At 63.0% G+C, this 57,671-nt stretch carries 49 protein-coding genes and 6 pseudogenes (2 of these 55 cut by a window edge); 19 read left to right on the forward strand and 36 right to left on the reverse strand.

The window, feature by feature from the left end; translation table 11 throughout:
- Positions 1–1,119, reverse strand: the 5' portion of a protein-coding gene (locus JYG32_RS36580) for a hypothetical protein (protein WP_213267634.1). The gene continues 177 nt to the left of window position 1, outside the view; the window shows 1,119 of its 1,296 coding nt (coding positions 1–1,119); the start codon lies at positions 1,117–1,119; its stop codon lies off the left edge, out of view.
- Between the two features lie 448 nt (positions 1,120–1,567).
- Between JYG32_RS36580 and JYG32_RS36585 the strand changes: the two genes are divergently transcribed.
- The 5 genes from JYG32_RS36585 (at position 1,568) to JYG32_RS36605 (ending at position 8,740) form a co-directional block, all read left to right on the forward strand.
- Complete coding sequence (locus JYG32_RS36585; protein ID WP_213268315.1) at positions 1,568–2,731, forward strand: porin; 1,164 nt, start codon at positions 1,568–1,570, stop codon at positions 2,729–2,731.
- 414 nt (positions 2,732–3,145) lie between these two features.
- Entirely contained in the window at positions 3,146–3,541 is a 396-nt protein-coding gene (locus JYG32_RS36590) for a hypothetical protein (protein WP_213267635.1), read from the forward strand.
- A gap of 141 nt (positions 3,542–3,682) precedes the next feature.
- Positions 3,683–4,030 carry a hypothetical protein gene (locus tag JYG32_RS36595; RefSeq protein ID WP_213267636.1) on the forward strand — a complete coding sequence of 116 codons (348 nt, stop codon included), beginning with the start codon at positions 3,683–3,685 and terminating at the stop codon, positions 4,028–4,030.
- Between the two features lie 11 nt (positions 4,031–4,041).
- Positions 4,042–6,378, forward strand: coding sequence for an outer membrane protein assembly factor BamA (gene bamA / locus JYG32_RS36600; protein WP_213268316.1), 2,337 nt, complete (start codon positions 4,042–4,044; stop codon positions 6,376–6,378).
- Complete coding sequence (locus JYG32_RS36605; protein ID WP_249744906.1) at positions 6,362–8,740, forward strand: LPS-assembly protein LptD; 2,379 nt, start codon at positions 6,362–6,364, stop codon at positions 8,738–8,740. The genes bamA and JYG32_RS36605 overlap by 17 nt, the downstream gene beginning before the upstream one ends.
- A gap of 42 nt (positions 8,741–8,782) precedes the next feature.
- Here JYG32_RS36605 and JYG32_RS36610 read toward each other — a convergent pair whose 3' ends face one another.
- Entirely contained in the window at positions 8,783–9,148 is a 366-nt protein-coding gene (locus JYG32_RS36610; protein WP_174417168.1) for a nuclear transport factor 2 family protein, read from the reverse strand.
- A gap of 54 nt (positions 9,149–9,202) precedes the next feature.
- A complete protein-coding gene (locus JYG32_RS36615; RefSeq protein WP_213267637.1) occupies positions 9,203–9,892 on the reverse strand; it encodes a glutathione S-transferase family protein in 690 nt (229 codons plus the stop codon).
- 92 nt (positions 9,893–9,984) lie between these two features.
- On the opposite strand from JYG32_RS36615, the gene JYG32_RS36620 reads away from it, so the two are divergent.
- Positions 9,985–10,914, forward strand: coding sequence for a LysR family transcriptional regulator (locus tag JYG32_RS36620; RefSeq protein WP_213267638.1), 930 nt, complete (start codon positions 9,985–9,987; stop codon positions 10,912–10,914).
- 375 nt (positions 10,915–11,289) lie between these two features.
- Positions 11,290–11,589 (forward strand): annotated as a pseudogene (locus tag JYG32_RS36625) (MFS transporter); the annotation flags it as partial.
- Positions 11,590–11,714: 125 nt separating this feature from the next.
- Here JYG32_RS36625 and JYG32_RS36630 read toward each other — a convergent pair.
- The 4 genes from JYG32_RS36630 to JYG32_RS36645 form a co-directional block, all read right to left on the reverse strand.
- Positions 11,715–13,067, reverse strand: coding sequence for a TRAP transporter large permease (locus JYG32_RS36630; RefSeq protein ID WP_213267639.1), 1,353 nt, complete (start codon positions 13,065–13,067; stop codon positions 11,715–11,717).
- A 4-nt stretch (positions 13,068–13,071) separates the two neighbouring features.
- Positions 13,072–13,644, reverse strand: coding sequence for a TRAP transporter small permease (locus JYG32_RS36635; protein WP_213267640.1), 573 nt, complete (start codon positions 13,642–13,644; stop codon positions 13,072–13,074).
- The gene (locus JYG32_RS36640) at positions 13,641–14,627 is read right to left on the reverse strand and encodes a TRAP transporter substrate-binding protein (RefSeq protein ID WP_174378137.1); all 987 of its coding nucleotides are present in this window, start codon (positions 14,625–14,627) and stop codon (positions 13,641–13,643) included. Before JYG32_RS36640 ends, JYG32_RS36635 begins: the two co-directional genes overlap by 4 nt.
- A 456-nt stretch (positions 14,628–15,083) precedes the next feature.
- Positions 15,084–16,175 carry a helix-turn-helix transcriptional regulator gene (locus JYG32_RS36645; protein WP_174378136.1) on the reverse strand — a complete coding sequence of 364 codons (1,092 nt, stop codon included), beginning with the start codon at positions 16,173–16,175 and terminating at the stop codon, positions 15,084–15,086.
- Between the two features lie 485 nt (positions 16,176–16,660).
- On the opposite strand from JYG32_RS36645, the gene JYG32_RS36650 reads away from it, so the two are divergent.
- Positions 16,661–17,773 carry a histidinol-phosphate transaminase gene (locus JYG32_RS36650; protein WP_174378135.1) on the forward strand — a complete coding sequence of 371 codons (1,113 nt, stop codon included), beginning with the start codon at positions 16,661–16,663 and terminating at the stop codon, positions 17,771–17,773.
- A 43-nt stretch (positions 17,774–17,816) separates the two neighbouring features.
- Here the strand turns inward: JYG32_RS36650 and JYG32_RS36655 are convergent, their stop codons facing one another.
- The 3 genes from JYG32_RS36655 to JYG32_RS36665 all read right to left on the reverse strand — a co-directional run bounded on the left by JYG32_RS36655 (position 17,817) and on the right by JYG32_RS36665 (position 20,094).
- A complete protein-coding gene (locus JYG32_RS36655) occupies positions 17,817–18,068 on the reverse strand; it encodes a hypothetical protein (RefSeq protein ID WP_213268318.1) in 252 nt (83 codons plus the stop codon).
- Positions 18,069–18,525: 457 nt separating this feature from the next.
- Complete coding sequence (locus JYG32_RS36660) at positions 18,526–19,647, reverse strand: ankyrin repeat domain-containing protein (protein ID WP_213267641.1); 1,122 nt, start codon at positions 19,645–19,647, stop codon at positions 18,526–18,528.
- Between the two features lie 42 nt (positions 19,648–19,689).
- Entirely contained in the window at positions 19,690–20,094 is a 405-nt protein-coding gene (locus JYG32_RS36665; protein ID WP_174378133.1) for a hypothetical protein, read from the reverse strand.
- 268 nt (positions 20,095–20,362) lie between these two features.
- On the opposite strand from JYG32_RS36665, the gene JYG32_RS36670 reads away from it, so the two are divergent.
- Positions 20,363–21,421 (forward strand): NAD-dependent epimerase/dehydratase family protein, encoded by a 1,059-nt coding sequence (locus JYG32_RS36670; protein WP_213267642.1) that lies wholly within the window; start codon positions 20,363–20,365, stop codon positions 21,419–21,421.
- Positions 21,418–21,570, forward strand: coding sequence for a hypothetical protein (locus tag JYG32_RS36675; RefSeq protein WP_249744908.1), 153 nt, complete (start codon positions 21,418–21,420; stop codon positions 21,568–21,570). Before JYG32_RS36670 ends, JYG32_RS36675 begins: the two co-directional genes overlap by 4 nt.
- A gap of 81 nt (positions 21,571–21,651) precedes the next feature.
- Here the strand turns inward: JYG32_RS36675 and JYG32_RS36680 are convergent, their stop codons facing one another.
- Positions 21,652–22,140 (reverse strand): RidA family protein, encoded by a 489-nt coding sequence (locus tag JYG32_RS36680; protein ID WP_213267643.1) that lies wholly within the window; start codon positions 22,138–22,140, stop codon positions 21,652–21,654.
- Between the two features lie 273 nt (positions 22,141–22,413).
- On the opposite strand from JYG32_RS36680, the gene JYG32_RS36685 reads away from it, so the two are divergent.
- A complete protein-coding gene (locus JYG32_RS36685) occupies positions 22,414–22,713 on the forward strand; it encodes an H-NS family nucleoid-associated regulatory protein (protein ID WP_174378130.1) in 300 nt (99 codons plus the stop codon).
- Positions 22,714–22,877: 164 nt separating this feature from the next.
- On the opposite strand, the gene JYG32_RS36690 is transcribed toward JYG32_RS36685, so the two are convergent.
- The 7 genes from JYG32_RS36690 to JYG32_RS36720 all read right to left on the reverse strand — a co-directional run bounded on the left by JYG32_RS36690 (position 22,878) and on the right by JYG32_RS36720 (position 27,332).
- A complete protein-coding gene (locus JYG32_RS36690; RefSeq protein ID WP_213267644.1) occupies positions 22,878–23,210 on the reverse strand; it encodes a cupin domain-containing protein in 333 nt (110 codons plus the stop codon).
- Between the two features lie 134 nt (positions 23,211–23,344).
- Positions 23,345–23,617, reverse strand: a complete 273-nt coding sequence (locus tag JYG32_RS36695) for a hypothetical protein (RefSeq protein ID WP_213267645.1) — start codon at positions 23,615–23,617, stop codon at positions 23,345–23,347.
- On the reverse strand, positions 23,614–23,940 hold the full coding sequence (locus JYG32_RS36700) for a nucleotidyltransferase domain-containing protein (protein ID WP_213267646.1): 327 nt from the start codon (positions 23,938–23,940) through the stop codon (positions 23,614–23,616). Before JYG32_RS36700 ends, JYG32_RS36695 begins: the two co-directional genes overlap by 4 nt.
- A 328-nt stretch (positions 23,941–24,268) precedes the next feature.
- Positions 24,269–24,826, reverse strand: coding sequence for a flavin reductase family protein (locus JYG32_RS36705; protein ID WP_213267647.1), 558 nt, complete (start codon positions 24,824–24,826; stop codon positions 24,269–24,271).
- 53 nt (positions 24,827–24,879) lie between these two features.
- Entirely contained in the window at positions 24,880–25,728 is an 849-nt protein-coding gene (locus JYG32_RS36710) for an SDR family oxidoreductase (RefSeq protein WP_213267648.1), read from the reverse strand.
- A gap of 73 nt (positions 25,729–25,801) precedes the next feature.
- Positions 25,802–26,563 carry an SDR family NAD(P)-dependent oxidoreductase gene (locus JYG32_RS36715; RefSeq protein ID WP_213267649.1) on the reverse strand — a complete coding sequence of 254 codons (762 nt, stop codon included), beginning with the start codon at positions 26,561–26,563 and terminating at the stop codon, positions 25,802–25,804.
- 28 nt (positions 26,564–26,591) lie between these two features.
- Complete coding sequence (locus JYG32_RS36720) at positions 26,592–27,332, reverse strand: SDR family oxidoreductase (protein WP_213267650.1); 741 nt, start codon at positions 27,330–27,332, stop codon at positions 26,592–26,594.
- A 298-nt stretch (positions 27,333–27,630) separates the two neighbouring features.
- Between JYG32_RS36720 and JYG32_RS36725 the strand changes: the two genes are divergently transcribed.
- Complete coding sequence (locus JYG32_RS36725) at positions 27,631–28,539, forward strand: AraC family transcriptional regulator (protein ID WP_213268319.1); 909 nt, start codon at positions 27,631–27,633, stop codon at positions 28,537–28,539.
- 284 nt (positions 28,540–28,823) lie between these two features.
- Here the strand turns inward: JYG32_RS36725 and JYG32_RS36730 are convergent, their stop codons facing one another.
- Positions 28,824–29,747 carry a LysR family transcriptional regulator gene (locus JYG32_RS36730; RefSeq protein ID WP_213267651.1) on the reverse strand — a complete coding sequence of 308 codons (924 nt, stop codon included), beginning with the start codon at positions 29,745–29,747 and terminating at the stop codon, positions 28,824–28,826.
- A 67-nt stretch (positions 29,748–29,814) separates the two neighbouring features.
- Here JYG32_RS36730 and JYG32_RS36735 point away from each other — a divergent pair, with 67 nt between their 5' ends.
- Entirely contained in the window at positions 29,815–30,432 is a 618-nt protein-coding gene (locus tag JYG32_RS36735; RefSeq protein WP_213268320.1) for a LysE family translocator, read from the forward strand.
- Positions 30,433–30,513: 81 nt separating this feature from the next.
- On the opposite strand, the gene JYG32_RS36740 is transcribed toward JYG32_RS36735, so the two are convergent.
- Entirely contained in the window at positions 30,514–31,146 is a 633-nt protein-coding gene (locus tag JYG32_RS36740; RefSeq protein ID WP_213268321.1) for an FMN-dependent NADH-azoreductase, read from the reverse strand.
- Between the two features lie 132 nt (positions 31,147–31,278).
- On the opposite strand from JYG32_RS36740, the gene JYG32_RS36745 reads away from it, so the two are divergent.
- Together JYG32_RS36745 and JYG32_RS36750 are read left to right on the forward strand one after the other, a co-directional pair.
- A complete protein-coding gene (locus JYG32_RS36745; RefSeq protein WP_213267652.1) occupies positions 31,279–32,157 on the forward strand; it encodes a LysR substrate-binding domain-containing protein in 879 nt (292 codons plus the stop codon).
- 16 nt (positions 32,158–32,173) lie between these two features.
- Positions 32,174–32,360, forward strand: a pseudogene (locus tag JYG32_RS36750) (type 1 glutamine amidotransferase domain-containing protein); the annotation flags it as partial.
- Between the two features lie 51 nt (positions 32,361–32,411).
- Here JYG32_RS36750 and JYG32_RS36755 read toward each other — a convergent pair.
- The 6 genes from JYG32_RS36755 to JYG32_RS36780 all read right to left on the reverse strand — a co-directional run bounded on the left by JYG32_RS36755 (position 32,412) and on the right by JYG32_RS36780 (position 37,354).
- Positions 32,412–32,891 carry a MerR family transcriptional regulator gene (locus JYG32_RS36755; protein ID WP_213267653.1) on the reverse strand — a complete coding sequence of 160 codons (480 nt, stop codon included), beginning with the start codon at positions 32,889–32,891 and terminating at the stop codon, positions 32,412–32,414.
- Between the two features lie 128 nt (positions 32,892–33,019).
- On the reverse strand, positions 33,020–34,264 hold the full coding sequence (locus JYG32_RS36760) for a saccharopine dehydrogenase family protein (protein ID WP_213267654.1): 1,245 nt from the start codon (positions 34,262–34,264) through the stop codon (positions 33,020–33,022).
- Positions 34,265–34,307: 43 nt separating this feature from the next.
- Complete coding sequence (locus tag JYG32_RS36765; protein ID WP_213267655.1) at positions 34,308–35,225, reverse strand: acetoacetate decarboxylase family protein; 918 nt, start codon at positions 35,223–35,225, stop codon at positions 34,308–34,310.
- A gap of 327 nt (positions 35,226–35,552) precedes the next feature.
- Positions 35,553–36,254 carry a glutathione S-transferase family protein gene (locus JYG32_RS36770; protein ID WP_213268322.1) on the reverse strand — a complete coding sequence of 234 codons (702 nt, stop codon included), beginning with the start codon at positions 36,252–36,254 and terminating at the stop codon, positions 35,553–35,555.
- 112 nt (positions 36,255–36,366) lie between these two features.
- Positions 36,367–36,600, reverse strand: coding sequence for a HAMP domain-containing protein (locus JYG32_RS36775; RefSeq protein WP_249744910.1), 234 nt, complete (start codon positions 36,598–36,600; stop codon positions 36,367–36,369).
- Positions 36,601–36,631: 31 nt separating this feature from the next.
- A complete protein-coding gene (locus JYG32_RS36780) occupies positions 36,632–37,354 on the reverse strand; it encodes a response regulator (protein WP_213267656.1) in 723 nt (240 codons plus the stop codon).
- A gap of 148 nt (positions 37,355–37,502) precedes the next feature.
- Between JYG32_RS36780 and JYG32_RS36785 the strand changes: the two are divergent.
- Positions 37,503–37,673, forward strand: a pseudogene (locus tag JYG32_RS36785) (transposase domain-containing protein); the annotation flags it as partial.
- 47 nt (positions 37,674–37,720) lie between these two features.
- On the opposite strand, the gene JYG32_RS36790 reads toward JYG32_RS36785, so the two are convergent.
- From JYG32_RS36790 to JYG32_RS36815, 7 genes and pseudogenes are all read right to left on the reverse strand, one after another.
- A complete protein-coding gene (locus JYG32_RS36790) occupies positions 37,721–38,506 on the reverse strand; it encodes an EAL domain-containing protein (protein WP_213267657.1) in 786 nt (261 codons plus the stop codon).
- A gap of 176 nt (positions 38,507–38,682) precedes the next feature.
- A complete protein-coding gene (locus JYG32_RS36795; RefSeq protein ID WP_213267658.1) occupies positions 38,683–39,024 on the reverse strand; it encodes an H-NS family nucleoid-associated regulatory protein in 342 nt (113 codons plus the stop codon).
- 71 nt (positions 39,025–39,095) lie between these two features.
- The gene (locus JYG32_RS36800; RefSeq protein ID WP_213267659.1) at positions 39,096–39,620 is read right to left on the reverse strand and encodes a hypothetical protein; all 525 of its coding nucleotides are present in this window, start codon (positions 39,618–39,620) and stop codon (positions 39,096–39,098) included.
- Positions 39,621–39,927: 307 nt separating this feature from the next.
- The gene (locus JYG32_RS36805) at positions 39,928–40,620 is read right to left on the reverse strand and encodes an OmpA family protein (RefSeq protein WP_213267660.1); all 693 of its coding nucleotides are present in this window, start codon (positions 40,618–40,620) and stop codon (positions 39,928–39,930) included.
- Between the two features lie 89 nt (positions 40,621–40,709).
- Positions 40,710–49,484: pseudogene (locus JYG32_RS36810) on the reverse strand (beta strand repeat-containing protein); the annotation flags it as partial.
- A gap of 363 nt (positions 49,485–49,847) precedes the next feature.
- Positions 49,848–51,665: pseudogene (locus tag JYG32_RS39805) on the reverse strand (YadA family autotransporter adhesin); the annotation flags it as partial.
- 130 nt (positions 51,666–51,795) lie between these two features.
- Positions 51,796–52,197 (reverse strand): hypothetical protein, encoded by a 402-nt coding sequence (locus tag JYG32_RS36815; RefSeq protein WP_213267662.1) that lies wholly within the window; start codon positions 52,195–52,197, stop codon positions 51,796–51,798.
- 946 nt (positions 52,198–53,143) lie between these two features.
- Here JYG32_RS36815 and JYG32_RS36820 point away from each other — a divergent pair.
- The gene (locus JYG32_RS36820) at positions 53,144–53,734 is read left to right on the forward strand and encodes a recombinase family protein (protein WP_213267663.1); all 591 of its coding nucleotides are present in this window, start codon (positions 53,144–53,146) and stop codon (positions 53,732–53,734) included.
- A gap of 7 nt (positions 53,735–53,741) precedes the next feature.
- On the opposite strand, the pseudogene JYG32_RS39810 reads toward JYG32_RS36820, so the two are convergent.
- Positions 53,742–54,165, reverse strand: a pseudogene (locus JYG32_RS39810) (IS5/IS1182 family transposase); the annotation flags it as partial.
- A 59-nt stretch (positions 54,166–54,224) separates the two neighbouring features.
- On the opposite strand from JYG32_RS39810, the gene JYG32_RS36825 reads away from it, so the two are divergent.
- Positions 54,225–55,475, forward strand: a complete 1,251-nt coding sequence (locus JYG32_RS36825) for a DUF3472 domain-containing protein (RefSeq protein ID WP_213267664.1) — start codon at positions 54,225–54,227, stop codon at positions 55,473–55,475.
- Entirely contained in the window at positions 55,472–55,861 is a 390-nt protein-coding gene (locus JYG32_RS36830) for a ricin-type beta-trefoil lectin domain protein (protein WP_213267665.1), read from the forward strand. Before JYG32_RS36825 ends, JYG32_RS36830 begins: the two co-directional genes overlap by 4 nt.
- Before the next feature lie 101 nt (positions 55,862–55,962).
- On the opposite strand, the gene JYG32_RS36835 is transcribed toward JYG32_RS36830, so the two are convergent.
- On the reverse strand, positions 55,963–57,198 hold the full coding sequence (locus JYG32_RS36835) for a pyridoxal phosphate-dependent aminotransferase (RefSeq protein WP_213267666.1): 1,236 nt from the start codon (positions 57,196–57,198) through the stop codon (positions 55,963–55,965).
- 183 nt (positions 57,199–57,381) lie between these two features.
- Positions 57,382–57,671: the 3' portion of an acetolactate synthase large subunit gene (locus JYG32_RS36840; RefSeq protein ID WP_213268323.1), read on the reverse strand. It continues 1,252 nt past the right edge of the window; 290 of the gene's 1,542 nt are visible here — the last part of the coding sequence; its start codon lies off the right edge, out of view; it ends in the stop codon at positions 57,382–57,384.

Raw genomic sequence — 57,671 nt, forward strand, 5'->3', positions numbered from 1 at the left:
GAGCGCCTGATCGACACACATCTGCCCATAAGCTGCCGTCGCGTCCGCATCGGCACGCGCGCCCAGCGTCGCTTCGGCCAGCTTGCTGGCCCACAGCGCGAGCGCATCGACCGGTGCGCTGCCGTCGCGCACCAGCAGCTTGCCGACTTCCATCGCGGCGAGATGGGCATCCTCGTTGTCGGAGTACGACAACGTCCGGCCGCGCACCGCATGGTTCCGGTGCGCGGCGCGCAGCGACGGCGTCAATCCGGTCAGGTTCGCGATCCACGCCTCCGCGGCGCTCAGGTACGCATGCGACCGGATCGCCAGATCGCAATCGAAGATCGCATCCGCGTGAGTCGTCGCATGACGCATCGCGAGCAGCCAGCAACCGAGAAAGGCGCGATACGCAGCGGCCGGCCCGACGTACGCCGCGTGCGCCTTGAAGAATTCGACGCAGTGACCGGCCGGCCGCTCGCCGACATACGGAAAATTGTCCGGCAGGTCGATGCGCAAGCCGACGACGACCCGTTCGACCGCCGGCACGCTGCGGCCGCACGCGAGCGCCAGGAACGGCAGCGCGATGCAATGCGCATCGTGATGCGCGACGAGCCGGTCGCAACACGATTGCCACTGCGCGAGCGGATTGCGCGCGACGACGATGTGGACGACATCCGGGAATGCGCGACGCATCCACGCGAGCCGGCCGAGCGATTCGCCGAACCGGAACACCGGTATGCGGCCGCGATCGAACGCCTGCGCCATCAGTTCGCGCAGGAAGTATTCGATGTCGCCCGCGTATTCGGGCGTTGCCGCTTCGAACTGGTTGGCTGAAAAGGCCATCTCGACGCGCGACATGCCGAGCGCGTCCTGCCTGAGCGAATCGGCCACGCTCGCGGCCGTCCGCTGACCGGGCAACGGCATCGCGGCCGGCACACCGTCGGGGCCGGCGCTTGCGTATTGCTCGTAGTCGACCGGCGCGACCATCGCGCGCAGCGGTTCGTCGTAGGCCGTCACGCCGTCGAGATCGCGGAGGCAGGACCACAGCCAGCCGTCGGTCGCACCATGGCCGGAATGCAGAAACACCGCTTGCGTCGAGTTCATCGGGGTCATCGGATCGTTGCGTTGAAGTTCGTCCATCACGTCGATCCAGTGTAGGTTCCGCTGCGGTTACCCGGATTACCGGCCTCGTTACCGTGACTTACCGGCGCATGTGATCTCCGCGAAAGCGGGTTTCGTACCAGCGCGAACGCAATTCCCCTTCCCGGTGCGATTTCCATTACGGCATTTGACGTGCGAATGCGCGGACGCGCGCCGCTGCGTTCCGGGGCACGAGCATCCGGTGCGGGCACATCCCCCCTCGGCGCGGCTCGCAAGGCAACACGCCCCGCTTCCGGAAAAACGATAAATCGATTGCACACGCAACCATCACATTACGGAATTACCGATCGGAAACCTGCGGTAAACCCATCGTTGCGGAATCCCAACGGATCGAAAATTGTGTCGTGACCTAATGGCGGCTCCTGACGAAGGCCCACCGATTCGGCAGGAAGGAAAGCAGTCCCGTTACATGCCAGGAGAGTTCATGATGATAGGAATTTTGAGGAAATCGTTGTTGTCGCTCGCGTTGCTGTCCGGCCTCACGGCTGCGCATGCACAGAGCACGGTGACGCTGTACGGCGTCATCGACGAGTCGATCCAGTTCACGCACAACGCCACGCCCACCGGCAGCAACCAGCTTGGCCTTTACTCGGGCAACCTGTCCGGCAGCCGCTGGGGCCTGATGGGCAGCGAGGATCTCGGCGGCGGGCTGAAGGCGATCTTCCAGCTCGAGAACGGCTTCAACGTCAACAACGGCAAGATGGGCACCTACAACGGCACGACGTCGCTGTTCGGCCGCCAGGCGTACGTCGGCCTGCAAAGCAACCAGTACGGCACGCTCACGCTCGGCCGCCAGTACGATCCGCTGGTCGACCAGGTTCAGGGGCTGACCGACGACGCGTACTTCGGCAGCACGTTCGCGACGGCCGGCGACGTCGACAACTACGACAACAGCTCGCGCACCAACAACGCGATCAAGTATCTTTCGCCGAGCTACGGCGGTCTGCAGGTCGAGACGATGTACGCGCTCGGCGGCGTCGCGGGGCAAACCGGATCGGGGCAGACGTGGTCGGTCGCCGCCTCGTACAACAACGGTCCGTTCTCGCTGGCCGCCGGTTACTACGTGGCGGACAACGCGAATTCGACGGTCGTGCGCACCGGCTGGTCGTCGACGTCCGACGGCACTTTCGACGGCCCGGTCAACTCGGGCTATGCGACGGCGAAGTCGATCAATATCGCGCGTGTCGCCGCACGCTACGTCGCCGGACCGTATACGGTCGGCCTTTCGTACAGCAATGCGGCATACAAGGCGGACGCGCAATCGGCGTTCGCGTCGAACGAGAAGTTCAACACCGGCCAGGCGTACTTCAACTACCAGGCCACGCCGGCGCTGCTGCTCGGCCTCGGCTACAGCTATACACATGCGAGCGGCGATACCAACGCGTCCTATAACCAGGTGTCGCTCGGCGCCGATTACAGCCTGTCGAAGCGGACCGACGTGTATCTCGTCGGTGCATGGCAGAAGGCGACCGGCACGCAGTTGAACGCGGACGGCACGGTATCGAGCGCCGAAGCGTCGATCGGCTCGTACGGCGTCGGCGGCACGGACAGTCAGGAAATGGTCAGCCTCGGCATTCGCCACCGGTTCTGATCGCAACCGACGCCGGCCATCGATCGCGACGGCCGGCGCACGATAGTCCGTTACCGCGACACACCCGCATTGCACCGCAATCGTTTGAAATATTGTGGCCTTCCAACGCGCTGAAATGCGTTCCCCCACGCGAAAATCCGGAAAACGACGGCCCGTCACGCGTCGTGACGCAGCATCGATTACCGATCGCGCACATTGCCCGCTGTCACCATCGCCAGATATCTCAATAATGGTCGGCCACTTTTGCGCGATGTCCAATTCATTCCGCTTACAACGCATCCATCCTGGAGTCCTGAATATGACGAAACAATCTTGAAATTTATTTGACGATCGCGTGACCTATGCTTCCGTCACACCGCATACCGGCCACGCCGATGGCGGCAGTCCTCCCCGACAGCGAAAGCGAAAGTGAAAGTGAAAGTGAAAGGCCCGATCATGTATCACACGATGCGCATGGAAGTCTCCACCGAATCCGGGTATCCAGTGATCAGGTTCACGATCGACGGCCAGACGTCGATACTCGGCGTGCACGACATCGACCAGATGATCCTGCAGCTCGCGTCCGCGCGGGCCGCGATGCAGCCGACGCATCCGGTCGAGCCGCCGGAAGGCCAGTATCCGTTGCAGATCGACCCATGCTGGCGCGTCGACCGGCTCGCCGATTACGACGGCGCGGTGCTGTCGATCCGTCACGTCGGGATGGGCTGGATCGCGTTCGCGCTGCCCTCCGTCAACCTGACCAACCTCGTCGAAGCACTCGCGGCGCCGCCGGAAACGAGCGCGCCGGTCAACCACGCGATGCTGAACTGATGCGCAATCGGCGCTGACCGACGTCGTGTCAGATTTATGAATCCGGTTCAATTTAATTCGCACCACGAATCATTTCCGTGATCCTCGCCACACCGGCCCGGATCGTGGTTTTCCGTTCCTTTCTGCCCGGACATGCCCATCATGCGAATCCCTTCCCCGACCGCCGCGCTCGCCCGGCGCCCCACTGCGTATGCGCTGTCGGATCTCGGCGCCTGCACCTGGTACCTGCTGCCGATCGATTCGCGGCAAGCCGCTGCCGATGCCGGCCACGCGCACGCATTCGATTCACACCCGATCTTCCGCTGCCGGCTCGTCGGCCGCTACGCAGCGGGTTTGTCGCTGAACGCTGTCTGCGGCAACGGCTACGCAACCGTGCATCAGCTTGCCGAATCGCATGTCGACGCGGTGTCGCGCCTGCGCGTGCGCGATGCGCTGAACGACGCCGAGCATCGCGTCCACACGTTCGACGACGGGATCGACTGGCAGTGAAGACGCATTCGATGAGGTTCGGCTGGCTCGCCCGGCTTTGCTGGCTCACGCCGGCCGCATTCCCGGTTCACGCGCAGCCGGCGCAAGCCGCGCAAGCGGCGCCCGATGCACCGGCGTCGACCGGTGTCACGATCCAGGACATCCGCGTCGAAGGCCTGACGCGCGTCGAGCCCGGCACCGTGTTCTCGTATCTGCCGTTCAAGATCGGCGACACCTTCACTGACAGCAAGGCATCGTCCGCGATCCGCGCGCTCTATGCGACCGGCTTTTTCAACGACGTCAGGATCGAGACCGAAGGCAACATCGTGATCGTAAACGTCGCAGAGCGCTCGGTGATCGGCACGATCGATTTCGCGGGGCTGCACGAGTTCGACAAGGACGCGATCGAAAAGGCGATGAAGTCGGTCGGCCTGGTGTCCGGGCATGCGTACGACCCGTCGCTCGTCAGCAAGGCCGAGCAGGAACTCAAGCGGCAGTACCTGATGCGCGGCTACTACGCGGCCGAGGTGACGACCACGGTAAGCCCGATCGACCGCAACCGCGTGGCGCTGCTGTTCTCCGTCGTCGAAGGGCCGAGCGCGAAGATCCGGCAGGTCGCCTTCATCGGCAATCGCGTGTTCGACGATGCCACGTTGCGCAACGAGATGCAGCTTTCGACGCCGAACTGGTTCTCGTGGTACACGAAGGACGACCTGTATTCGAAGGACAAGCTCGCGACCGATCTCGACAACGTCCGCGCGTACTACCTCGATCGCGGCTACCTGGAGTTCAGCATCGACTCGACCCAGGTGTCGCTGTCGCCGGACCGCAAGGAGATGGACCTGACGATCGCGGTGCACGAGGGCGAGCCGTACACGATCTCGGGCATCCGGCTCGCCGGCGACCTGCTCGATCGCGAGGCCGAGCTGAACCGGATCGTCTCGATCCGCGCGGGCGAGCGTTTTTCCGCGGCGAAGCTCAAGAACACCACGCAGGCGCTGATCGACAAGCTCGGCGAATACGGCTACGCGTTCGCGACGATCAATACCGTGCCGCAAATCGACCAGCAGCATCACAAGGTCGACCTCACGCTGCAGGTCACGCCCGGGCGTCGCGTCTATGTTCGGCACGTCGACATTTCCGGCAACACGCGCACGCGCGACGAGGTGATCCGCCGCGAGATTCGGCAGATGGAAGATGCTTGGTTCGATTCGTCGCGGCTCAAGCTGTCGAAGGATCGCATCAACCGCCTCGGCTATTTCACCGACGTCGACGTCACGACCGTGCCGGTCGAAGGCAGCGCCGACCAGGTCGACGTGCACGTGAAGGTCACCGAGAAGCCGACCGGCTCGATCTCGCTCGGTCTCGGCTACGGCTCCGGCGAAGGCCCGATCATCTCGGCCGGCGTGTCGCAGGACAACGTGTTCGGCAGCGGCCAGTCGATCGCCGTCAACGTCAGCACCGCGACGACGACGCGCACGCTGAACATATCGCAGACCGATCCGTACTTCACGATCGACGGCATCAGGCGCATCACCGACGTGTACTACAAGACGACGCAGCCGCTCTACTACTCGAGCACCAGCGACACGAGCTTCCGGATCATTTCCTACGGTGCGGACATGAAATTCGGCATTCCGTTCTCCGAGAGCGACATGGTGTATTTCGGGCTCGGGCTCGAACAGGATCGCCTCGACATCGATTCGACGACGCCGCAGAGCTATATCGACTACGTGAACACGTTCGGCCGCGTGTCGAACGTCGCACCGGCCACGGTCGGCTGGTCGCGCGACATGCGCGACAGCGCGCTGATCCCGGGGCGCGGTTATTTCCTGCAGGCGAACGCGGAATACGGCACGCCGGCCGGCTCCGTGTCGTACTACAAGACGGACGTGCAGGCGCAGTACTACCACTCGTTCGCGCGCGGCCTCGTGCTCGGGATGAACTTCCAGGCCGGCTACGGCAACGGTCTCGGCGGGCAGCCGTACCCGATCTTCAAGAACTACTTCGCGGGCGGCATCGGTTCGGTGCGCGGCTACGAGCCCGGCTCGCTCGGCCCGCGCGACGCAACGACCGGCGACCCGATCGGCGGCTCGAAGATGGTGGTCGGCAACGTCGAGATGACCGTCCCGCTGCCCGGCACCGGCTACGACCGCACGCTGCGCGTGTTTACGTTCGTCGACGGCGGCAACGTCTGGGGCACCGAAGGCAATAGCGTCGGCGCGAACGGCTTGCGGTACAGCTACGGCATCGGGCTCGAATGGATCTCGCCGATCGGCCCGCTGAAGATCGACTACGCGCTGCCGATCGCCCACCACACCGGCGACCAGTACCAGAAGTTCCAGTTCCAGATTGGCACGTCGTTCTGATTCCGCTACCGGCCCGTGCGACGCCGCGCGCGGTGGCATCGTCGCCCGCGTCAACGCATGGGCGATCGCGCTGCTCGTCGATGTCGCGTTGTCGGTCGCCGTCTGCGCGCCGCGCGACGCCGATGCGCAACTGCAAAGCGCCGCGGCGGAACCCTACCGGATCGGCGACGCGTGGGGGCTGCACATCGCGTCGCTGCTCGTCGAACATCCGCTCGCGGCCGGCCAGGTCGCGACGACGTTCGGGATCGGCGCGACGGTCACCGGCACCGTCGACCAGGACCTGTCGCTGCACGGCAGTGCCGAATTGCGTCGCGGCCCGTCGGTCGTGAAGGCCGACGCGATCCACTACGACGCCGACACCGACACGGCCGACGCGTACGGCCACGTGCAGGTCGTCCACGACGGCAACGCGTTTGCCGGCCCCGACGCGCATCTGCAGCTCGACAGCGTCGAAGGCACGATGACCTCGCCGCACTACCGCTTCAACCTGACGGGCGGCGCGGGCTCCGGCACGCGCGTCGACCTGCTCGACGACTCGCGCGAGGTCGTCTACGACGGCACGTACACGACCTGCCATTGCACGAACGATCCGGCGTGGTACCTCAGAGCGTCGCGACTCGATCTCGACAATGTGGCGGGCGTTGGTGTCGCGCACGACGGCGTGCTTTACTTCGCGGGCTTGCCGCTGTTCGCGTCGCCGTGGATGTCGTTTCCGCTGAACGACCAGCGCCAGACCGGGATCCTGCCGCCCACGTTCTCGATCAGCTCGACGAACGGCTATGACATCGCGGTCCCGATCTATTTCAATCTCGCGCCCGACCACGACCTGACGGTCACGCCACGGCTGATGACCAAGCGCGGCGCGATGCTGACGACCGACTACCGCTACCTGAGCCCGACCTATTCCGGCTCGCTGTCCGTCAGCGTGCTGCCGGACGACGCGACGACGCACACCAACCGCTACTCGATCACGTTCCAGCATCGCGAGAACCTCGGCAACGGCTTCGCCGCGTATGCGAACTACAACCGCGTGTCCGACGCGTCGGTGCCATCGGACTTCTCGAGCGCGAACTCGCTCGTCGTCGGCTCGCAGACGCTGTTCCAGCAGGAAGCGGGCGTGACCTACAACCACGGACCGTGGTCCGTGCTCGCGCGCGTGCAGAACTGGCAATCGTTCACGACCACGCCGCCGTACAACCGCGAACCGGAGCTCCACGCGAAATACACGCGCTACAACGTCGGCGGCTTCGATTTCGGCGCCGACGTGAACGCGACACGCTTCACGATCCCGACCGCGGATTCAACCGAAGGCAACCGGCTGACGTTCGACACCTATGTCAGTTACCCGATCGTGGCACCCGGCTGGACCGTGACGCCGAAACTCCAGTGGCACGCGGCGTCGTACGATCTCACGTCGATCGGCAGCGACGCGCCGGCCGGGCAACCGAGGAACTTCACCGTCAACGTGCCGACCGCGAGCCTCGACATGGGCACCACGTTCGAGCGCGCGGTCCGGCTGTTCGGCATCGACATGATCCAGACGCTCGAGCCGAGGCTGTACTACGTCTATACGCCGTACCGCAACCAGACCTTCGTGCCCGCGTTCGACACCGCGCCGCTCGACTTCGGTCTCGCGGAGATCTTCACGAGCAACCGCTTCGTCGGCGGCGACCGCGTGAGCGACATGAATCGGTTGACGGCCGGCGTCACCACGCGATTCGTCGATGCCGGAAGCGGCACCGAACTCGCACGCTTCGTGCTCGCGCAGGAGTATTACTTTCGCGCATCGCAAGTCACGATGCCGGGCGACACGCCGCCGACGGTCGGCCCGTCCGACGTGATCGCCGGCACCGCGTTCCATATCGGCACCGGCCTCGAGCTGCAGCAGGCGGTCGAATACAACCAGTCGAGCAACGAGCTGACCCAGGCCACGGCCGGCATCGACTGGAAGCCGACCGCCGGCAAGGTGATCAATCTCGCGTACCTGTATGCGCGTGCGAACGCGACGCTCGACGACGGGCCCGAGAACCAGATGCTGCTGTCCGCGCAATGGCCGCTGACGCCTGCGTTGTCGGGCGTCGGCTCGGTCGACTACGACCTGGCCGCGCACCGGCTGGTCAGCGGGCTGCTCGGGTTCCAGTATGCGGCCGACTGCTGGGCCGTCAGCGTCGCGCTGCAGAAGTACACGAACTACAACGGGACGACGTCGCCGACCACCGGCACGCGTGTGCTGGTCCAGTTGCAGCTCAACGGGCTGAGCCGCATCGACAACGGGCTGCTGCAGCAATTCCGCGCGAACGTGCCCGGTTATTCGACGCCGACGCTGCCGGCGCCGACGTCGCGGTTCACGGATTATCCGTAAGGCAATTTACGCGACTCGGCGAAGAACCAGCCCGCCATTCGCCTACGACGGCTCCGAATCCAGGAACACATAGAGCGCGGCAATCTTCCCGTCGCGCACGATGATCACGTCGACGCCCGTGTATTCGGGCGCTTCGCCACGCGGGCCGGAGCCCCACGCCACGCGACCCGCGTTGTGGAGTGCCTGCGGCTTGCCATGCGCGGTATAGACGAAATGAGGATGCGTCGCGCGCAGATCGCCGGCGAACTTGTCGAGCGCGTCGTGTCCGACGAACGTGCCGGGCGGCACGTAGAGCACGCAGTCGTCGGTATAAAGCGCTTCGATCGCGGCACGGCGGCGCGCCGCGTCGCCCTCGCCGAAGACTTCCTGCAGATTGCGTTCGAGCAGTTCATGGATACGGTCGTTCATCATCGTTCTCCTGAATAAATGAAATGAGGTGAATCGCCAGATAGCGCGGTCGCGTCACCGCGCGAGTGCCAGTGTCTTTTCGACGGCTGCGACGACCGCCGGGCGCGCGGCAATTTCGTCGTACCAGCGCGCAACGGACGGAAAGCGATCGAGGGTCGCGCCGATCGCCTGATGGCGCCACATCCATCCGAAGTGCGCGATGTCCGCGATGCTGTACGCATCGCCCGCCACGTATCGGCCGCGTTCGAGCACGTGATCGAGCACACCGAGCGCGCGCTCCACATCCGCCAGCGCACGCGCTTTCGCGTCCGGTTGAGGCGACGCGGCGATCGCCACCCGGAACGCCTGCAGGAATGCGGGGCTCAACGCCGATGCATGGAAAAAGAGCTGTTCGAACACCTTGCCGCGCTGCAGGCCGTCCTTCGGGAGCAGTTGTCCGGTCTTCTCCGCCAGGTAGACCAGGATCGCGGCCGACTCGCTCAGCACGATGTCGCCATCCGCGTGGGCCGAGCGATCGACCAGCACCGGGACCTTGGCATCGGGATTCATTGCCCTGAACGCGTCGGTCTTCTGCTCGCCCCGGCACAGATCGACCGGCACGAGCCGATAGTCGACGCCCATCTCTTCCAGCGCGATGGGCACCTTGACGCTGTTGGGCGTCGCGAATGCGAACACTTCAAGCGTGATCGTATCGGGATCGCCGCCGGTAGCGACGGCATTCTTTCCTTCGAGTTTGGGTTCCATGATTCATCTCTGCGTTGAGGTGAGACAAATGTATGGCCCTGTGCTATTTTTCGAAACAGAAATGATTGCAAATCATCGTTGCAAAAATGTCGATGTCCAAACTGCCGGATTTTGAAGGCTTCGCGATGTTCGCGAAGGTTGCCGAAGAAGGCTCGTTCGCCGCCGCGGCGACGGCGATGGGCGTGTCGGTCGCGACGGTCTCACGTGCCGTGACGCGCCTCGAGGAGCGGCTCGGCGGGCGCCTGTTCAACCGCACGTCGCGACGGCTCGCGCTCACCGATTACGGCCATACGCTGATCGAACGTGCGGCGAAGCTCTACACCGATGCGGAAGAAACCGAGGATTTCGCGCGCGAGACGTCGAGCCGGCCGCGCGGCCTCGTGAAGCTGGCGGCGCCGCTGTCGTTCGGCGCGCGCTGGGTTGCGCCGCTGCTGCCCGCGTTCTTCGAGCTCTACCCGGACATCGCCGTCGACCTGCATCTGACCGATGCGCAGTCCGACCTGATCGGCGACGGCTTCGACGCCGCGCTGCGGATCGCGATCCTCGAAGATTCGTCGCTCGTCGCGCGGCTCATTGCGCCGGTTCGCCGCTTTGTCGTCGCGTCGCCGGCCTATCTGTCGCGCCATGGCCGTCCGCGGCATCCGCACGAGCTCGGCGCCCATCCGTGCCTGACGTACGCAAACCGGAGCCAGCGCGACGTCTGGCGCTTTACCCGCCAGGACGGCGAAACCTGCGCGGTCACGCCCGGCGGGATGCTGCGCGGCACCAGCGTGGAAGCGCTGCTGCCGACGGTACTCGCGGGGCTGGCGATCACCGAGCTGCCCGAGTTCGCCGCGACGCAGTATTTCGCGGACCGGCAACTCGAACCGATCCTGACCGACTGGCGCTTGCCCGAAGGCGGCCTGTACTTCGTCACGCCTTCCGCCCGTGCGCGACCGGCGAAGGTCAGCGCACTCGCCGATTTCTTCATCGCGAGGCTGGCCACGGCCGAGTGGCGCACGCCGGTCAAGCGATCGCGCTAGACGCTCATTGCGGGTTCGTGCACGTCCGTTCGGCGCTTCGATATCGATGCACCAACCGCGGCCATGGCGCGTTGCGCTACGCCGTGTCGTACGCGGCCAGGTAGCGACGCACGCACGCAAACGCCCGATTCAGCGCGACAGCACCGCTGAAACCCGTGTCGTTTACAACCGGATTACGGGCGCATGACCGATAGTCGGTTGCGCCTGTTTCTCTAAACTGGGTCACACAACATACCTGCCCGGTGTCACCCGCTGCGCGCGTCGCTTCACCGACATCGAGGCACCCCCGAGACATCCGCCTTCGCTGTCCATCGGCCCGCATACGTTACTGAATTCCAGCCCGGCCGGCTGCCAAGGCAATTCCAGGAGCGTTCATTGAGCCCGTCGCAAGCGCACCCCGCGAAAGCCCGGTCTTCGCGCCAGTCCGTCAAGCTGGATGACATCACGATCGTCGACCCGGCCGTCCTCAAGCGCGCGGTCGGCGCGATGGCGTTCGGCAATGCGATGGAATGGTTCGACTTCGGCGTGTACAGCTATATCGCCGTCACGCTCGGCAAGGTGTTCTTCCCGTCCAGCAGCCCGTCCGCGCAGTTGCTCGCGACCTTCGGCACGTTCGCGGCCGCGTTCCTCGTGCGTCCGCTCGGCGGCATGGTGTTCGGCCCGCTCGGCGACCGCGCATAGCGCCGCGCCATCACGTCTTCACGTTCGTGCGCCTTCAGGTGGAGTAAGGGCACCACAGATGCAAATACGGCGCCGGACAACCTCGGTCGTCCGGCGCCGCAGTCGGGCGAAGCGTGCGATCAGAACACCGCGTGCCCGCTGATGACGCTCGGCAGCCAGGTCGAGAAGAACGGCAGGTACGTGACGATGTTGATCGCACTGAAGATCGCGAGGTAGTACGGCCACGCCATCTTCGTGGTCTCGCCGATCGACACGTTGCCGATCGCGCATCCGACGAACTGCACCGAACCGATCGGCGGGTGCACGAGGCCGAGCGAGCAGTTCAGCAGCAGCATGATCCCGAACTGAACCGGACCGACGCCGCACGCCATCGCGATCGGCAGGAACAGCGGCGTCGTGATCAGGATGTGCGCGGCCATGTCGACGAACGTGCCGAGGAACACCTGGATGATGTTGATGTACAGCAGCATCAGCCAAGGAGCTGCGGTCGACTGCTTCAGCAGCCCTTCGATCGCATCCGGAATCTCCAGGTACGACATCTGGAAGCGCAGCATGTTGGACACCGCGATCAGCAGCAGCACGACGCCCGTCGTGCGCGCCGCATGCGACAGCGCGCGGCGCAGCTTCGCGACCGTCAGCGTCCGGTAGACGATCGCGGTCAGCACGAGCGAGTACACGACGGCGATCGCGGCCGCTTCGGTCGCGGTCGCAATCCCCTTCGCGACGCACACGAGGATGATCGCGATCACCATCAGCCCGGGCACCGCGCCGACGAAGCTGCGCAGCACCGCATACCAGCCGGGAAACGCGGGCAGCGCGGACGAGCCGTCCGCACGGCGCGGATAGTCGTGACGCACGGCCTGCCAGTACGCGGCGGCGAGCACGAAGCCCATCACCCACAACACCGGCAGCAGCCCCGAGAACAGCAGGTCGCCGATCGACACGCCGCTCACCGGCTGGCCGTGCAGCATCCCCGTGATCCCCTGCGCGGCGAACGCGTAGATGATCATGTTCGTCGACGTCGGCATCAGCGCGCCGGCGAGCGACGCATGCGTCGTCACGTTGACGGCGTACGCGGCGCTGTAGCCTTCGCGCTTCATCAGCGGGATCACCACGCCGCCCATCGCGGACGTATCGGCGGTCGGCGAGCCCGACACGCCGCCGAACAGCGTGCACGCGACGACGTTCGCCATCCCGAGGCCGCCGCGGAAATGGCCGACGGTCGCCTGCGCGAAGCGCAGGATCCGGTCCGCGATGCCGCCGTGCAGCATCAGCTCGCCGGAGAAGATGAAGAACGGCACCGCGAGGAACGAGAACGCGTTCATCCCCGAGATCATCGCCTGCATCGCGGTCGCGATCGGCAAGCCTTCGACCATATAGGTCAGCACGCAGGCTATCCCGAGCGCGAACGACACGGGCACGCCGAGCACGAGGAAAATCAGAAAACTGACGGACAGGATCGCGAGTTCCATGGCGTTATTGTTCCGACGAAGAGCGACGAAGCGCGAGCAAGTGCTCGAGCGAGAAGAGGACGATCGCGATCGCCGCGGGCATCGTGATCAGGTAGCGCACGCCTTCGGGCAGCCCGATGATCGGAATGCGGTCGCCCATCGTCTCCGCGGCCATGCTGCCGCAGCCGACCATGATCATGATCGCGAACGCGATCAGGCTCAGGTGCTGGATCGCGACGACCACGGTGCGCGCGTTCGGCGGCAGCCGGCGCACGAGCGAGTCAAGGCCGATATGGCCGCCGTCGCGCACCTTCATCGCCGCCCCGAACATCGCGATCACGATCACCAGCAGCAGCGCGATCGGCTCGACGAAATCCGGCGCGTTCTCGAACACGTAGCGCATCACGACCGCGTAGAACACCAGCACCGTGAGCACCGCGAGACAGGCCGACGCGATCACGGCCAGCACGCGGAACAGCACGTCGTTCACGCAGCGCAGGACCGGCGCCGCGTGCGGCCGCGCCGGCGCCGAGCCGTCCGGGGCGGCGGCCGACGAACCCGCGGCCGCCGCGCTGTTCAGGGAAGTGCGACGCGTCACTTGGTCGCCTCGATCTCGTCGACGATCTGCTTCATCTGCGGCGTCTTCTCATACTTCGTCCACAGCGGCTGCATCGCCTTCACGAACGCCGCGCGGTCGACCTGCGCGGCCGGCAGGATCTTCGCGCCGCCCTTCGTCACCGCCTGCTGCGCGGACGCCTCGCGTGCGCTCCACAGCTTCTGGTAGTACGGCACCGAATCGGCCGCCGCCTTCCTGATCGCCGCCTGCTCCTGCGGCGACAGCGTGTCCCAGATCTTCTTCGAGAACACCAGCACTTCCGGCGTCATCGCGTGCTGCGTCTCCGAGTAATCGGGCGCTACTTCGTAGTGCTTGGTTTCCTCGTACGACGGCATGTTGTTTTCCGCCGCGTCGACGAGGCCCGTCTTCAGGCCCGTGTACACCTCGGCGAACGGCATCGGCGTCGGCGTGCCGCCCATCGCCCTGATCTCGTCGACCATCAGGTCGGACGGTTGCACGCGCACCTTCAGCCCCTTCATGTCGGCCGGCGTGCGCACCGGGCGCTTCGCGTAGATCGAGCGCGCGCCGCTCTCGTAGAACGTCAGCGCGATCATTCCCTTCGCGGTGAACGCATCGAGGATCTTCTGGCCGGCCGGGCCGTACATCGCCTTGCGGAAATGATCGACGTCGCGGAACAGGAACGGGAACGACGGGATCAGCGATTCCGGCACGATCTCGTTGAACGACGCGCCGTTCACGCGCGCCATGTCGATCGCGCCGATCCGGACCTGGTCGACCGTGTCCTTCTCGGAACCGAGTGCGCTGTTGCCGAACACCTTGATCGAATCCTTGCCGCCCGTCTGCTTCGACAGCTCGTCGCCCATGAACTTCACCGCCATGTTGGTCGGGAAGTTGTCGCCGTGCACGTCCGCCGAGCGGAACACGCGCGCCTGCGCGGACATCGCGAAGCCAGCCAGCAGCGCGACGGCGAGCGCGGTACGGGAACCGGTGAATCGGTGCTTCATGGTGAGTCTCCTTGATGGTCGATCGTTGTTGTGCGGCGATCCGTCGGCGTGCGCATTCGTCGGCGATGCGCTCCCCTGAACCGCAGAGTCATACGTCGTATGATGTGTCGACGCGAATGTACGTCGGTTAATCGTTTAACTCACTTGGTGCATACCCCTATAAGCGCCACTGTTACGGGTTTTCGGCGTAAATCTGGGAATCGCATTCTCTGTTTTGGCGATTTTCAGCGAAACGTTTTCCGGGAATGGGTCCGCATTCGAATCGGGCGTCCGCGTCGCTGTTTCCCGACGCCGAAAAGCAATCTTTCGCTTCGTTTGCCTTTGTTATAGGATGACTGACCACAACACCGGCATGCCGCCGCGATGCCGCGAGCACGCGCCTGCCACACATCGTGTGCAGCGGAACCGGGAAGGTTCGAGAAGGAATCCGTGCAAGCGCGGGCGCCTGCCGCGCCGTCACGTCTGCATGACCAGCGACGTCAGTTGCGCCGCGCGCGCCACATCCGTCTTCGTGTAGATCGATTTGATCTGCGCGCGGACCGTGCCGATCGACACGCCGCGCAGCGCAGCGCATTCCTGCGGCGACAGCCCGTCGCAGCACAGCAGCACGGCGAGCTCGGCTTCGGCCGACGACAGGCCGTAGAACACGCGCAGCCGCTGCGCGCGGGCCGACGGCGAACGCAGATCGGCGGCGGTCATCAGTGCCGCGACGCCGGGCCGTTCACGCAGGAGGCGCGACTGTTCGGGAATCGGCATCAGCGCGAGCGACAACGGTTCGCCCGTCGCGCGCCGCAGCAACAACCCGCCGCGCGCGAACGCGTGCCGCCATTGCGCATCGTCGACGCAGCCTTCCGGCGCAAAACGCCCGTTCACGATCCGCATCGCCGGTTCCGCCGCGATCAGTTGATCGGCTGCGCGGTTCGTGTAACGCAGTTCGCGTTGCTCGCCGAGCAGGAACACCGGCACCGGAATTGCATCGAGCGCCGATTCCGCGGCGGCCACGCGCGCTTCGAGTTCCCCGATGCGCGCCTGGACCCGCAGCGCACGGGCGATATGCGTGCCCATGATTTCGATCGTGCGGCGCTGATCGTCGGAAAGCCCTTGCGATTCGGGGCCGCTCTGGACGCTGAGGAATGCGCCGGCCCCCGCTTCGCGATGGATATACAGGCCCGAGATGCTGCCGAGCCCGAAAGGACGCAGGAATTCCTGATAGAACACGCTGTGCGCGCGCTGTTGCGGGGACAGGTGCCTGACGTCCTCGAACCAGCGGCCTGCCGGCCAGTTGCCGGCGATCGGCACGACCGGGTCGTACCGGTAGAACTCGGTGTTGTAGGTGTGGTAACACGCGGTGACCCATGACGCGTCGTCGCCGGCCGCCTGTTCGATCGCCGGCACCCTCGCCGCGTCGTCGAACGACAGCAGCGTGGCCATGCGCACGCCGACCGTCGATCGCAGTCCGTCCAGCACCGCTTCCCATCGTTGATCGCCCAGTGCCGCAGCGTAGATGTCATCGATCCATGCCGATGGAATCAATCCGTTCAGTTGCATCTGGCTACCCCGCGCCGTGCGTTTTTGTCGAACGTCTGCGCGAATCTTACTCAACCGGCGGCATTGTTCAAATTGCCGGTGTGCATTTGATTCGAAATACCACGTTTGTTACCGTTTCTCGTCAGACGTAATGACCTTTCTCGACAAACTTTCGATTCCTTTCCGCACAAAAGATCAGGGCCTTCGCACTCGACGACGCCGATCGGGACGGCAGCGCACGTCCGTGGCATTCATCGCGACGCCGGCTTTTCATCGGGATCGGCGTATGTCATGATGCAGCGCATGAAGATCCGAAACGCCGCGACCCACCTGCACCATCACCACGGACGCCCGCTGTTGCGCCGTGGTTCGTTTCGCATCTAGTCATTGAATCGGGAGCTTTCCCGATCGGGACAACGACCAAGGCGCCTCCGGCGCCTTTTTTGTTTTTGGCCGCCTTGAAACCATGCTGCGCCGATCAATCGATAACGTACGGAGTGTTTTCAATGCAACAACCGTGGAAGGAAGTTTCCTTGTCGGATTTGCCGCTCAGGGAGGATCTCAAGTTGCAGCACGCGTACGGGGCGCCGCAGCTCGATGTGCCGGTCTGCCTGAACGTCAACGAGAATCCGTATCCGCCGTCGCCATCGCTCGTCGAGCGCATCGCGACTGCCGTGGCCGACGCCGCGCGACAGGCGAACCGCTATCCCGACCGCGACTTTGCCGAGCTGCGATCGCACCTGGCCGCGTATCTGACGCACGACACCGGCGTGACGGTCGACGCGTCGAGCGTCTGGGCAGCCAACGGCTCGAATGAAGTGATCCAGCAGATTCTCCAGGCGTTTGGCGGCCCGGGGCGAGCGGCGCTGGCCTTTACGCCCGCGTATCCGATGTATGACGAATACTGCCGCACGACCTTCACGCGCCTGCATACGTTGCCGCGCACCGAGGATTTCGCGCTCGACCTGAATCAGGCGATCGACAGCATTCGCGCGCATCAGCCGAGCGTGGTCCTGCTGACGTCGCCGAACAACCCGACCGGGACCGCGCTGCCTGTCGACGATATCCGCGCCATACTCGACATCGCACCGGGCGTGGTCGTCGTGGACGAAGCCTATGCGGAGTTTCGGCGCCACGGCGTCCGCAGCGCGGTGACACTGCTGCCCGACCATCCGCGGCTTGTCGTCACCCGCACGCTAAGCAAGGCGTTCAAATTCGCGGGCGGCCGCGTCGGGTATTGCGCATGCGCGCCTGCGATCGTCGATGCACTGAAGCTGGTTCGGCTGCCCTATCACCTGTCCGCCTTTACCCAGGCGGCCGCCTGTGCGGCACTGGTCGCGCGGGACGAGATGCTGTCGCAGGTCGAAGCGATCAAGGCCGAGCGCGACGCAACCGTTTGCTGGCTGCGCGGCCAGGGCCTCGCGGTGGCGGATTCGGACGCCAACTTCGTGATGTTCGGCAAGTTTGCGGATCGCCACCGGATCTGGAGCGGACTCCTGCGTCACGGCATCCTGATTCGCGAGTCCGGCCCGCCGGAATACCTGCGCGTATCCATCGGCACCGCTGCGGAGATGGCCGCATTTCGCGCGGCGTTGCTTGCGGTGATGGCGTCCGGATAAGCCACGGGCAAGACGGTCGATGGCGCGATGGGGGGCGATGCACTTACCTCATCGCCGCGAATCGCGATTCCATCTCGTCGATCTTCGCGAGCACCGCTTCGCTGAGCTTTCTGAGGTGACCCGGCACATCGGGCGTCGCCAGCAGTTCCTCGATCCGCCCGCGCCAGTAACTCGGGTGCCTCACACGTCCGGCGCCCGACATCGACACGTCGTCAGCGATCGCCTCGCTGTCCAGGAAAGCCACCATTCTCTGTATGTGAGAAAGCTCTCGTTCTACATAGTCTCGTGCCAGCATATTGATTGAATTTCCCCGAAATGCGACATCAGGCCTTCCGTCATCAACGCGCCATCGTGCCGCGATGCAAACGACGCACCGCACACGCTGCTCGTCAGCGTACGCAAAGGCTGTGTCAGTCAACTGCATGGGCATTCCCGGCGTTCGACACGGAATGGCAGGCCTGCCCGCGCGTTCTGGTCACATCCATCCCCGATGCCCCGTGGTCAATCGTAGGCGGACTGTCCGGCGCCGGCATCCCCAAAAGTGGGGATACCGGCCGATATCGGGGTTGCGGTGATTTCGGGAAATTACGCGGAGTGGTATGGCCGGCGAGCATGTGGTTGCCCGCCGGCGCGTGTGCCGCAATCGGCTCGACTTGAACGTCCTGGCGCTGCTGCGCAGCTATCCGGCCAGCCGGAAACAGGGATTTTCAGCACGCACGCACCGGTATCGCTCCGTGCGCGACGATGCCCGGTTACCGCCGATACGTGGGCGGTTCGAGTTTGACCGGATCGGGGTTCAGGCGCACCCATGCGACAGCGAACCGGCAAAGTTGCGCCGGGTCACCGGACTGGCGCTTCACGTCGTGCACGACCGCGTCCACGTCAGACAAATCGGCCTCCGGCAGCGATGTGCCCGTACGCACGAATGCCGCGAACGCATCGGCCATCTTCCGGAAGTCCGCATCCCAGTTGCAGCCGCCGTTGTGATCGAGCTCGTACGCGATGCGGCCCGAGATCCGGACGATTTCGCCCTGCACCGTCGCCGCGTGCCCGGTTCCCGGCACCAGTTGCGTCCACAACGCCTGATGCTGCTCCTGCCACGCGCCGGCCGCGACGACGATCGGCGACTGCGCGTCGTGCAGTTGACGGCGCGGCACCGGCGGCACGTCGAACAGCGTGTAAAGCCGCTCCAGCGCGGTGCTGGCTGCAGCGACGGATTCTTGGTTGAAGCGCTCGCGCATGAACTCGAAACGCTCGCCGATCGCCGTGACGCTGTCTTGCATGCCCGGCGTCCTCGCCGCACCGGCACCGAGCAGCACCTCGGCGAGTGCAACCATGTGCTCCAGGTCCGCATTGTCGCAGGTGCGCAGCGCGCGCTCGAGCGGCGTCTGCCCGTCGCGATTCAACGCGTCGACGCGGGCGCCATGGTCGAGCAGCAGGCGAGCGGACTGCGCATTGCGCGAGTCGGCCGCCGCGTGCAGCGCGGTGCCGATCGACGCACCGTCATCGTGAACGTTCGCGCCGAGTTCGAACAGCACGTCGAAACGGCTGCGGCGGCTGCGCGCGCGCACGTGCAGCGCGGTGTTGCCGTATGCGTCGGCCGCGCCCAGGTCCGCGCCCTGCGCGACGAGCCAGCGCGCGAGATCGTCGGGACAACGGTCGAACGACAGCGCCGTACGTTTGCTGACCCCGCCACGCGCATTCACGTCGCAGGTGTCGAATACGGCCTGAAGCTTCGCGAAGTCGCCTTCGTCGAGCAATGTTTCGAAATCCTTCGGCAGCAGTTTCTTTTTCGCTTTCGCCATGGCAGATCTCCGTCGTTGCGGCGATACGTATCGTTGGTATTCCGTCAATGTGACGAATGGGTGATGCATTCATTACTGCGAGTGTCGAAGCGGCCACGCCCGGAGCGACCATCAGTCCAGCGGTTCAAGCGCCGCCAGACCATCCGGACGGCCGGATGCACCACCGAGCTTCGTGATGTTCCAGCGCGCGGGGTCGTTCCATTCGTAATCCATTCGATAGGAAAACCGGGAATTGGCACGAAAGAGCGCGACGCGGAATTTTCTTCCGTCATTCGCCAGCGCGTCGCGCAGTTGCGCACCCATGTGCATGACGCCGCCGACCAAACCGGGATGCTGCATCGTGGAGACCAACTCGATGCCGGCCGCCGTCGCGTATGAAGCACGTACGCCGTACTGAACATCGCTCGGCGCATCGAAACGGACGTACACTTCGCTCCAGCCGGGAAAGGCGGATTGCATGTAGCCGATGACATGTTTGGCGAATTCGATCACCCGCTGCGTCGCGTCGTCGTTCATCGATCTTCCTCGGTGTGCGATCCGCGGAGCGTAATCGGGCGCAGGGCGACGCGTCAATGGCGCGTGCATCAAGCATGAATCGGCAACCGGCCAGGTCGTCCGACTTTGCTGAATGCCGGCATTCGGGCCGATGATCCGCCAGAGCGGCACGCGATGCCGATACGGCCGCACCTGTCGACCTTCGCCGGTCGATTGGCGCCCTTTGCGAGTCATCGCCCCGCGAAAATCGGCATCATATCGAACATCATCCGTCACGGAATCCACGAAGATGCAAATCGATACCGACCTCCCCGTCATGGTGACCGGTGCAACCGGGTATGTCGCGGGCCGGCTCGTGCAACGGCTGCTCGACGCGGGCCTGACGGTCCATGCGGCCGTCCGCGATCCCGACAACCCGGACAAGCTGAAGCATCTGCAGCGTATCGCGGCCGGCACGCCCGGCACGATCCGCTATTTCCGCGCCGATCTGCTCGAACCCGGCTCGTATGCGGACGCGATGGCCGGCTGCGCGATCGTGTTCCATACCGCGTCGCCGTTCAATGTCCATGTACGCGATCCGCAGAAGGAACTGGTCGATCCCGCGCTGCTCGGCACGCGCAACGTGCTCGATACGGCCAACCGCACGCCATCGGTCCGGCGTGTCGTGCTGACCAGCAGTTGCGCGGCGATCTACGGCGACAATGCCGATCTCGCCGCGACGCCGAACGGCGTGTTCACCGAGGCCATCTGGAACACCAGCTCGTCGCTGACCCACCAGCCCTATTCGTATTCGAAGACCGTGGCCGAGCGCGAAGCGTGGAAAATCGCCGGCGGGCAAGACCGCTGGGATCTCGTGACCGTCAATCCGTCGCTCGTCATCGGGCCCGGCATCAATCCGGACGCCACGTCGGAAAGCTTCGAGATCGTGCGGCAGATGGGCAACGGCACGATGAAAATGGGCGTACCGGATCTCGGCATCGGTGCGGTCGACGTCCGCGATGTGGCCGATGCGCATCTGCGGGCGGCGTTCCTGCCGGACGCAAACGGCCGCTACATCGTCTCGGGCCACGACACGAGCCTGGCGGCGATGGCGGCCACGCTGCTCGAGCGGTACGGCGCCGACTACCCGATTCCGCGGCGTATCCTGCCGAAATGGCTCGTGTGGCTGGTCGGCCCGCTGGCGAGCAAGGACGTGACGCGGCGCATGATCGCACGCAATGTCGGATTTCCCTGGCGCGCCGACAACAGCCGCAGCCGCAACGAACTCGGCATTCACTACCGCCCGCTCGCCGAATCGATGAACGAGTTCTTTCAGCAGCTTGTCGAGACCGGGCAATTGCGGCGATGAACCGCTGCGCGATTTCACCGGGCGGGCAAGTGACGATCGTCGACCTCGGCCCGCAAGCCGACGAACTGCAGCGGCGCGCGCAGTTGCCCGCCGATTCGTTCACGCGGCCGGAGAACGGGCTGACGACTCGCGCGTATTTCCGCATGTGACGCGCCGCGATGGAGGAGCGGGTCGCCCCCCCGCCATTGCGGTGCGCGTCCGACCGATTGCAGAACCCATCCGCAGAAGTATCAGTGACCGGCTTGGCTGCGGCTCAACCCGAAAATGAAATCCGCTTCCACCGAAGCGCCTTTGGGCAATTGCAGCACGCCGACCGACGAACGCGTATGGACACCCGCATCGCCGAGCACCGCATACAAAACGTCGGAGGCGCCATCGGCCACTTCGCTTTGCATCGTGAAACCGGGCGCGCTCCGCACGTACACGGTGATGCGGGGAACCGTCGCTATCGCATCCAGTGTGCCGCAGTGCTTGCGAATCAGCGACAGCGCACGCAGCGCCGATATTCCGGCCGCACGGCGACCGTCGTCCAGCGAAACGGATTCACCCACCACGCCGACGAAGTGCACCACTTCCCCCACTCGCGGAATCTGGCCGGCAATATAGGCCGTACTTCCGTCGACCAGAACAGGCGTGTACTTTCCGCCGATCCTGATTTCCTCGTCCGGATCGAATCCGAATTCGGCCGCGACCTGTCTCAGCCTATCGTCTCTGTTCATCAGTGAATTCCCCGATACTTCTGAAAAAAGATAAAGAATAATTGAGTCTTCGGTACTTGTCCCAAAAGAGAAGATCAGCTGCGAAGATGCGTCGCCAGGCCGTTCGGCGCTTTGATTCTGCGTGCCTTAATTCGCCAAAGCGGTGCATCTTTCAGGTGTTCGAATCAGTCGTGCGGCGCCGCATTGTGCGCGAGACGACATTCGAAGAGAATTTCTCCATAAATCGCTGCTGAAAGCGCTATCATGTATGGACACACACCTGAAGAGTGATACATGGCGACTTACAAGGAATTGAAAGCTCAAATGGACGCTTTGGCCGAGAAAGCCGAAGCAGCGCGCGTCGCGGAATTCCAGTCGATCGTCGACGATATCCGTGCCAAAGTCGCGGAATTCGGCATTACCGAGAAGGACATTTTCGGTGTGCGCCGCGGTCGTCCGGCCAGACAGGCGTCGGCACCCGTGCAGGCAAAGTATCGCGATCCGAAGACCGGTGCGACCTGGTCTGGCCGCGGTCGCGCGCCCGCATGGATCAAGGATGCGAAGAATCGCAATCGCTTCCTGATCCAGGAATAAGGTTCTCGGCGCGCACCGGCGCGCGGTTCAGCGCGCTGTCCGGCGATATTGGGCATCGATACCGGCGGTATTCAAAGACCGCTCCGGGTTGACGACGTTTTGTCTTGTTCGGTGCGTGGCGCCGCCGACCAATCGGCAGATCGCGTCGCGCGCCAATACTTTCTTCAGCGTTCGTAATAGATCGCAAGCCAGACGGTTTGCTCTTCTTCATGTGTCCACGCGACGCGATGGCGGCAATGCGGCGCGATCAGCACGTAGTCGCCGGGGCGCATGTCGTGCCACGTCGAACCCTCTTCGAACTCGAGCACGGCCGCCCCCGACAGCAGCACGACCCATTCGGCGCGCGAGTCGTCATACCAGAACCCGTCGGGACTCGCGTGCCCCATCGACACGATCCGCTCGACGTTCAGGCGCTGCCCCGTCACGAGAATGTCGACCCGCTCGTCGCCGCCGCGCTGCCCTTCGACGCTGAACAGATTACCGGTTTGAAGTTGCATCGCTCGACCTCGTCGTTGACCTTCGTGTGAAGGAAGCGGGCTCAATGGCGCCGGGAAATGTTCACTGTAGTCCAACGGCCGCCATTGTTTACAAACGTGTCGATGAATGCGCGCAAAAAAATGATGAATCGACGTTACGGCGCCCGCGCCCATTCATTGCCGGGATGAAGAACGTCGAGACAGTCTTTTAGCCACGCGCGTTCGCTCGCCGGCAGTTTCGGTAATGCTCGGTCGAAATCCTGTTGGTCCTTGGGGCGCCGGTCCCGGGCCTTGAACAGAAGGATGGCGGCCGGATTCGGATACGCGATGCCGTCGGCGGTTCTCATCACCATTTCGGCACGCGGTCGCTTGAACGATGGATCTCGCTTGCAGGCCCACCATTCGCGCGCTCCAGGCTCGATCATCATATCGACCCGCCAACTTTCAGCAGCGCGGTCGAATCCCCGGAATTGCATGACTTCGGGCGACGCTTCCTGGTTTTCCGGCAGTTTTCGACAACGCCGGCGTGCGCCGTGTAGAACGCCAGATCGCTGCGCGCCTGACGGAATCTGCCGAAGTCTTCCCGCAACATCGTGAATTCCAGATCGTCGTGTTCGCGCGTCTGGGTGCCGTGCCAAAGATCGAGCGCCCATCCGCCAACGACGCACCAGGGCAAATGAATATCGCCCAATCGTTGAGCGAGTACGGCCGGTTGCCAGGCATTCCATGCCTGTTGGTCGGGAATTGCCATTGAGTATTCGTCCTGTTGGAGTGACCGGAGCTGAATAACGCGCGTCGGATTTTCCCGGAAACTCACGCGACATGACGCAGGTCCGGTTCTTCTTGATCGCATGCTGCGTGATCGCTGATCTCATGGGCGTGCCTGCCCCTTCGTCTCTTCGAGCCAGGTAGCGCGTTGCTCGAAAGTTTGGACGGGGACGACCATCCGCCATCGCAGAAAAGCAGCGCTACCCGATCCATGGTTGCGGCAATCGCCGTCGTTGCGCCGCGATCTTGGACGCGTCCAATGCCGCGACCGCATCGGCTGATCGCTGCCGGAAGGGGCTTTCCATCGTCCGCTAATCCATCAAATAGCGCCACCGCACCATGCGTTCGTGCAGGTCGAGCACTTCACCGTCCGCGACAAATCTGCCATCGCCTTGATGATGAATGAGGCGCCGCTCGGATCGGCTCTCGTCGATCACGATCCGCAGGACTTCAAGGACAAACAGGTTGTAGCGGCTGACCATCGACTGATCGACGACCGTACACTCGAGGTTCGCAATGCCCTCCACGATCGACGGTGCGCGCACACGTCCGGAATGCATCTCGGTAAGACCGAACGTCTCGAACTTGTCGAGTTGCGCGCCAGAGCAATTGCCGACATCGACCACCGTCTGTGCGAGATCGATCGTCGGCACGACGATCACACACTCGCCGGATTCCTGCAGCGCCCCAAAGGTGTGATCCCATGGCCCGATCACCGCACCGATCAGGGCTGGCTCATGCCGCATCATCATGTGGAAGCCCATCGTCATCACGTTGGGGGTGCCGTCACTTGCGCGCGTCGTTACCATGACGACCGGGCCCGATTCGAGCAGCCGGTAGGCCTTTTCGCTCGCCATTTCCTTGAACATGGGATTTCTCCGGCAACGCGGCGCCCGTCGCCGGGCGCCGCTCGGTCTTGAAGTCACTCGGCAAAGTCGGTTGCTTCGGATGAGCCTCGCCACCCGTCGAGATCGCGTTGGACCGCAGCGGCTTTTTGCGCCGCCAGTTCGTTGGCGATCTTGCCGGCGAACAGGTGCAACGGCGGTTCGGCAACCTCCACGGCCTGCATGATCAACATCGCCAGCTTGTCCGGATCGCCGGCCTGACGACCGTGCAGCGTACCCAGGTGCAGATCCAGCGACGCCTTGGCTTCGGTGTATTCATCAATCTGGCGTTTGGCTACCGCCAGCGCGCCGCTCGACAAGAACTCCGTGCGCACCGGCCCCGGGTACACCACCGTCGCCTTGATGCCGAACTCGGCCACCTCGGCCGCGAGCGACTCGGTCAGGCCGGCGAGCGCGAACTTGCTCGCCACATAGCTGCCCCATCCGGCATAACCGCCCTGGTAACCGACGATCGACGCGATGTTGACGACATGCCCGCCACGCTGCTCGCGCAGATGGGGGAGCGCGTGTCTCAGTACGGTCAGCGGCGCGAACAGGTTGACGTCGAAGTTTTGCCGAAGCTCGTCGTCCGAAAGGGCTTCGACGGTTCCCTGTTGCGCGTATCCGGCGTTGTTGACGATCACATCGATCTTGCCGAAGGTCTTGATGGTCTGCGCGATGGCCGAGCGCACGCTCTGGTCATCGGTCAGATCGACTTGAAGCGGAAGAAACTGTGCGGAGACCGGGCCGATTGCTTCGGTCAGCGACGCCACGGTTCGCGAGGTCGCGGCGACGCGATCGCCACGCGCGACGAGTTGCCGCACGAGTCGTTGGCCGACGCCCTTCGATGCACCGGTGACGAACCAGATTTTCGCAGAATCGCTCATGATGATTTCCCGAATAAATTAGTATTGCCAATTTAAATTGAAGCGGCGGTTCAAAAGAATTCAACCGAGATGCCTACTTGAGCGCCACGCTCATGCCGCCATCCGCCATCACCACCGCGCCGACGATATAGCTAGCCTTGTCGGACGCCAGGAAGGCGATCACTTCGGCGATTTCCCGAGGGTCGGCCGCCCGTTTGATGGGTGCATTCTTGCCGTGCTCGGCAAGGAAGGCCGGGCCGTCCTCGTGGATGTGGCTTGTGATATTCGTTACCGCGTCGCCGGACCCGACCGCATTGACACGAATGCCATGATCGATCGCCTCGAGCGACATGGCGCGCGTCAACTGGGCGAGCGCACCTTTGGACGCCGCATAGGCGGCGATGAGCGGAAACGCCTGATAACACGCGTATGAACCCACGTTGACGATTGCACCGGTCTTCGCCGGCATCATCGCGCGCATGGCCTCGCGCGAGAACAGGAACGCACCGGTGGAATTGACCGCCTGAATGCCGTTCCAGTCGTCGAGCGTCATCTCGACGACGGGCTTGTTGATGATGATCGCGGCATTGTTGACCAGAATGTCCAGCTTGCCGAAGCGTTCCATCGCGGTGGATACGGCGCGCACCGCGCTTTCCTCATGCGCGACGTCGGCGATGAGCGGGACGATCCCCGGACGGGCCAACGCCTCGACGTTGGTGCCGCGCCCGACAGCGATCACGCTGGCGCCTTGCGCGTGGAGTAGCTCGGTGGTGGCACGCCCGATGCCGCTTGCCGCACCGGTGACGATCGCAACCTTGCCGGCGAACGGCCGGTCGGCGGATGCATGTGAAGTCATGACGAGTGCTCCTTGGGGATGAAGATCGTTAGAAAGGGCTAGCCGTCGGACGCACAACGATTTCGCTGACGTCGACATCTGCCGGCTGTTCGATTGCATAGGCGATCGAGCGCGCGATGGCGTCCGACGTCAGCGCGATGCGGCGGAAGTCGCGCATTGCCGCCCGCGCGGTGTCGTCGGAGATCGAATCGGCCAGTTCCGACTCCACGACGCCTGGGCAGATCACGGTCACACGCACCTTGTCGGTTTCCTGCCGCAGCCCGTCCGAGATGGCGCGGACGGCGAACTTGGTCGCGCAGTACACCGCGGCCGTCGGCGAGACTGACAGGCCGCCGATCGAGGAAATATTGATGATCTGGCCGAACCCCTGCCGCTCCATGGTCGGCAGGACCGCGGCGATTCCATGCAGCACGCCGCGGATGTTCACGTCGATCATGCGATCCCATTCGTCCACCTTGATCGCGCTCAACGGCGACAGCGGCATCACGCCGGCGTTGTTGACGATCACGTCGATGCGGCCGAAGGTGTCCAGTGCGAACCGGGCGAAAGCGCCGACGCTGGCGGCGGACGTGACGTCGAGTGCCTGATGACGAACCGAGCCGCCGCTTGCGTGGATTTCTTCCGCCAGCGCCGCGAGTCTTTCCGTGCGCCGTGCGCCGATCACCAGTTGGTGCCCTTGGGCGGCCAGCAGCCGGACCGTCGCTTCGCCGATACCGCTGCTTGCCCCGGTGATGAGGATGACTTTGGTCGGGTTGGATTGCGTCGTCATGTTGCGTTCTCCGTTTCGATAATCTGTGCGGGTTTGTTCGAGGGAGACGCGACGAAGTCTGCGCACGACGCGGCAGGGCAATCGCGGCGGGTCTCCCGGGCGCTTCGGCTGCACCGTCCAGCCGATGACCCATCTTATGAGCCGGGCTCCTGCGCGCGAATACACGCGACAATTGCGGTATTGCCTATTCCTATTGACGTGGATGCTGCCGGCCGATCGCATCCGGTAGAATTCCTTCACCAGACCCGGTGACGGAGGAGTCCTCGTGACGGCTGCCCACAATGCTGCTTCCGCAAGAATGGTGAGCCTGCTTCAGCGTCTGGCGCCGAATGAGGGGTACACCCAGTCCGCGCTGGAGGGCGTGCGGTTCATGCGCTCCAACCGGCCGCTGGGGCGTACGCCCGTGCTGTACGAACCCAGCATCGTGATCGTGTGTCAGGGGCGCAAGTTGGGTTTTCTCGGCGAAGCGGTGTACGTCTACGACGCCCAGCATTATTTGATCCTGTCCGTGCCGCTGCCGTTCTCGACTGAAACCGAAGCGAGCGAGGCCGAACCGATGCTGGCCGTGACGTTGCGTCTCGACCTGATCGAGCTGACCGACCTGATTCTGATGATCGATCGTTCCGGACACCGTCAGCAAGGCACACCGCTGGGGATCGTATCGACGCCGCTCGAGGGAGACCTGGCCGAAGCGACCGTGCGCCTGCTGCAAGCGTTGAGCTCGCCGCTGGACGCCGAAGTACTCGGGCCTGCAATCGTGAGGGAAATCTGCTACCGGGTATTGATCGGGGAACGAGGCGCAGCGATGAGAGCCGCGCTCGCGCATCAGGGCCGCTTCGGCAGGGTGGCGAAAGCACTGCGGCGCATTCACGCCGACTATGCGCAGTCCCTCGATGTCAGTAGTCTCGCGGAAGAGGCGGGGATGAGCGTTCCCGCGTTTCACGTCAACTTCAGAGCCGTCACGCTGACCTCTCCGATTCAATACATCAAGTCGACGCGCCTGCATCAGGCGCGCTTGCTGATGATTCGCGACGGTTTGACGGCCGCGTCCGCGTCGGCACGCGTCGGTTACGAAAGTCCCTCGCAATTCAGTCGCGAGTTCAAGCGCTTTTTTGGACGCTCACCGGCCGATGAGGCTCGGGATATGCGGGCATCGTTCGCACTCTCTCCCGCGGCAAAGATCGACGACTTCGCCGCGTCTCATTGACCGGTGACTTCGTACGCTGCCCGCGTCGACGGCGCTCGCGCGGAAGTCATCGCGGGGGGATCGCGGATCCCGCCGGCAGCTCAAGGCGCTGTGGCGCGACTTTCGACCGCGAGAACGCGGGCCGCCTTGGGCAGGACTCGTGTCATCGGTCAAGCCTTCGCAAGTGACGGGGTTGGATCGGAAGCAGCCGATCGCGTTCGTCGTCAACCGCCCATCTCCGGGCACCGGTGCGGCCCCTCCTCGCCGAACATCTGAAGTCCCGCTCGGCATCAGCCCCCGCCCCATCAAACCATCGCCTTCAGCCACGCAAGCAGATCCGACTGCGCGCTTCCGGCTGTCACAGGTTCAGGCGTCAGCAAGCAGTAGTGCGAGCCGTCTTCCACAAAACCCATCGGCGCGACCAGCACACCGCTTTCCAGATCATCGCGAACGAGATGCCACGGGCCGATGGCAACACCGAGCCCCGCGACAGCCGCCTGCAGACTGAAATAGAAATGGTCGAACATCTGCGGCCGCCCGCTCCCGGTCGGCTGATTTGCCGCCGCCGCCCATTCCTTCCACGCGTCCGGCCTGGTCCGCGTATGCAATTGCGGCGCATCCGGCTTCAACAGGCAACCACCGCGACCACTGGAAAACCACGCATCGACTTTGTCCGGCCGGCAAACCGGCCCCACCTTCTCGGCGAACAGGCGTTCGGCGTGATATCCCGCTGGCCACGCAAAGTCGTTGCGGCGGATGGCCATGTCGATGCCGCTGTCAAACGAAAATGGACCGCCCGCAGCGGCCAGGTGAATGTCGACGCCCGCGTATCGGGCCTGGAAATCCGGCCAGCGCGGGATCAGCCAACGCATCAAAAGCGTTGGCTCGCACGACAAGACCCAACGCCGCGCGCGGGCGGCCTCGGTACGCAATTCGTGCGCGGCGTGACGCATCAGGCCCAGGCCGTCATGTACCGCCTGGGCCAGCTTGCGGCCCGCGTCGGTCAGGAAAACACGACGACTGCGCCGCTGAAACAGCGCCACGCCCAGGTCATCTTCGAGCAGACGCACCGCACGGCTGACCGCGCCATGGGTCAAGCACAGTTCGTCGGCGGCACGGCTGAAATTCTCGTGCCGCGCCGCCGCCTCGAAACAGCGCAACGCCATCAGCGACGGCAGGTTGGTGCGGATTGATTGTGAATCAATCTCACCATTCCGGTCAGAAATCATCGCTTTTCCCTATGGAATACGATCCTTAATATTGTGCCATGGCGACATCAACCGAAAGGAAAACGCGATGACAGAACTGATAGTTGTAGTCACAATAACGCTGCTGGCCGTCATCAGCCCGGGGCCGGACTTCGCGATGGTCACGCGCAACAGCCTGATGCTGTCGCGCCGAGCCGGCTTGTTCACCGCGCTGGGTATCGGGCTCGGCGTGACGGTCCATGTGAGCTACACGCTGCTGGGCGTGGGCCTGCTGATCCGCCAATCGCTGTGGCTCTTCAATGCCGTCAAGCTGATCGGCGCGATCTACCTGATCTATCTGGGCGCGAAGATGCTCATGACGAAGGTCAACAACGGGCAACCCGACGTGCCGGTGGCGCCGCTGTCCGACCTGGCGGCGCTGCGCACCGGCTTTTTGACCAATGTGCTGAATCCCAAAACCACCGTGTTCATCGTCAGCCTGTTCATGCAGGCAGTCCGGCCCGACACGCCGTTGATCGTGCAGATCGGCTACGGCGCCTTCATCGCGCTGGCGCACGCCGGCTGGTTCAGCCTGGTGGCCGTCTGTTTTTCCGCCACGGCCGTCCGCGACCGCTTGCTGTCGCTGCGCCACTGGATCGACCGCACCTTCGGAGGCTTGCTCGTGGGCTTCGGCGTCGCACTCGCGATCGCGCGCGGCGGCCGCTGATTCGTGTGTCCGGCCCGCGCTTCCAGGCGACCGTCAGTCATGTTCCGCCGACGCGCCGGACGCGAAGCGCGGCAGCCCCATTTAGAACGCGCGCGCGATCGCACGGGCTTCGTCGATCGCACGACTGCGATCGTCCGTTCCGTCGGGGCCGAACAACGTGCGTTCGACGACAATGCCGGTGACGTCTTTCACGCCCACGAACTTCAGCCAGGTTTCCATGTACGGGCGCTGAAGGTCGAACTCGGCGGCCGGTGTAAACGAACCCGGCGACTCGTAGCTGAGCCCACGCGCGTAGACGACCACTGCCTTTTTCCCGGCCAGCTTCCCGGCGAAACCCGCACCGTCGAACGTGAACAGCACGTCCTTCTGCGAGATCGCGTCGATCAGGTGCTTGAGTTTGTACGGAATACTGAAATTCCACAGCGGCACACCGAACAGGAACTTGTCGGCTTCGCGGAACGGCGCCGCGAGCTGCTCGATCTGCTGCCACGCCGCGGCCTGCGCCGGCGTCAACGCCGTTCCGTTCAGTCCGGCGTATTTCGCTGCCAGCGCGGCTTCGTCGAACTCGGGCATCGCCAGGTCCCAGATGTCGAGCTTCCGTATCTCATGATCGGGATGGGCGTGCCGGTACGCATCGAGAAATGCATTGCACACTTCGATGGACGCCGAATATTCCTTGTTAGGTGAGCCTTCGATATAGAGCACGCGTGTCATGGAGCCTGTCCTTGCCAAGAGTGACGGCGACGCGCGGGATGCGCAGTCGCCCACTGCGATTCGCAGCCTATCGAGTCGGCCTATAATTTGGAAACGCTATTAATTGATTGAATTAACCCGGATTGACGATCAATGAGCAACCCTCTCGACACGGCACTTCTTCATACGTTTGTTGCGGTCGCCGACGTGCGGAGCTTTACCGGCGCCGGTCGCAGGCTGAATCTCAGTCAATCGGCGGTCAGCGCCCAGGTCGTTCGTCTTGAAGAACAGGTCGGCCGTGCGCTGCTCGTGCGCAATACGCGCAGCGTCACGCTCACCGAGCATGGCGAGACACTGCTCGGATACGCTCGCGCGATGCTCAACCTGAGCGAGGAAGCCCGGTCCAGGCTGGGGCCCGGCGACGCCGTCGACATCAAGCTGCGTATCGGCGCGTCGGAGGATTTCGCGGGAGGCTGGCTCCCCGACGTGATGCGCCGCTACAGCGCCGCGCGGCGCGGCTTGCGGCTCGATCTGACGGTCGACATCGGCGACAGTTTGTTTCGACGGCACGCGAACGGCGAATTCGATCTCGTGATCGGCAGCCGGTGTTCACATGCGGGCCAAGGCGCGACGTTGTGGCAAGAGCCGCTTGTCTGGGCATTTGCGCGCCACGAGCCGCTTCCCGAAGGCGATGTCCCGCTCGCGTGCTTCCCCGATCCGTGTCCGTACCGAGGGGCCGCCATCAAGGCGCTCGCGCTGGCCGGCATGCGCTACCGGATCGCATGCGAAAGCCCGAGCGTCACCGGCATCCTGACGTTCGCGCGCGCCGGCATCGCGATCGCGCCGGTGCCACGCAGTGCGATCGACGACACGCTCCGCGGACTGGGCGGGTCCGAAGGCTTGCCGACACTGCCGGACATGGAATTCGTGATGATGCACGACGCCCGGATGCCGGCCGCCGTCGAATTCGCCGTGACGATTTTCGATGAAACCGCGGTTCGCACGGGGGCTGGCAAACGCAACCGGCCGTAGCGAGCCACCAGCGCTTGATGTCCTGGCCGGCGTTGCGAAGAAGGTGCCCAATGACGTCGAGCAGCAGATGGAACAGCGTGGCGCGCTACGAGAAGGCGCTGCTGCCGTTCACGTCGAACGTCGTCGTCGACGGCCGCCTGGTGACCGGCCAGAATCCGCAATCGGCGAAGGCGACGGCCGAACAGGTCGTCGCGCTCCTGTAACGCGACGCACGGGCGCGCACCCGGAACGACACGCGATGCGCCAGTGACCGCTTAAGGACGGGGCGTCCGGCGCATGACCGAAGCGTCGCGTGCGTCGGAGGCAGCTTCATCGCCGGCGTTCGCCGCATTCCCCGGCTGAACCGGCGACGGCAGTCTTCTCGCATTGGTTGTGCAATCAACCGACTCCGGTTTCGCGCCGATCTCGACGATCAGCGACACGACGTGCGCCTTGCTTCGCGCCAGCCGCGCCTCCAGCGCCTCGATGTCCCGCACTTTGCGGCACAGCGCATCCAGCAACGAACCGCATTCCCATTTCCCGAAGTCGGACGGAATCAGCGTGCGAATCTCGTCAAGACTGAAATCCGCCTTTTGCGCGGCCGTGATCAGATCGAGCACCGTCACTGCTTCCTGCGGATAGGTGCGATAGCCGTTCGCTTCGCGCGTGACGCGCGTCAACAGACCGATGCGTTCGTAGAAGCGGATGCGCGAAGGGGTAAGGCCGGTGCGTTCCGCCAGTTCCCCGATCTTCATGTTTCAGATACTCCCCGGTCGGACCGCATCCGACCATTTGACCCGCCGTGACAGTAAGTTGTCTCCTCAAGTTGCTTCGCAATCCGATCTTTATCCGATTCCTTTCGAATAACGGAAAAAACGCGCGCTCAAATCACCTCGAAACGCAGCCCCGCGTGGCGAACCAGACGCTCGACGAAGCGCTCGTCGAACATCGTCGCAGGTGTCCAAAAACCGCCGCCACGCCCGGTCTTGACGCCGTTCCCGCCGAAATCCAGCGCAAGACTGATCGCGGCCTGGCCCAGCATCTTGCCGGTGGAGCCGTAGCCCGGATCGCGGTCGCCGGTGACTTTCACGCGCAAGGTTCGCCCGTCGTCGGCGCGACCGAAGAAACGCAAGTCGTAACGGCCGGCCCGTTGAGCCTCGACGCTCGGCCCCTCACCGGGCTTCGGCAACAGGAAGCGCTCCATCAGGCTCCGTACCGGCTTGATGAGGACACCCACCATGAACGCGCCGAGGCCGGCCACCATCGTCAGCGCGGTCACGCGGCCCTTGAGACCCGTGCCGGTCATGACGGCTTCGTCATAGGTAAACCGGCTGCCGTACGCATTGCCCGCAAGCGCATTGGAGCGATGCACGACACGCTCGTTGATCGCCGCCATCACGAAAGGCGCGATCCACGCGTCGCAATCGCGATCGAATTCGGCCGACCGAACCGCATGCTGCCGCACCGTGAAGCCATGCCCTTTCGGGCACAGCGAATAAGGATCGAGCAATTCCCTGCGCAACGCGGGATCAGCGGCGGCTTCCCGGACGACGTTGATCACGCTCGCCACGGTACCGCCCGACGCGCCGCCCTTCAGCGTTCGGACGCGCATCTTTACCTGCCCGGCCGGCACGCCCCACTGCTGCCGTGCCTGTTGCTGCAGGAAGAAAACGCCCAGGTCCGACGGCACCGAATCGAACCCGCAGCAATGAACGATGCGCGCGCCCGATTGCCGGGCCGCAGGCTCGTATTTTTCGATCATCCGCTTGATCCACTGCGTCTCGCCGGTGAGGTCGCAGTAGTCGGTACCGGTTTCCGCGCAGACCCTGACCAGCGGTTCCCCGTACAGCGCGTAGGGCCCGACCGTCGAAACGACCACCCGCGTCTGCACGCAGAGCGCCCGCAACTGGACTTCGTCGGCCGCGTCGGCGACGATGATCGGCACGGACTGCCCCGCCGCGCCCAGCGCATCCCTGACCTGCCTGAGCTTCGCTTCAGACCGGCCGGCGATCGCCCAGCGCAGCGTCTCGCCCGAGCCCGACAGGTAATCGGACAGGTATCGGGTCAGGATCTGCCCGACAAAACTGGTGGCACCAAATACGACGAGATCGCGGGTCGGCTGGTTCATGGACGATTCCTTCCGCACGGGTGTATCGCGAACATCCGTGCCGTTAGCGTTGTTTTCCGGATTCATCGAAGGCCGTCAAAGGCGTCGGCAGGTTCAGGACCAGTTGCGCGTCTTTTACCACGTCGAGACGCATGACAGTGGAGGCGCCAAGCCCGTCGAGCAACTGGCTCAGCGGGCCACCGTGCCGCACCAGTTCGACATCGCGCGGCAACAGGCGCTGGGCGAACGATAGCGTATTGGTTTGCACCGACGTCTGGTGCCATTCGCCGTCGATGCGATTGATCATCGTCGTCGTGCCCATCCTCGATTGGGACGCGACGTGGGTGAGCGCAGGCAGCGGCACGCTCAGGCTCAGATCGGGCCGGCCTCCCGGACCGGCAATGCGGGCACTGGCGGTGGCGTCGAGGTTCACGTCGATATCGGCGAACCACTTCGGCAACTGATAACCGTGTACGCCGCGAACCCGCGCGATTTCCGTCGTGACCGGCAACGCCAGCACATGCGCGAAGAAGCTCCGGCGGCGCATCGAGTCGATCAGCTCCAGCGCATGCGACCCGCGTGCGCCCGGCCGGCGGATCACCACCGCGACAGAGACTTCGTCGTACGGATCGTTGTCGCAGACCGAATACGAAAAGAAGGTCAGCGCGACCAGCCCTTGCCCGGGGAGCGCGCGCAACGGTTCGAGCGGCACCGGCAGCATGGTCCGCAAACGTTCGAGCGGCGCAACGAACAACAGTTGAATGCTGCTGGAACGGTAGTAGAAGTTCGGCGCCCAGGTCGGGCCGACCCGCGAAGCGACCTGACGCTTCGGAATCCGGCGGAAAAAATCGATATTCCCCGCGGCGGGATCGCGCGCCACCTCGTCCAGGTCAGGATTCATCCGGAACCGGTCGTAGTACCCGCCTTCGGGCACGTCGGCCGTGTGCGGCCCGAATTCAACCTGTGTAAACCGCCTCTCCATGTCCGTTGCCTCTCGTCGATGATCGACCGCGGCAGGCAACACCCGAAGCCTGCTGATTCACTGCCGTCAGCAAGCACTTTAAGATTGAAGTCAACTTCAAGGTCAAGGCTTCGAATAGAAGAACAAGTCGGTCTTCGATTACGCGACTTGCGGTCGATTCATTTTTTTAACCTTGAGTTGGTGCATCGTCAAGCCATGGGGACGGCCAACTCCGCCGGACACGCCGCGTCGGCCTGGCGATGACAACAAACGGAAAGACCATCACGGATCGATATCGCCCACCGAACAGGAGCAGACATGGGATACGTCACAACGAAAGCTGAAATCTCAGACTGAAGGCCGTCCGCTACCCGCTGCCGAAGGCACCTGGTCAAGCCCGCGAAGAAAATCGGGTACCGCTTCTCCGATCGACGCAAGATAGCCGGCCATCGCGCCGGCGACCTTCTGCACGGCGGGACGTGCGGTCATCCGCGCACGCCACGCGAGCAGGTTCGGCGTCTCTGCCGTCATCGGCGCACCCTTGCGTGCGCCGAACAACTGCGCCATGTAGAACGCGATGTCGGCGTAGGAATACGTCCCGGCCAGATATTCGCGATTCGCAAGCACGCGTTCCATACGCCGATAGTATTGCGACGCTTCGGCGCGCGCGGCCTGCGCCGCCGGATCGTCCGGCGTCGCCTCAAGCCCCATCAGCCGGATGATGTGCGGGAAATAGACTTCGTCGCTGCAGTGTTCGAGCTGACGCGCGATGGCGCGCGCCGCCGGTTGCGCCGGCCATAGCGCGGGATCGGGCTTCAGGTCCTCGAGATACTCGAATATCTGCGTGGAATCGAAGATCTCCAGCGTGCCGTCCATCAGCACCGGCACCTGCCGCTTCGGGTTGATGCGCAATACATCGGGATGCTTGGGGTCATAGCCGCGAAGCTGGCTGAACGGCGTCATGACCAGCTCGAAGTCGATACCCTTCTCGTGCGCCGCAATCTCGACCTTGGCGCCGAACATGCTCAGTGGCCCGGAAATTATCTTCATGGCTCGCTCTTCCTTTGCTTTCTCGAATGCGCTCGTGCATGTTTGAGCTTGTTCTCGATGGAACGGATCAAGCATGCCGCAAAGCATAAGCCCGATAACATGACACCTCATGTCAGGTATTTGAGGTAACGTGTCGCTCATGAAAGCCAGTCGCCTGTTGTCGATCATGATGATGCTGCAGGCGGCGCTGGGCGTCGAGCCCCTGCGCGAGGCGCTCGTTTTCGAGCAAGTTGGTGCGAAACACCTCGAACGCGCGCGCCAGCTCGCCGATCTCGTCGGGCCGGTGCGTCGACGGCACGCGGCCCGACGTGATGCCCATTGCGAGCCGCGTCATCACGCGCGTCATCGGCTGCAGCTTCTGCGGGATGCGACTCGCATCAAACACGCACGACCCGCGCGGCAAACACGTAGCCGATGCCACGCCGTGTCCGGACGTAGGTCGGCTGCTCCGGGTTCGGCTCGATCTTGCGGCGCAGGCGCAGGATCAGTACATCGATCGTGCGGTCGTAGACATCGATGCCGAAGCCGCGCGTGTGCTCGAGCAGTTGGTCGCGCGACCAGACACGCGACGGCTGCTGCACCATCGCGGCGAGCAGCCCGAACTCTCCTTGCGTCAACGCGCACGGCACGCCGTCGCGCGTCAGCGTGCGCGCGGCCAGGTCCATCATCCAGCCGTCGAAGCAAAAGCGCGGGCCGCCGCCGTTCGCCGCGGGGCGCGGCATCGACAGCTCGGTCGTGCGGCGCAACTGCGCGCGTACGCGCGCGATCAGCTCGCGTCCGGAGAACGGCTTTGTGACGAAATCGTCCGCCGCCGTCTCGAGCCCGAGCACGCGGTCCGTTTCGTCGCCGAGCCCACTCATCATGATGATGGAAACGTCCGACTGGCGCCGCAACTCACGCGCGACCGTCAAACCGTCCTCGCCGCGAAGCTTCAGGTCGAGCAGCACGAGCGCGGGCGGCAAGGCGGCGATTTGCTGCTGCATGCATGCCGCACTGTCGGCCGTCGAAACATGGAAGCCGGCTTCCTCCAGCACGCCTTGCAGCCAGTCGCGCACTTCCGGATCGTCGTCCAGCACCAGGATCCGATGTTTTTCCGACATACGTGCCTCCTCCTCCAAGCCAATCGCGCGCCGTGTGGTAAACAACCGCGCGCCTTCGGATCGACCGGTGGCTCGCTCGCCACGCCGAACACGTCGGCCGCGCGCTCCTGCAACTGCCGCTTCCATTTCGCGATCTGGTTCGGATGTCGACACGGTCGCCAGCGCACAGGCCAGTGCCAACCTGTACTCGCTCGTTGAGACGTGCAAGGTGAATGGCGTTGAGCCGTATCGCTATCGCGTCTGGTTGTTCGAGAAGCTATCGCTCGCTTCAACCGCTGACGACTATGCCGTCCTCATGCCTGCCGCTCCCACGCTCTGAAGGGCGTCGCTGAAAGACCGCTTGCGTTATTTCGAAGCGCAAGAACATCATGGCAACGGCTCCGCCCTGCCGAACAAATAGCCCTGTGCGAGCACGTTCGGAAACTGTCGGATCCAATTCGCTTGCCTCTCGCTCTCCACACCTTCGATGACGATCGACAATCCGAGCTTGCGCGCAATTTCAATCGTGGCGGCGACGATTGCGCACATCCGCTCGTCATACGGAATATCGGCTGAAAGAGATCGATCCACCTTCACTCCGCTGACCGGATATCGCCACAAGTTGGCGAGCGACGAATAGCCCGTACCAAAATCGTCCATGACGACCTCAATGCCCATCGCATGCAATTCCTCGAATTGAGCCATGACCTGATCGGACTGTCCGAGAGTCGCCGTTTCCGTAACCTCCAGAATCAGTTGATCCGGCAAGACATCGAATCGCTCCAGCATGGAACGTATCGAATCAGGCACCCCTCCTGTAGTGAGACAGACCGCCGACAGATTGACGGATACGGGCACTTTCGGACGGGTCTGGCGCTCTGCCTTGAGCATGCGACACACCTGCTCCAGCACTTCATTCGTAATATCGAGAATGATGCCCGTGCGCTCCGCCGTTTCGATAAAGGTGCCCGGCATGACTACCCCTTTCGTCGGATGCCTCCAACGAACAAGCGCCTCGCGCGACATGACGACATTCGATGCGATATCCACGACCGGTTGATACGCGACGAAGAACTCATGACGCGACAACGCGACACGCAGATCATCGTGGAGAACGGCATCGGCGTGCTGTATCGTGCTTGTGCTCGCGATATGATGTTGGTCCTTCCGCATAGCGCCTCCCATGTCTTTTGTGCCATCGCTACATACATTTCAACGTCGGCGCTTGGCCCGATCGGAGGGTGTGTACGACAGGCAGCTCAGGATTACCTTCAGCAATTGCTCGACGTTCTTCCAGTCACGCACATGCGCATAGCCGATGACCGCGCCGTCCGGATGTCGCGAGCGACCTAGCTTTCCGCGCCTCGTCCAGAATCATCCTGCTGTCGAGACGCTTCATCGGGCGACGTGATCCGAAACCGCTCGAGATCCTGGCCCACCAGCCAACGCGGCATGCGCCCGCGCCCGGACCACGTCACGCCTGTTTTGGGATTCCAGTACTTCGGCTTGACCGGACTGCGCAAGCGCCGATCCCCATGATGCTGCGCCAGCACATCACGAATGGGAACGCCATTCTCCGCGAGCAGCTCCATGACGCGCTCCGCAATGAGATGCGCCTCACGGTCTCGGGCTGCGTCGATTTCCTTCTTCAATATGTCGAGTTGAATCAATAACTCGCGATATGTACTCATGGCAGTTTCTCGTCGATACGTGTCTGTCGGGTCACACGTTGCCCGGTAATGCCCAATGTGCATCGGCCCGTCTACCGTCCCGCGCCCCAATGGAATTCCGTTTGGCGACGGACGATCAGGCAACTCGGCGGCGCATCGATCAGCGTCACCGTTTCGCGCGGCCGGGCCGGATTGACATAGACCGTCACTGCCTTGACCAAGGGCGTGCTTTTGTATCCGGCCAAGGTCGAGCGAACGACTTCCTTGCATGACGTCGGTGCGCTGGAAATCCGCTCGACCAGAATCGTGCATCCTCCCGAAGTGGACGGAACGGTTGTCAGTGACAGGACCGCGGACGTGTCCTGATATTCCAGGCCGGAGAGAGAAAAGAATGGTTCTCCGTCCGGGTTGTTGCGATCCCAGTCGAGCGCGACATCCGTGTGCTTCGCCTGCGCAAACATGCGATTGGACACCTGATCCACGGCAGCCTGGCAGCGGCGCACGCCGATTGTCCGTGCGGCCTGGGCCAGTACCGTTTGGGAACGATTGGGTGCCTCCGGCGGCAACATCGAATCGGATTGAGCGACGGCCACCTGCGAGCAGAGCATCGTCATCATGGCTATGGCCCATGCCGACCTCAGCCGCGCGACGCGCTTCAATTTCGTCAAAAGAGCGCGCACATGCGGATTCGACTTGCACGGAGCAATGTGCAATACATTGATCGGACAACTTCCAAAATTGATATGTCTACGCACGGCGCAATGAAACCGGAAGGACTGCCTTGCCTAGGGCCGTCCAATTCAATGAAAAAAAGGGGAACGCCCATACGAGGGCGCTCCCACCACCAAGACACGACCCATCTGACGATCTGACCCGAGGCAGTCAAAACCACCACTGCGATGGATCCGTGTCCCTGGTAACCCTCTATCGCTTGCCGATATCCATCATCACCTCGACTCGCCGGTTCCTTGCCCGGCCGCCTTCGGTTGCATTCGAGTCGACAGGATCCGCCTTGCCGTAGCCGTGGCTCACAAAGCGTTCCGCCTTGAGCCCGTGCTCCTGAAGATAGTTCGCGACGGCGCGTGCGCGACGCTCGGAAAGATCCTGGTTATACGCTTCCGATCCGACCGAGTCGGTGTAACCGTTAACCGTCAACGTGCCGATCCGCACGCCTCCAGCCAGTTTGATCAGCTCGTCCAGCCGCGTCTGTGCTGCAGGCTTCAGCGTGGCCTTTGCAGTGTCGAAATTCGCGTCGGCACTCAATGACACGGTTTTCGGCAACATCGGTGCGGACGACGCAGCCGCGGGCGCGGCCGGTTCGGCCACAGCGCGCGCGCCACATTGGAACGTGATGTTCCGATCGTCCTGCTTGCCGTCGGTCGTGACGCCCATGCGGGATTCACCGGAGAGCATCCTGACCGGCTGCCCCTTGCAGATTGCGTCCGCCTGCTTTCGGCAGGCGTCCGGCCCTTCGAACAATCCATAGCAGGTCACTCGATTGGCTGGCTCGCCATTGGGCAACGTGACCGTATAAGCCGAGTAGGTCGGCCCCGACGCACTCGTGCACCCCGCGAGCAACGCCAGACCGAGCAAGAATGCAGATTTTCCGGAAGACATGATGTCCCTTTGTGTGTTGTCTCATGGTGGTATGGCGGTTGGCGAACGTATCGGGACACGCGCGGCATCCCGATGCGCTTATCGCTCGATTACCACTGGTAACCCATACCCACGCCGTACGTATAACCCGTGCTGCTACCGCTCACGCCTCCCTTCAACTTCAGGTTCTCGGTCACGCGCGCGGTGAAGCCCACTGCGACAGCGCTGTAGCCCTGATAGCTTCCGCCGCCGATCCCGATCGAGAGCGTCTTGCCGGCATCGACCTCCGGAATCATCGTCAGCGCGGTCGCGGCCGCGATACCCGCGTATGCCTTGCGGGTCACGTCGCTAACATTGGACTGCAAAGCGCCGAGCTGCGACACGTTCACCGCATCCGTCGGATTGACACCCGCTGCGACGTTGGTAATGCGCCGCTCGCTGCCCTGCGCCCCGACCGATACCGTGTTCGCCTCGGTCGCCATCGAGTTCGCGCCCAGCGCCACGGCGTTCGGCGCCATCGCAATCGCGCCCTGGCCGATCGCTGTAGCATTGCTGCCCGACACCAGCGCCTTCGCGCCGATCACGGTTCCACCGTCGCCGTTCGCGCTTGCGCCGTTGCCGAGCGCCACGGCGTTGGCCTGAGACGCAACCGCGTTTGTGCCGATCGCAACGGCGTTCGCTCCTGTCGCGCCGTTGTTGTTGCTATTGCCTTGCTTCGAGCCACCATCGTTGACGCTGACGTAATCCGTATTTCCGCCGACAGTTGTCGTCGAAAGGCGACTAATGCTCGTCGACAGTGCCGTAATCAGCGTGGTATTGGATCCCTGGCTCGTCGACAGCGATGCAACGTTCGACATCGTCGACGTCGACAGGCTGTTGATCGCCTGAATCGTCGTGTACAACTGCGAGCCGTTGATCGCGTCCGTGCTCGTTGCCGTTACTCGACCTGCGGCCACGTTGGTGATCTGGCGTTCCGCGCCAGGTGCGCCCACGCTCACCACGCTGACCGGTGTCGCACCAGCGAACGTATAGCTCACCCCACCGATCGTCGCCCCGGCAGTCGGACTGGCGGCCGCGGTGACCGCGCCAAAGCCAAGCGCCACGTCGCCGGCGTTGTTCGCCACAGCGTTCGGGCCGATTGCCACCGCGTTGGTGCCAAGCGCCTGACTGTCCGGCAATGTCGAATTTGCGTGGAAGTACTTGATACCGCCGCCGTTGACGATGTTATTGACGGTGTTGCCGAGATTGTCGACAGCCTGATCGGTCGCGTACAGTTGTGAACCGTTGACCGCATCCGTGCTCGTCGCCGTCACCCGGCCCGCCGCTACGTTCGTAACCTGGCGTTCGGCGCCCGGCGCGCCCACGCTCACCACGCTGGTCGGCGTCGTGCCCGCGTAGTTGTACGTCGCCCCGCCGATCGTCCCCGTCGCCGTCGGGTTCGGCGCCGTCGTCACCGAACCTGAGCCCAGCGCGACGCTGTTCGCGTTCGACGCCACGGCGTTCTGGCCGATCGCCACCGCGCCGCTGGCGCTCGCGCTCGAGCCGTCGCCGACCGCTACCGCGCTTGCACCCGCCGCCGTCGCGTTCGTGCCCGCCGCCAGCGCGTTGATCCCGGTTGCGCCATCGTTGTTGTAGTTACCTTGCTGCGTCCCGTTGTCGTTCACGCTGTAGTAGTGCGCTTTCGCGCCAGCGATGGCGGTCGAGGTTGAAGTCGACAGCGACGTGATCGAGCTGGTCGCGGTCGACAGGCCCGTCGACGTGGTTGTCGACAACGAAGTCACCGTGCTGTTGGTGGTGCTCAAGCCCGTCGACAGCGAACCGATGCCGGTCGAGGTCGACGTCGACAGTGACGTGATTGCGCTATTGGTCGTCGACAGACCCGTCGACGTGGATGTCGACAACGAGGTCACAGTACTGGCCGTCGTGCTCAGACTGGTCGACAGCGAACCGATACCGGTCGAGGTCGACGTGGACAGTGACGCGATTGAACTCGTCGCAGTCGACAGGCCTGTCGAAGCAGACGTCGACAGGCTATTGATCGCCGTGTTCGTCGCGAACAGTTGCGAACCGTTGATCGCGTCCGTGCTGGTCGCCGTCATCTGGCCTGCCGCCACGTTCGTGATCTGGCGTTCTGCACCCGGCGCGCCTACGCTCACCACGCTGGTCGGCGTCGTGCCCGCATAGTTGTACGTCACCCCGCCGATCGTGCTTGTCGCCGTCGGGTTCGGCGCCGCCGTCACCGAACCGGATCCCAGTGCGACATCGTTCGCATTGGTTGCCACTGCGCTCGAACCGAACGCGAGCGAACCCACGCCGCTCGCCGTCGACGTGTTGCCCAGTGCAACGGAACCTTGACCTATCGCCGAGTTCGCATTGCCGAGTGCTACCGCGCCCTGACCGTTGGACGTGTTGTTCGCGCCCATCGCCAACGCGCCTGTGCCGATTGCCACGTTCGGATCGCCGATCGCCACCGCGCCGTCGCCGCTCGCCGTATTGCCCACGCCGATCGATACGGCTTGGCCGCCCGTAGCCATCGCATTCTGGCCAATCGCCACCGCACCACCTGAGTTCGCGTTCGCGCCGTCGCCAACCGCTACCGCGCTTGCCCCTGCCGCCGTCGCGTTCGTGCCCGCCGCCAGCGCGTTGATCCCGGTTGCGCCGTTGTTGTTGTAGTTGCGTTGCTGTGTTCCGTTGTCGTTCACACTGTAGTAGTGGGTCTTCGCTGCGTTCACTGCCGTCGAGGTCGAAGTCGACAGCGACGCTACCGAGCTGTTCGTCGTGCTCAGGCCGGTCGACAGCGAACCGATGCCGGTCGAGGTCGATGTGGACAGTGACGTGATCGAGCTATTAGCCGTCGACAGACCCGTCGACGTGGACGTCGACAGACTGTTGATCGCCGTGTTCGTCGCGAACAGTTGCGAACCGTTGATCGCGTCCGTGCTGGTCGCCGTTACCTGGCCTGCCGCCACGTTCGTGACCTGACGTTCGGCGCCCGGCGCGCCCACACTCACCACGCTGCTCGGCGTCGTGCCCGCGTAGTTGTACGTCGCCCCGCCGATCGTGCCCGTCGCCGTCGGGTTCGGCGCCGCCGTCACCGAACCGGAGCCCAGCGCGACGCTGTTCGCGTTCGACGCCACGGCGTTCTGGCCGATCGCCACCGCGCCGCTGGCGCTCGCGTTCGAGCCGTCGCCAACCGCTACCGCGCTTGCCCCTGCCGCCGTCGCGTTCGTGCCCGCCGCCAGCGCGTTGATCCCGGTTGCGCCATCGTTGTTGTAGTTGCCTTGCTGCGTTCCGTTGTCGTTCACGCTGTAGTAATGCGTCTTCGCCGCCACGATCGCGGTCGAGGTTGACGTCGACAGCGATGCAATCGAGCTGGTCGCGGTCGAGAGACCGGTCGACGTGGAGGTCGACAACGAGGTCACCGTGCTGTTGGTGGTGCTCAAGCCAGTCGACAACGAACCGATACCGGTCGAGGTCGAGGTCGACAGCGACGTGATCGAGCTATTAGCCGTCGACAGGCCCGTCGACGTGGACGTCGACAACGAGGTCACCGTGCTGTTGGTGGTGCTCAGGCCGGTCGACAGCGAGCCGATACCGGTCGAGGTCGACGTGGACAGCGACGTGATCGTGCTATTGGCTGTCGACAGGCCCGTCGAAGTCGACGTCGACAACGAGGCCACCGTACTGTCCGTCGTGCTCAGGCCCGTCGACAACGAACCGATACCGGTCGAGGTCGACGTCGACAGTGACGTGATCGAGCTATTAGCTGTCGACAGGCCCGTCGACGTGGACGTCGACAGACTGTTGATCGCCGTGTTCGTCGCGAACAGTTGCGAACCGTTGATCGCGTCCGTGCTCGTCGCCGTCACCTGGCCTGCCGCCACGTTCGTGACCTGACGTTCGGCGCCCGGCGTGCCCACGCTCACCACGCTGCTCGGCGTCGTGCCCGCGTAGCTGTACGTCACCCCGCCGATCGTGCCCGTCGCCGTCGGGTTCGGCGCCACCGTCACCGAACCGGATCCCAGCGCGACGCTGTTCGCGTTCGACGCCACGGCGTTCTGGCCGATCGCCACCGCGCCGCTGGCGCTCGCGTTCGAGCCGTCGCCGACCGCTACCGCGCTTGCCCCTGCCGCCGTCGCGTTCGTGCCCGCCGCCAGCGCGTTGATCCCGGTTGCGCCATCGTTGTTGTAGTTGCCTTGCTGCGTTCCGTTGTCGTTCACGCTGTAGTAATGCGTCTTCGCCGCCACGATCGCGGTCGAGGTTGAAGTCGACAGCGACGCTACCGAGCTGTTCGTCGTGCTCAGGCCGGTCGACAGCGAGCCGATGCCGGTCGAGGTCGACGTCGACAGGGACGTGATCGCGCTATTGGCCGTCGACAGGCCCGTCGACGTGGACGTTGACAACGAGGCCACCGTACTGTCCGTCGTGCTCAAGCCAGTCGACAGCGAGCCGATGCCGGTCGAGGTCGATGTGGACAGTGACGTGATCGAGCTATTGGCCGTCGACAGACCCGTCGACGTAGACGTCGACAACGATGTCACCGTGCTGTTGGTGGTGCTCAGGCCGGTCGACAGCGAGCCGATACCGGTCGAGGTCGACGTCGACAACGACGTGATCGTGCTATTGGCCGTCGACAGACCCGTCGACGTAGACGTCGACAACGAGGTCACCGTGCTGTCCGTCGTGCTCAGGCCCGTCGACAACGAACCGATGCCGGTCGAGGTCGATGTGGACAGTGACGTGATCGAGCTATTAGCCGTCGACAGACCCGTCGACGTGGACGTCGACAGACTGTTGATCGCCGTGTTCGTCGCGAACAGCTGCGAACCGTTGATCGCGTCCGTGCTCGTCGCCGTCACCTGGCCTGCCGCCACGTTCGTGACCTGACGTTCGGCACCCGGCGCGCCCACGCTCACCACGCTGCTCGGCGTCGTGCCCGCGTAGTTGTACGTCGCCCCGCCGATCGTGCCCGTCGCCGTCGGGTTCGGCGCCGCCGTCACCGAACCGGAGCCCAGCGCGACGCTGTTCGCGTTCGACGCCACGGCGTTCTGGCCGATCGCCACCGCGCCGCTGGCGCTCGCGTTCGTGCCGTCGCCAACCGCTACCGCGCTTGCGCCTGCCGCCGTCGCGTTCGTGCCCGCCGCCAGCGCGTTGATCCCGGTTGCGCCATCGTTGTTGTAGTTGCCTTGCTGCGTCCCGTTGTCGTTCACGCTGTAGTAATGCGTCTTCGCCGCCACGATCGCGGTCGAGGTCGACGTCGACAGCGATGCAATCGAGCTGGTCGCGGTCGAGAGACCGGTCGACGTGGAGGTCGACAACGAGGTCACCGTGCTGTTGGTGGTGCTCAAGCCAGTCGACAACGAACCGATACCGGTCGAGGTCGAGGTCGACAGCGACGTGATCGCGCTATTGGCTGTCGACAGACCCGTCGACGTAGACGTCGACAACGACGTGATCGTGCTATTAGCCGTCGACAGACCCGTCGACGTAGACGTCGACAACGACGTGATCGTGCTATTAGCCGTCGACAGACCCGTCGAAGTCGACGTCGACAACGAGGCCACCGTGCTATCCGTCGTGCTCAGGCCAGTCGACAGTGACGCCACCGTGCTATTCGTCGTGGACAGTCCGGTCGAGGTCGACGTCGACAGCGATGCAATCGAACTGGTCGCGGTCGAGAGACCGGTCGACGTAGACGTCGACAGACTGTTGATTGCCGTGTTCGTTGCGAACAGTTGCGAACCGTTGATCGCGTCCGTGCTCGTCGCCGTCACCTGACCTGCCGCCACGTTCGTGACTTGGCGTTCGGCGCCTGGCGCGCCCACGCTCACCACGCTGCTCGGCGTCGTGCCCGCGTAGTTGTACGTCACCCCGCCAATCGTCCCCGTCGCCGTCGGGTTCGGCGCCGCCGTCACCGAACCGGAGCCCAGCGCCACATCGCCGGCATTGTTCGCCACGGCGTTCGGGCCGATCGCCACGCTGTTCGTCCCCAGTGCCTGGCTATCCGGTGCAGTGGAATTCGCGTGGAAGTACTTGATGCCCTGACTGTTGATATTGTCGATCGCCGCGCCGACATTGTTGACCGTGCTCGTCGTGCCGTTCGCGTTGTAAGTCGTGTATGCCGGCGCGCTGATCGTCCCGGTCGCCGGGTTATAGGTCGCCCCGCCACCCAACGCCGCAGCTGTGCTGCTGCCCTGATTGCCCGTGACGGTCGACAGCGACGTCACGGTGCTGTTGGTAGCGCTCAAGCCAGTCGACAGCGAACCGATACCGGTCGAGGTCGATGTCGACAGCGACATGATCGAGCTATTGGCCGTCGACAGGCCCGTCGACAGCGAACCGATGCCCGTCGAGGTCGACGTCGACAGTGACGTGATCGCGCTATTGGCTGTCGACAGACCCGTTGACGTAGACGTCGACAACGAGGTCACCGTGCTGTTGGTGGTGCTCAAGCCAGTCGACAGCGAGCCGATGCCGGTCGAGGTCGACGTCGACAGCGACGTGATCGAGCTATTGGCCGTCGACAGACCCGTCGACGTAGACGTCGACAACGAGGTCACCGTGCTGTTGGTGGTGCTCAAGCCAGTCGACAGCGAGCCGATGCCGGTCGAGGTCGACGTCGACAGCGACGTAATCGCGCTATTGGCTGTCGACAGACCCGTCGATGTAGACGTCGACAACGAGGCCACCGTGCTGTTGGTGGTGCTCAAGCCAGTCGACAGCGAGCCGATACCGGTCGAGGTCGACGTCGACAGCGACGTGATCGCGCTATTGGCTGTCGACAGACCCGTCGACGTAGACGTCGACAACGAGGTCACCGTGCTGTTGGTGGTGCTCAGACCCGTCGACGTGGACGTCGACAGACTGTTGATCGCCGTGTTCGTCGCGAACAGCTGCGAACCGTTGATCGCGTCCGTGCTCGTCGCCGTCACCTGGCCTGCCGCCACGTTCGTGACCTGACGTTCGGCGCCCGGCGCACCCACGCTCACCACGCTGCTCGGCGTCGTGCCCGCGTAGTTGTACGTCATCCCGCCAATCGTCCCCGTCGCCGTCGGGTTCGGCGCCGCCGTCACCGAACCGGAGCCCAGCGCCACATCGCCGGCATTGTTCGCCACGGCGTTCGGGCCGATCGCCACGCTGTTCGTCCCCAGTGCCTGGCTATCCGGTGCAGTGGAATTCGCGTGGAAGTACTTGATGCCCTGACTGTTGATATTGTCGATCGCCGCGCCGACATTGTTGACCGTGCTCGTCGTGCCGTTCGCGTTGTAAGTCGTGTATGCCGGCGCGCTGATCGTCCCGGTCGCCGGGTTATAGGTCGCCCCGCCACCCAACGCCGCAGCTGTGCTGCTGCCCTGATTGCCCGTGACGGTCGACAGCGACGTCACGGTGCTGTTGGTAGCGCTCAAGCCAGTCGACAGCGAACCGATGCCGGTCGACGTCGACGTCGACAGTGAAATGATCGAGCTATTGGCCGTCGACAGACCCGTCGACGTAGACGTAGACAACGAGGCCACCGTGCTGTTCGTCGTGCTCAGACCGGTCGACAGCGAGCCGATACCGGTGGAAGTCGACGTCGACAGCGACGTGATCGTGCTATTGGCCGTCGACAGACCCGTCGACGTGGACGTCGACAACGAGGCCACCGTACTGTCCGTCGTGCTCAGGCCCGTCGACAACGAACCGATTCCGGTCGAGGCCGACGTCGACAGCGATGCAATCGAGCTGGTCGCGGTCGAGAGACCGGTGGACGTGGACGTCGACAACGAAGTCACCGTGCTATTGGTGGTGCTCAAGCCAGTCGACAGCGAGCCGATACCGGTCGAGGCCGACGTCGACAGCGATGCAATCGAGCTGGTCGCGGTCGAGAGACCGGTGGACGTGGACGTCGACAACGAAGTCACCGTGCTATTGGTGGTGCTCAAGCCAGTCGACAGCGAGCCGATACCGGTCGAAGTCGACGTGGACAACGACGTGATCGAGCTATTGGCCATCGACAGACCCGTCGACGTAGACGTCGACAACGAGGCCACCGTGCTATCCGTCGTGCTCAGGCCGGTCGACAACGAACCGATACCCGTCGAGGTCGACGTGGACAGCGAAGTGATCGAGCTATTGGCCGTCGACAGGCCCGTCGACGTAGACGTCGACAGACTGTTGATCGCCGTGTTCGTTGCGAACAGTTGCGAACCGTTGATCGCGTCCGTGCTCGAAGCAGTGACCCTACCGGCAGCGACGTTAGTGATCTGCCGTTCGCTTCCCGGTTTACCGACACTCACCACACTGGTCGGATTCGTCCCCGCATAGGTGTAAGTCACGCCGCCGATGGTGCCGGTCGAAGTCGGGTTTGCTGCGGCGGTCACGGAGCCGGCGCCCAACGCGACATCGCCCGCGCTGGCCCCGGCCGTGGCACCTGATCCGATCGCCGTCGCATTCAATGTTGTCGCGCTCGCCGCGACGCCAAATGCCGACGCGTTGTTGCCTGACGCAATCGCGCCGTTGCCGACTGCCGAGGCGGCAATACCGGACGCAAGCGCGCTGGCACCGAATGCACTGGAATTATTGGTCAGGGCCGTGGTGCCTTGGCCGATTGCGACCGCGTCGATACCTGCGGCGGTGGTACCCGACCCGATCGCGGTAGACTGAATTCCCGACGCAGTCGCCAGCGTACCGACCGCCAGCGCCTGTGCCTGGCTTGCGGTAGCTGCGTTACCGACGGCGACGCTGCTACCGCCTGCTGCATTTGCACGGTCACCCACTGCGACGCTGGAGGAACCAGCCGCAGTTGCATTCGTCCCTGCCGCCAGCGCATTGACACCCGTCGCACCGTCATTGTTGTAGTTGCCCTGCTGGGTGCCGTTATCGTTGACGCTGTAATAATGCGTCTTCGCCGCCACGATGGCAGTCGACGCCGAGGTAGACAGCGACGTCACGCTGCTGTTCGTCGACGACAGGCCCGTCGACAGCGAGCCGATGCCCGTCGAAGTCGACGTGGACAGTGAAGTGATCGAGCTATTGGCCGACGACAAGCCAGTGGATGTCGACGTCGACAGCGATGCAATCGAGCTGGTCGCGCTCGAGAGACCGGTCGACGTGGATGTCGACAACGAGCTCACCGTGCTGTTGGTGGTGCTCAAGCCCGTCGAGGTCGACGTCGACAATGAAGTGATCGTGCTATTCGCAGTCGAGAGTCCCGTCGAGGTAGATGTCGACAACGACGTGATCGTGCTGTTCGTCGTGCTCAGCCCGGCATACAGTTGCGATCCGTTGATCGCATCCGTGCTCGTCGCCGTCACCCGACCTGCCGCCACGTTTGTGATCTGGCGTTCCGCCCCCGGCGCACCTACACTCACCACGCTCGTCGGCGTCGTACCGGCGAAGTTGTACGTCACTCCGCCGATCGTCGCGCTAGCCGTCGGATTCGGGGCGGCAGTTACAGAATTTGCCCCCAATGCGACATCATTTGCATTAAGCGCCGTCGCACCGGAACCAATTGCAACCCCTTTGGATGCCGAAGCACTCGCGGTATCCCCGAATGCCAACGAGCCAGGCCCCGCCGCGACCGACGTATTCCCGAGCGCCACCGAGCCTTGCCCCGTTGCCGTATTGCTATTGCCTTGCGCGACCGCGCCCTGGCCATTCGCCGTATTGTTTGCACCTACGGCCACTGCGCCCGTACCGATCGCGCTGTTGGGATCGCCAATAGCGACCGCGCCATTGCCGCTCGCCGTCTGCTGGCTGCCGATCGCCACCGCGCCGGTGCCGCTCGTCACCTTCGACTTGTAGCCAATCGCGGTTGAACCCGTGCCGGCTACCGATGCAACCGAATTCGTGTCGCCGATCGCTACTGTCGATGCTGCCGCAGCCGTCGAGTTATTTCCGATTGCAGTGGCATTTGCACCGGACGCGGTTGTTGTCGTACCAATAGCTACGGCATTGTTCACCGCTGTTGCAGCGGCGGAGTCGCCCAGTGCGATCGACGAGGTTCCGGCCGCCTTCGATCCCGCACCGATGGAAAGGGCGCGAATCCCAGTCGCGGTAGCGCCGGATACAACAGCGGGAGTCGCCGCCCCGCCTTCGGCAACGAAATCTGCAGCCCCCAAGGCCACCGACGATGAGCCTGATGCAGTAGCGCCGCCGCCAATTGCCGTAGCGCCCACGGCGGCGGCATCCGCGCCCACCGACACGGTGCTGGTCGGATTTTGAACGACGCCGATCGCGGTGGCACCGATCGCGCTGGCGGTGGTATACGCTCCTAACGCTGTCGTCATTACCGTAGTAGCGCTGGACGCTTCCCCGATAGCCAACGCTCGCCAATCGTCTGCTCCCGCGCCGGTTCCAATAGCAATCGAACCAGCGTTTGAAGTCGGAGAAAGTGCTTGGGCGCCTTTGCCGATCGCTATATTGTTGAACTGGTTCGCGGTGGATGAAGTGCCAATGGCGACCGAATCCGCACCGGTGGCCGAATTGTTAAACCCTAACGCTACTGCTTGCGTAGCAGTAGCAGATGAATTCTGGCCGATCGCTGTTGTTGCACTGCCATTCGCCAGCGCCCCCCCTCCCACCGCGAGTGCCCCGCTGCCGTTCGCTGACGCCGCAACGCCGAGGGCGACTGCATTGATCCCGGACGCAATGGCATTGGAACCAACAGCTGTCGCACTTGCCTGGTTGGCTAATGCCCCCGAGCCAAGCGCCGTAGCTGAAACACCCGAAGCGTTGGAGTTGGCCCCAATGGCGGTCGCATTTGTCTGAGTGGCCACTGCTCCAGTGCCAAGCGCCACAGAGTTGCCTCCGGAGGAGGTGGCTGCATTACCAATGGCAACCGAGAAATTCCCTGCCGCGGCGGCAGGCGTACTGAAGCCACCAATGGCAACGCTGCCAGATCCAGCAGTGATTGCGCCGCCCGCCGTATATTGCGCGTGGGCAATATTACCAATCCCTGCGAACACGATCAAAACTGCCGCGGCGACTGCCGATTTATTGGGTTTACCCCGTGCAGATGCGATTTCCGATGCAGCTACCCACGCCCCAAGCGCCTCATTCCAGATGGTCCGGTATGACTTATTCATTTCTATCACCTCATCGGCTCATGCATCGTCTCGCGACACGGGAATAAATTCCTCGCATTGGCCTTTTAATTTTCTCTACGGACTGCTTATCAAGCTATCCATAACTCGCAATTCATCAGGAATCGGTCGACTACAGGAACGTGCCTGCCACGCTTCTATCGCCCATGTCGCCAGTCTCTTCTGGAGCGCGCTTTTCCAGGTTCCGTTGCGCTTCCATCCAGTAGCGAATCGACTGGCCATGAGCTTGTCCAGCAAGCCTTATTTCATTCAGGAATGCGTCGGAATCGTCGAGACAACTCACCTCGAGCTCGCCGCTCGGGCCGATTAGCCCGTCGGAACCAAATAACCCCGCCCTGATGCCGTCTCCATAAGCGCTTCGCGCCTGCGCCCTGATATCGAATTTCACGTGCCGAGCGATCAATCCGAAAACGATCGCTTCAAGCGATCCGACATAAGCGTCAATATCGTCCACGCACTGAAAGGAAGTGGCTCCCAACAGGGAGGCAACCATTTTACTGGTCGCCACGAACATGTTTTTCTTGCTCCGCCGAATCCGATTAGTTTTTATGTTAATCATATCCCACCCCAATCACTCGCCACACACCGATTTCGAAATCATGATCACCTCAAACCGGCAACACACCCCAAACCCAATTCGATAAAACCCAAAAATCATCATTCATAAAAACAATAACTTTATTTATCGAACTTCATTAGTTTCATTTTCCTTTCACTTTAATCCGACAAAACAACGACGATGCCCCATCCGGACGAAAAGCTTCTGGAACCGGGCCGCACTATTAAACGCAGATTGAGTAATTTTTACCCTCAACAACTTACCTCCGCCCTTCCGATATAGAAATATTTACCGATTTTTTGTCAAGCCCTGTCTGTCGGCTGTGCCTATCGGCTGTTTATTACCCAAAATACAGGGCCAGAATAAAAGGGATCCGTTGTATCAAATTTGTGAAAACCGCTAGAAGCATCCCACTAAGCCTTGCCACACAAAGGGATGGCTCGAGGGGAAATCCACGGACAAAAGGGATCCCTTTTGTCCAGTACAATTGGCAAAAAAAGCGACCAATTGACTCTTCTTGACAGTCCAACGCGACGTTAGAAACCAAGCCGCAATTCCGAACTCTTTAACCCACTTCCACCCTGCAACTAACCTTGATATGATTTACCCTGATTTATAATATTTATTAGCCAAACACCTACCCCCTCCAGACTCTTGCAAAAAACCTGAGCGCTTCAAGCACGACATCAGGCGAGTCGCAAGCACGGCAGGATCCAGGGATGATGAGCCGCAACGGCTGTCCGCCGATCGGATGGCCAGACCACGCTAATGAAGAATGGAAATTGAGCATATTGAATGTGATGGAGACGCTGCCCTCACCGGGCACGTCGACCATGCCCCCGTCCTCGAGAACAGTTTCACCGGCTGCGCCCCCCGATAATCCTGGCGTAAAGGTGAGTAGATGATTATTGGATATGCACGCGTATCAACGGTTGAGCAATCGCTCGGGCTTCAGATGGATGCATTGACGCGAGCAGGCTGCGACACCATTTTCACGGATGAAGGTATTTCCGGATCTGACTTCTCGCGCCCAGGGCTCGATGCCACACTCGCAAAGCTGTCTGCCGGAGATACATTGATGGTTTGGCGGCTCGATCGACTTGGCCGTTCTCTGCGCAAATTGATCGACCTGGTCACGCACCTCGACAGTCGAAGCATCCAGTTCGCTTCCATCACGGAGTCAATCAACACCAACTCGTCCGGAGGCATGTTGATTTTTCATCTGATGGCGTCCCTCGCGCAGTTCGAACGCAGCCTGATCAGCGAACGGACACGCGCGGGAATGGCTTCTGCGCGAGCGCGAGGAAAGCCGATCGGGCGCAAGCCTGCGCTCGACGATCAACAACGGACACAAGCACTGAAGCTGCTGCAGAAACAATCGATTCTTGAGGTGGCGCAGCACTTCAAGGTTCATCCGCGAACCTTGAAGCGAATTCTGGAAAATAGGAAATCGCGGCATCCGCAATGTGCGGATCAACCGATGACCGAGTAGGTGTCAGGATTGGCGTACCGTTGGCATCGACAACAATGTAGTGTGGAATAAAGTCACGCCGGATCGACAGGATTCGGGCCGGCTTTTCGCCCGCCCCAACCGTTCAAATCGACGAGGTGTCGACTACCACACGCGAGAAGTCGATCCGGTTCGTCGCGCTCGGCTTGGCAAGCAGTACCACATGCAGCCCGTCCTGGTCACCTGCCTCTTGCCAGTCGCGCAGACTACGCCAGCGGCACACGCCCTGGCCGCATCCCGTCTCTGTTGGCACATCGCGTCAGCGAATGCCCGGCTTCAGCACGAATGGGAGGCCCACCAACGCTGCACGATCCGTGCGCTGGCCTGCGGTCCGGATACTTGAGGCGGCGCGGCCTGGTTGGCGATAGCAGTGAGGCGAATTGGAGTAGGCGACGCAGTTTCTTCAAATCAATCGAGAATTCCAAAGGCGAGATTGCAGCGCAAGTTTTTGACCGACCCATCGAGGAAAATCATGTTTAGAAAAACGATGTTTTCTTGTTTGCTTGTCGGCATATTGCCGATGTCAACGATGTCATATGCGGTCTCCTCCAGTTACTCTGCATCACTCACTCTCGCCTCGCTGTCGCCTTCCGTCGGCGGTACGGACAAGGCAAAACTGACACTAACCAATAACGGAGCCACGGTAGCCGTTGCCGGCCTGACAATCAACATGCCGTCCGGCTTTAGCGCGTCGAATCCGGGGGCAGCGTGTGGCGGCAGCTTGGCTTCGGTCGCCAACACGAACCAACTGACCTTGACGAGTGTGTCGATCCCACCTGGGAGTACATGCGTACTCAGTTTCACGATGAAGCTCCCCCCCGTTGCGTCGATGCCGCCGCGTAGCCAACTCGTTTTTTCGATTAGTCCGGACACAAGCGCCGGCTTGGCTACGCTGACGTCGAGTAGCGTTCCGATCATCAAGTCGATTCTCGGCTCGACGCCGGGCCTGTACAGCGACACCTGGTTCCCGTCCAGTCTACCGAGCGTCGCCCAGCTGGATTTGTTCATCACCCCCGAGACCGACCCGGGTCCCAATTCCAACGTGTACTGGTCGAACCAGATCAATAGCCTTGGCGGTTATACCGGCATGCAATCGACTGAAATCACGTCCGCGACGGAGGGATACGGCAAGCAGTTTCTGTTCAGCCTGTGGAATGCCACCGACGCGAGGCCCGGAACGCCATCGACGGCCGGAATCGGCGCGGGCAGCTATTGCACCGTCAGCAAGACCGCGACCGACGGCGCCGCCGGTGCACAGTGCCGTTATCGCTATGAATGGCAGGCAGGCCACACCTACCGGTTCCGAGTCACGCCGAATGCGGCGCTGGGCCCGGGCTGGTACAAAAGCAACGTAACGGACATCACGGCCGGCTCGACCGGTGATTCGTTCGACATCGGCAGTATCTATATCGGGAACGGCAAAAACCTGGTACCGATGACATCGATCGCCCAATGGGTCGAATACGTCGACTGGAATTCGCCGAGCACGAGCTGTTCATCGATCGCTTATACGCACGCGCGATTCAGCATTCACGCATATGACAAACTCGGCAATGCGGTCGCGATGCCGAAGCCGTCCGTTAGTGCAAACTCGACTTGCTCCAACGAGTATTACAACGTGTCGGAAGTCAACGGTGAAGCGACATTGATCGGAGGCCCGAAACAATCCGCGCCGGGTTGTTCAAGGCAAACGGCAGTTGCCTCACAACGCAAGCCGGATTGACCGACGGCACGCCCGCCGGCTCCAATCGCGCGCTGCTCGGTACTTGCCCTACGCTGGCGTCGGTACGGGAATCAGGTGGGAGGGCATTCAATAGTGCATTGTGGGTACAAGCGGGCGACGGGACGATCCAGACCAAGAACAGTTACTGCCTGAGCGCTGCAGCATCTGGCGCGGGCAGCAATGTCGTGCTGGCGACGTGCGTGCAGGGCGCGGCGAATCAGCAATGGAATATCGTGCGGTCATCACGTGCAAGCCCGGGTTCGCAGGTTGTTGCGAAACAGAGTGGATTGTGCATGACACCGTCGGCTAGCGGCACATTGAGCTTGCAGGTCTGCGCGTCGTCCAATAGCAACTGGACGACGCCGGGAAAGAGCTTCGACTACTAGACATCCCGATGTGAGGACACCGAGCGACGCCTGCGTTTCTGGCGTCGCTCGGTGTCCACCGTACCACGCGCAACGGTTCTCGATCGTGTTGCAAAACGGTACTAAGCGAGAGCAGCGCAGGCGGTTCTCAGTAAGGCCATGCCCTCAGAAAGAACGGGAATCGCACCGGCGAATGACACGCGAAAATACCCTGGTGCGCCGAACGGTGCGCCAGGCACAACCCCGACCCCGTACTCGTCCAGCAGATATCGGCAAAATTGCTCATCGGTCCGCAGACATTCGCCAGCCTCGGTTGTCTTGCCCATCAGCTCCTTCCAGTCGACAAGCGCGTAGAACGCCCCCTTCGGGGCGATGCAGGAAAGTCCGGGGATGGCGTTGAGGTCCCGAATCACCAGTTCGCGCCGCTCGGCGTATTCCAGCCGGTACCGTTCGACCACGTCCTGTGCCCCCCGTAGTGCTTCGACCGCCGCGGCCTGCGCGATCGAGCAGGCGCATGACGTGGACTGGCTGATGATTGCGACGATCGCCTGCATGAGCGCAGCGGGTCCGACCGCATAACCGATGCGCCAGCCAGTCATCGCGTAGGCCTTCGATACGCCGTTCACCGTCAGCATGCGGCCGCGCAGATTCGGGCGTATCTGGGAAGGCGTCACGAACTTCACGTCGTCGTAGACAATGTGTTCGTACATGTCGTCCGCCAGCAGCCAGACATGCGGATGATTCTCGAGAACGTCCAGAAGAGGCACATAGTGTTCGAGTTCGTACACCGTTCCGGACGGATTCGAAGGTGAATTCAGCAGCAGCCATCGCGTTCTGGGCGTGATCGCTTTTTCGAGATCGTCCGCGTGCAGGCGAAATGCGTCCTCTGGTCGGGTCGGCACCACAACGGCCGTCGCTCCCATCATCTCGATGATGTCGATATAGCTGCCCCAATAGGGGGCAGGCAGAATGACCTCATCTCCCCGGTCGAGGGTCGCAAAGAGCGCCATGAAGATCAGTGTCTTGGCGCCGGGTGCGATGACGATCTCGTTGAGTTCGATTTTCAGGTCATAGTCGCGGTGAAACTTGTGCTGGACCGCTTCCTTCATGGCGGGGCTGCCGTCCGGCGCCGTATAGTGAGTGTCGCCTGCCTGAACAGCTCGAATCGCCGCCTCCTTGATATGGTCAGGCGTGTCGAAGTCCGGTTCGCCGACATGCAAGCCAATGACTTTTTTTCCGTTGCGCTTGCGCTCCGCCACCGCCGCCATCACGCGGGAAATCGCCGAAGGTCCGGTCTTATCCATATGACTCGATAGATGCAGCATCGAACGCGAAACGATGTTTGGTAGGTGGGTCATGATCGATCTGGAAATTAGAATTCTGTACGCACGCTGCTTGACACACGTGTGCTGCGCCTTGAAATTTATATGCAATCCTTATCGCTTGAGCGTCATGCGGCGACAGGCTTGACAAATATATGACCGGCAGCAGCGAACTGCATCGCTGGCGTATCGACGCCGACGATTGCGCCGCCGCTTCGGTCAAACCATCAGTTCGATCAGGAACGGGCCCTCCCGCCCGAAGCTTCGGGCCATCAGGTCGGCACATTCTTCCATCGTGGTCGCGCGTGCCGCCTCGACGCCAAGGCCATCGGCGATCTTCGTCCAGTTGAGCGCCGGGTTGCCGAGGTCGAGCATGCTCATGGCGGTCGGGCCAGGTGTCGCGCCAACGTTCCGATATTCGCCGACGAGAATGTTGTACTTGCTGTTGTTCAGCAGGATCGTCGTGCACGGGAGACGCTCCCGAGCTTGCGTCCATAGCGCCTGCAACG

It is taken from the genome of Burkholderia pyrrocinia (assembly GCF_018417535.1).
Taxonomy (GTDB): domain Bacteria; phylum Pseudomonadota; class Gammaproteobacteria; order Burkholderiales; family Burkholderiaceae; genus Burkholderia; species Burkholderia pyrrocinia_E.

Coding starts and splice junctions, on each gene's coding strand:
- JYG32_RS36670 (WP_213267642.1), top strand. CDS start 20,363: ATGCAAATCGATACCGACCTCCCCGTCATGGTGACCGGTGCAACCGGG.
- JYG32_RS36610 (WP_174417168.1), bottom strand. CDS start 9,148: ATGAACGACCGTATCCATGAACTGCTCGAACGCAATCTGCAGGAAGTC.
- JYG32_RS36705 (WP_213267647.1), bottom strand. CDS start 24,826: ATGTTCAAGGAAATGGCGAGCGAAAAGGCCTACCGGCTGCTCGAATCG.
- JYG32_RS36640 (WP_174378137.1), bottom strand. CDS start 14,627: ATGAAGCACCGATTCACCGGTTCCCGTACCGCGCTCGCCGTCGCGCTG.
- bamA (WP_213268316.1), top strand. CDS start 4,042: ATGAGGTTCGGCTGGCTCGCCCGGCTTTGCTGGCTCACGCCGGCCGCA.
- JYG32_RS36710 (WP_213267648.1), bottom strand. CDS start 25,728: ATGAGCGATTCTGCGAAAATCTGGTTCGTCACCGGTGCATCGAAGGGC.
- JYG32_RS36795 (WP_213267658.1), bottom strand. CDS start 39,024: ATGAGTACATATCGCGAGTTATTGATTCAACTCGACATATTGAAGAAG.
- JYG32_RS36690 (WP_213267644.1), bottom strand. CDS start 23,210: ATGCAACTTCAAACCGGTAATCTGTTCAGCGTCGAAGGGCAGCGCGGC.
- JYG32_RS36790 (WP_213267657.1), bottom strand. CDS start 38,506: ATGCGGAAGGACCAACATCATATCGCGAGCACAAGCACGATACAGCAC.
- JYG32_RS36820 (WP_213267663.1), top strand. CDS start 53,144: ATGATTATTGGATATGCACGCGTATCAACGGTTGAGCAATCGCTCGGG.
- JYG32_RS36765 (WP_213267655.1), bottom strand. CDS start 35,225: ATGGAGAGGCGGTTTACACAGGTTGAATTCGGGCCGCACACGGCCGAC.
- JYG32_RS36680 (WP_213267643.1), bottom strand. CDS start 22,140: ATGAACAGAGACGATAGGCTGAGACAGGTCGCGGCCGAATTCGGATTC.
- JYG32_RS36595 (WP_213267636.1), top strand. CDS start 3,683: ATGCGAATCCCTTCCCCGACCGCCGCGCTCGCCCGGCGCCCCACTGCG.
- JYG32_RS36685 (WP_174378130.1), top strand. CDS start 22,414: ATGGCGACTTACAAGGAATTGAAAGCTCAAATGGACGCTTTGGCCGAG.
- JYG32_RS36615 (WP_213267637.1), bottom strand. CDS start 9,892: ATGGAACCCAAACTCGAAGGAAAGAATGCCGTCGCTACCGGCGGCGAT.
- JYG32_RS36665 (WP_174378133.1), bottom strand. CDS start 20,094: ATGAACGACGACGCGACGCAGCGGGTGATCGAATTCGCCAAACATGTC.
- JYG32_RS36745 (WP_213267652.1), top strand. CDS start 31,279: ATGAGCAACCCTCTCGACACGGCACTTCTTCATACGTTTGTTGCGGTC.
- JYG32_RS36730 (WP_213267651.1), bottom strand. CDS start 29,747: ATGATTTCTGACCGGAATGGTGAGATTGATTCACAATCAATCCGCACC.
- JYG32_RS36780 (WP_213267656.1), bottom strand. CDS start 37,354: ATGTCGGAAAAACATCGGATCCTGGTGCTGGACGACGATCCGGAAGTG.
- JYG32_RS36695 (WP_213267645.1), bottom strand. CDS start 23,617: ATGATGATCGAGCCTGGAGCGCGCGAATGGTGGGCCTGCAAGCGAGAT.
- JYG32_RS36735 (WP_213268320.1), top strand. CDS start 29,815: ATGACAGAACTGATAGTTGTAGTCACAATAACGCTGCTGGCCGTCATC.
- JYG32_RS36660 (WP_213267641.1), bottom strand. CDS start 19,647: ATGCATCACCCATTCGTCACATTGACGGAATACCAACGATACGTATCG.
- JYG32_RS36715 (WP_213267649.1), bottom strand. CDS start 26,563: ATGACTTCACATGCATCCGCCGACCGGCCGTTCGCCGGCAAGGTTGCG.
- JYG32_RS36755 (WP_213267653.1), bottom strand. CDS start 32,891: ATGAAGATCGGGGAACTGGCGGAACGCACCGGCCTTACCCCTTCGCGC.
- JYG32_RS36630 (WP_213267639.1), bottom strand. CDS start 13,067: ATGGAACTCGCGATCCTGTCCGTCAGTTTTCTGATTTTCCTCGTGCTC.
- JYG32_RS36775 (WP_249744910.1), bottom strand. CDS start 36,600: ATGACGCGCGTGATGACGCGGCTCGCAATGGGCATCACGTCGGGCCGC.
- JYG32_RS36585 (WP_213268315.1), top strand. CDS start 1,568: ATGATAGGAATTTTGAGGAAATCGTTGTTGTCGCTCGCGTTGCTGTCC.
- JYG32_RS36650 (WP_174378135.1), top strand. CDS start 16,661: ATGCAACAACCGTGGAAGGAAGTTTCCTTGTCGGATTTGCCGCTCAGG.
- JYG32_RS36655 (WP_213268318.1), bottom strand. CDS start 18,068: ATGCTGGCACGAGACTATGTAGAACGAGAGCTTTCTCACATACAGAGA.
- JYG32_RS36620 (WP_213267638.1), top strand. CDS start 9,985: ATGTCCAAACTGCCGGATTTTGAAGGCTTCGCGATGTTCGCGAAGGTT.
- JYG32_RS36725 (WP_213268319.1), top strand. CDS start 27,631: ATGGTGAGCCTGCTTCAGCGTCTGGCGCCGAATGAGGGGTACACCCAG.
- JYG32_RS36800 (WP_213267659.1), bottom strand. CDS start 39,620: ATGATGACGATGCTCTGCTCGCAGGTGGCCGTCGCTCAATCCGATTCG.
- JYG32_RS36805 (WP_213267660.1), bottom strand. CDS start 40,620: ATGTCTTCCGGAAAATCTGCATTCTTGCTCGGTCTGGCGTTGCTCGCG.
- JYG32_RS36815 (WP_213267662.1), bottom strand. CDS start 52,197: ATGTTCGTGGCGACCAGTAAAATGGTTGCCTCCCTGTTGGGAGCCACT.
- JYG32_RS36720 (WP_213267650.1), bottom strand. CDS start 27,332: ATGACGACGCAATCCAACCCGACCAAAGTCATCCTCATCACCGGGGCA.
- JYG32_RS36675 (WP_249744908.1), top strand. CDS start 21,418: ATGAACCGCTGCGCGATTTCACCGGGCGGGCAAGTGACGATCGTCGAC.
- JYG32_RS36835 (WP_213267666.1), bottom strand. CDS start 57,198: ATGACCCACCTACCAAACATCGTTTCGCGTTCGATGCTGCATCTATCG.
- JYG32_RS36740 (WP_213268321.1), bottom strand. CDS start 31,146: ATGACACGCGTGCTCTATATCGAAGGCTCACCTAACAAGGAATATTCG.
- JYG32_RS36760 (WP_213267654.1), bottom strand. CDS start 34,264: ATGAACCAGCCGACCCGCGATCTCGTCGTATTTGGTGCCACCAGTTTT.
- JYG32_RS36645 (WP_174378136.1), bottom strand. CDS start 16,175: ATGCAACTGAACGGATTGATTCCATCGGCATGGATCGATGACATCTAC.
- JYG32_RS36825 (WP_213267664.1), top strand. CDS start 54,225: ATGTTTAGAAAAACGATGTTTTCTTGTTTGCTTGTCGGCATATTGCCG.
- JYG32_RS36700 (WP_213267646.1), bottom strand. CDS start 23,940: ATGGCAATTCCCGACCAACAGGCATGGAATGCCTGGCAACCGGCCGTA.
- JYG32_RS36770 (WP_213268322.1), bottom strand. CDS start 36,254: ATGAAGATAATTTCCGGGCCACTGAGCATGTTCGGCGCCAAGGTCGAG.